The sequence below is a fragment of the Nocardia sp. NPDC058518 genome (assembly GCF_042719655.1).
Classification (GTDB): domain Bacteria; phylum Actinomycetota; class Actinomycetes; order Mycobacteriales; family Mycobacteriaceae; genus Nocardia.
On sequence record NZ_JBHXNJ010000011.1, the window covers coordinates 57,672 to 115,342 of the forward strand.

General features: G+C 68.4%; 43 protein-coding genes (2 of these 43 cut by a window edge). 6 read left to right on the forward strand and 37 right to left on the reverse strand.

Annotation, left to right across the window (positions count from 1 at the left end):
• The 12 genes from ACFWPX_RS20030 to infA form a co-directional block, all read right to left on the reverse strand.
• Positions 1 to 141: the 5' end (the start) of a nitrilase-related carbon-nitrogen hydrolase gene (locus ACFWPX_RS20030; RefSeq protein ID WP_378928667.1), read on the reverse strand. It extends 810 nt beyond the left edge of the window; the window shows 141 of its 951 coding nt (coding positions 1-141); it begins with the start codon at positions 139 to 141; its stop codon lies beyond the left edge, outside the window.
• A gap of 318 nt (positions 142 to 459) precedes the next feature.
• Complete coding sequence (locus ACFWPX_RS20035; protein WP_378928668.1) at positions 460 to 1,413, reverse strand: helix-turn-helix domain-containing protein; 954 nt, start codon at positions 1,411 to 1,413, stop codon at positions 460 to 462.
• A gap of 246 nt (positions 1,414 to 1,659) precedes the next feature.
• Positions 1,660 to 2,637, reverse strand: a complete 978-nt coding sequence (locus ACFWPX_RS20040; protein ID WP_378919044.1) for a helix-turn-helix domain-containing protein — start codon at positions 2,635 to 2,637, stop codon at positions 1,660 to 1,662.
• Positions 2,638 to 2,649: 12 nt separating this feature from the next.
• Positions 2,650 to 2,847, reverse strand: coding sequence for a hypothetical protein (locus ACFWPX_RS20045; RefSeq protein WP_378928669.1), 198 nt, complete (start codon positions 2,845 to 2,847; stop codon positions 2,650 to 2,652).
• A gap of 216 nt (positions 2,848 to 3,063) precedes the next feature.
• Entirely contained in the window at positions 3,064 to 3,876 is an 813-nt protein-coding gene (gene truA / locus ACFWPX_RS20050; protein WP_378928738.1) for a tRNA pseudouridine(38-40) synthase TruA, read from the reverse strand.
• A 102-nt stretch (positions 3,877 to 3,978) separates the two neighbouring features.
• Positions 3,979 to 4,494 (reverse strand): 50S ribosomal protein L17, encoded by a 516-nt coding sequence (gene rplQ, locus ACFWPX_RS20055; RefSeq protein WP_378919046.1) that lies wholly within the window; start codon positions 4,492 to 4,494, stop codon positions 3,979 to 3,981.
• 21 nt (positions 4,495 to 4,515) lie between these two features.
• Positions 4,516 to 5,574 (reverse strand): DNA-directed RNA polymerase subunit alpha, encoded by a 1,059-nt coding sequence (locus ACFWPX_RS20060; protein WP_056818293.1) that lies wholly within the window; start codon positions 5,572 to 5,574, stop codon positions 4,516 to 4,518.
• Positions 5,575 to 5,665: 91 nt separating this feature from the next.
• Positions 5,666 to 6,271: a 30S ribosomal protein S4 gene (gene rpsD, locus ACFWPX_RS20065; protein ID WP_067448178.1), complete on the reverse strand. Its 606-nt coding sequence runs from the start codon at positions 6,269 to 6,271 to the stop codon at positions 5,666 to 5,668.
• A 23-nt stretch (positions 6,272 to 6,294) separates the two neighbouring features.
• Positions 6,295 to 6,708: a 30S ribosomal protein S11 gene (gene rpsK / locus ACFWPX_RS20070; RefSeq protein WP_019045110.1), complete on the reverse strand. Its 414-nt coding sequence runs from the start codon at positions 6,706 to 6,708 to the stop codon at positions 6,295 to 6,297.
• Between the two features lie 9 nt (positions 6,709 to 6,717).
• Positions 6,718 to 7,089, reverse strand: coding sequence for a 30S ribosomal protein S13 (gene rpsM, locus ACFWPX_RS20075; protein ID WP_378598303.1), 372 nt, complete (start codon positions 7,087 to 7,089; stop codon positions 6,718 to 6,720).
• 210 nt (positions 7,090 to 7,299) lie between these two features.
• Complete coding sequence (gene rpmJ, locus ACFWPX_RS20080; protein ID WP_056818299.1) at positions 7,300 to 7,413, reverse strand: 50S ribosomal protein L36; 114 nt, start codon at positions 7,411 to 7,413, stop codon at positions 7,300 to 7,302.
• A 145-nt stretch (positions 7,414 to 7,558) separates the two neighbouring features.
• Positions 7,559 to 7,780, reverse strand: coding sequence for a translation initiation factor IF-1 (gene infA / locus ACFWPX_RS20085; RefSeq protein ID WP_003418601.1), 222 nt, complete (start codon positions 7,778 to 7,780; stop codon positions 7,559 to 7,561).
• Positions 7,781 to 8,121: 341 nt separating this feature from the next.
• Between infA and ACFWPX_RS20090 the strand changes: the two genes are divergently transcribed.
• Positions 8,122 to 11,310: an AAA family ATPase gene (locus tag ACFWPX_RS20090; RefSeq protein ID WP_378928670.1), complete on the forward strand. Its 3,189-nt coding sequence runs from the start codon at positions 8,122 to 8,124 to the stop codon at positions 11,308 to 11,310.
• A 22-nt stretch (positions 11,311 to 11,332) separates the two neighbouring features.
• On the opposite strand, the gene ACFWPX_RS20095 is transcribed toward ACFWPX_RS20090, so the two are convergent.
• Entirely contained in the window at positions 11,333 to 11,815 is a 483-nt protein-coding gene (locus tag ACFWPX_RS20095; protein ID WP_378919051.1) for a DUF4254 domain-containing protein, read from the reverse strand.
• A 191-nt stretch (positions 11,816 to 12,006) separates the two neighbouring features.
• On the opposite strand from ACFWPX_RS20095, the gene ACFWPX_RS20100 reads away from it, so the two are divergent.
• Both ACFWPX_RS20100 and ACFWPX_RS20105 read left to right on the forward strand, forming a co-directional pair.
• Positions 12,007 to 12,816, forward strand: a complete 810-nt coding sequence (locus tag ACFWPX_RS20100) for a GntR family transcriptional regulator (RefSeq protein WP_378928671.1) — start codon at positions 12,007 to 12,009, stop codon at positions 12,814 to 12,816.
• On the forward strand, positions 12,813 to 13,409 hold the full coding sequence (locus ACFWPX_RS20105) for a GNAT family N-acetyltransferase (RefSeq protein WP_378928672.1): 597 nt from the start codon (positions 12,813 to 12,815) through the stop codon (positions 13,407 to 13,409). Before ACFWPX_RS20100 ends, ACFWPX_RS20105 begins: the two co-directional genes overlap by 4 nt.
• 13 nt (positions 13,410 to 13,422) lie before the next feature.
• On the opposite strand, the gene eccCa is transcribed toward ACFWPX_RS20105, so the two are convergent.
• From eccCa to eccD, 3 genes are read right to left on the reverse strand one after another with little or no spacing between them, the layout of a single operon-like run.
• A complete protein-coding gene (eccCa, locus tag ACFWPX_RS20110) occupies positions 13,423 to 17,487 on the reverse strand; it encodes a type VII secretion protein EccCa (RefSeq protein ID WP_378928673.1) in 4,065 nt (1,354 codons plus the stop codon).
• Between the two features lie 8 nt (positions 17,488 to 17,495).
• Complete coding sequence (mycP, locus tag ACFWPX_RS20115; RefSeq protein WP_378919059.1) at positions 17,496 to 18,887, reverse strand: type VII secretion-associated serine protease mycosin; 1,392 nt, start codon at positions 18,885 to 18,887, stop codon at positions 17,496 to 17,498.
• A complete protein-coding gene (eccD, locus tag ACFWPX_RS20120; RefSeq protein ID WP_378928675.1) occupies positions 18,884 to 20,371 on the reverse strand; it encodes a type VII secretion integral membrane protein EccD in 1,488 nt (495 codons plus the stop codon). Before eccD ends, mycP begins: the two co-directional genes overlap by 4 nt.
• A gap of 232 nt (positions 20,372 to 20,603) precedes the next feature.
• Between eccD and eccA the strand changes: the two genes are divergently transcribed.
• Complete coding sequence (eccA, locus tag ACFWPX_RS20125) at positions 20,604 to 22,448, forward strand: type VII secretion AAA-ATPase EccA (RefSeq protein WP_378919062.1); 1,845 nt, start codon at positions 20,604 to 20,606, stop codon at positions 22,446 to 22,448.
• Here eccA and eccB read toward each other — a convergent pair whose 3' ends face one another.
• Positions 22,449 to 23,933, reverse strand: a complete 1,485-nt coding sequence (gene eccB, locus ACFWPX_RS20130; protein ID WP_378928676.1) for a type VII secretion protein EccB — start codon at positions 23,931 to 23,933, stop codon at positions 22,449 to 22,451.
• Positions 23,934 to 24,007: 74 nt separating this feature from the next.
• Here eccB and eccE point away from each other — a divergent pair, with 74 nt between their 5' ends.
• Entirely contained in the window at positions 24,008 to 25,759 is a 1,752-nt protein-coding gene (gene eccE / locus ACFWPX_RS20135) for a type VII secretion protein EccE (protein WP_378928677.1), read from the forward strand.
• A gap of 55 nt (positions 25,760 to 25,814) precedes the next feature.
• Here eccE and ACFWPX_RS20140 read toward each other — a convergent pair whose 3' ends face one another.
• The 20 genes from ACFWPX_RS20140 to ACFWPX_RS20235 all read right to left on the reverse strand — a co-directional run bounded on the left by ACFWPX_RS20140 (position 25,815) and on the right by ACFWPX_RS20235 (position 56,624).
• Positions 25,815 to 26,117, reverse strand: a complete 303-nt coding sequence (locus tag ACFWPX_RS20140; RefSeq protein ID WP_378919067.1) for a type VII secretion protein EsxR — start codon at positions 26,115 to 26,117, stop codon at positions 25,815 to 25,817.
• 31 nt (positions 26,118 to 26,148) lie between these two features.
• Positions 26,149 to 26,481: a WXG100 family type VII secretion target gene (locus tag ACFWPX_RS20145; protein ID WP_378919069.1), complete on the reverse strand. Its 333-nt coding sequence runs from the start codon at positions 26,479 to 26,481 to the stop codon at positions 26,149 to 26,151.
• A gap of 39 nt (positions 26,482 to 26,520) precedes the next feature.
• On the reverse strand, positions 26,521 to 27,312 hold the full coding sequence (locus tag ACFWPX_RS20150) for an ESX secretion-associated protein EspG (RefSeq protein WP_378919071.1): 792 nt from the start codon (positions 27,310 to 27,312) through the stop codon (positions 26,521 to 26,523).
• Positions 27,309 to 28,286 carry a PPE domain-containing protein gene (locus tag ACFWPX_RS20155; protein WP_378928678.1) on the reverse strand — a complete coding sequence of 326 codons (978 nt, stop codon included), beginning with the start codon at positions 28,284 to 28,286 and terminating at the stop codon, positions 27,309 to 27,311. Before ACFWPX_RS20155 ends, ACFWPX_RS20150 begins: the two co-directional genes overlap by 4 nt.
• Positions 28,283 to 28,588 carry a PE family protein gene (locus ACFWPX_RS20160; RefSeq protein WP_378919074.1) on the reverse strand — a complete coding sequence of 102 codons (306 nt, stop codon included), beginning with the start codon at positions 28,586 to 28,588 and terminating at the stop codon, positions 28,283 to 28,285. The genes ACFWPX_RS20155 and ACFWPX_RS20160 overlap by 4 nt, the downstream gene beginning before the upstream one ends.
• Before the next feature lie 30 nt (positions 28,589 to 28,618).
• Entirely contained in the window at positions 28,619 to 29,887 is a 1,269-nt protein-coding gene (locus tag ACFWPX_RS20165; RefSeq protein ID WP_378928679.1) for a hypothetical protein, read from the reverse strand.
• A 53-nt stretch (positions 29,888 to 29,940) separates the two neighbouring features.
• Positions 29,941 to 30,252: a type VII secretion target gene (locus tag ACFWPX_RS20170; RefSeq protein WP_378928680.1), complete on the reverse strand. Its 312-nt coding sequence runs from the start codon at positions 30,250 to 30,252 to the stop codon at positions 29,941 to 29,943.
• 101 nt (positions 30,253 to 30,353) lie between these two features.
• Positions 30,354 to 30,650: a YbaB/EbfC family nucleoid-associated protein gene (locus ACFWPX_RS20175; protein WP_378928681.1), complete on the reverse strand. Its 297-nt coding sequence runs from the start codon at positions 30,648 to 30,650 to the stop codon at positions 30,354 to 30,356.
• Positions 30,651 to 30,675: 25 nt separating this feature from the next.
• Positions 30,676 to 31,008: a hypothetical protein gene (locus ACFWPX_RS20180; protein ID WP_378928682.1), complete on the reverse strand. Its 333-nt coding sequence runs from the start codon at positions 31,006 to 31,008 to the stop codon at positions 30,676 to 30,678.
• A gap of 11 nt (positions 31,009 to 31,019) precedes the next feature.
• Positions 31,020 to 31,805: an ESX secretion-associated protein EspG gene (locus ACFWPX_RS20185; RefSeq protein WP_378919083.1), complete on the reverse strand. Its 786-nt coding sequence runs from the start codon at positions 31,803 to 31,805 to the stop codon at positions 31,020 to 31,022.
• The gene (locus ACFWPX_RS20190; RefSeq protein ID WP_378928684.1) at positions 31,802 to 33,697 is read right to left on the reverse strand and encodes a hypothetical protein; all 1,896 of its coding nucleotides are present in this window, start codon (positions 33,695 to 33,697) and stop codon (positions 31,802 to 31,804) included. The genes ACFWPX_RS20185 and ACFWPX_RS20190 overlap by 4 nt, the downstream gene beginning before the upstream one ends.
• 154 nt (positions 33,698 to 33,851) lie before the next feature.
• Positions 33,852 to 34,247: a hypothetical protein gene (locus tag ACFWPX_RS20195; protein ID WP_378919087.1), complete on the reverse strand. Its 396-nt coding sequence runs from the start codon at positions 34,245 to 34,247 to the stop codon at positions 33,852 to 33,854.
• Complete coding sequence (locus tag ACFWPX_RS20200) at positions 34,244 to 34,942, reverse strand: toxin-antitoxin system YwqK family antitoxin (RefSeq protein WP_378928685.1); 699 nt, start codon at positions 34,940 to 34,942, stop codon at positions 34,244 to 34,246. Before ACFWPX_RS20200 ends, ACFWPX_RS20195 begins: the two co-directional genes overlap by 4 nt.
• Positions 34,935 to 36,137, reverse strand: a complete 1,203-nt coding sequence (locus ACFWPX_RS20205) for a hypothetical protein (protein ID WP_378928687.1) — start codon at positions 36,135 to 36,137, stop codon at positions 34,935 to 34,937. The genes ACFWPX_RS20200 and ACFWPX_RS20205 overlap by 8 nt, the downstream gene beginning before the upstream one ends.
• A gap of 3 nt (positions 36,138 to 36,140) precedes the next feature.
• Positions 36,141 to 36,488, reverse strand: coding sequence for a toxin-antitoxin system YwqK family antitoxin (locus tag ACFWPX_RS20210; RefSeq protein WP_378919092.1), 348 nt, complete (start codon positions 36,486 to 36,488; stop codon positions 36,141 to 36,143).
• A 29-nt stretch (positions 36,489 to 36,517) separates the two neighbouring features.
• Positions 36,518 to 52,948: a hypothetical protein gene (locus ACFWPX_RS20215; protein WP_378928688.1), complete on the reverse strand. Its 16,431-nt coding sequence runs from the start codon at positions 52,946 to 52,948 to the stop codon at positions 36,518 to 36,520.
• A gap of 11 nt (positions 52,949 to 52,959) precedes the next feature.
• The gene (locus ACFWPX_RS20220; protein ID WP_378919096.1) at positions 52,960 to 53,424 is read right to left on the reverse strand and encodes a YbaB/EbfC family nucleoid-associated protein; all 465 of its coding nucleotides are present in this window, start codon (positions 53,422 to 53,424) and stop codon (positions 52,960 to 52,962) included.
• 16 nt (positions 53,425 to 53,440) lie between these two features.
• Positions 53,441 to 53,764 (reverse strand): hypothetical protein, encoded by a 324-nt coding sequence (locus ACFWPX_RS20225; RefSeq protein ID WP_378928689.1) that lies wholly within the window; start codon positions 53,762 to 53,764, stop codon positions 53,441 to 53,443.
• 113 nt (positions 53,765 to 53,877) lie between these two features.
• Positions 53,878 to 54,675 (reverse strand): ESX secretion-associated protein EspG, encoded by a 798-nt coding sequence (locus ACFWPX_RS20230; protein ID WP_378919100.1) that lies wholly within the window; start codon positions 54,673 to 54,675, stop codon positions 53,878 to 53,880.
• The gene (locus ACFWPX_RS20235; protein ID WP_378928690.1) at positions 54,672 to 56,624 is read right to left on the reverse strand and encodes a cell division protein ZapB; all 1,953 of its coding nucleotides are present in this window, start codon (positions 56,622 to 56,624) and stop codon (positions 54,672 to 54,674) included. The genes ACFWPX_RS20230 and ACFWPX_RS20235 overlap by 4 nt, the downstream gene beginning before the upstream one ends.
• A 384-nt stretch (positions 56,625 to 57,008) precedes the next feature.
• Here ACFWPX_RS20235 and ACFWPX_RS20240 point away from each other — a divergent pair, with 384 nt between their 5' ends.
• Positions 57,009 to 57,671 carry the start of a hypothetical protein gene (locus tag ACFWPX_RS20240; RefSeq protein ID WP_378928691.1) on the forward strand. The gene runs 837 nt beyond the window's last position, so the window shows 663 of its 1,500 coding nt (coding positions 1-663); its start codon is at positions 57,009 to 57,011; its stop codon lies beyond the right edge, outside the window.

Below are 57,671 nucleotides of genomic sequence, written 5' to 3' on the forward strand. Positions count from 1 at the left end.
CAGGAACGTCTCCGGAAAAGCGATCAGTTGCGCGCCGCCACGTTCAGCCGACTCGATATATTCGATTGTCTGTTCGACTCCGGCGGACAGATTCAACCATTTCGGCTCGGCCTGCACCGCTGCCACGCGTACCCGACTCATCGTGCCCCCTTGTCGCTCAACCAGTGAAGAGTGTTCAATTCACTCTCTCGCAGAATGGCGCGATACAAACTGTCATCCTGTGCCAGCCGACTGACGGTCTGTGCCAATCCGCCGTTTACGGTCGGAAATCCGTTTCAGCGCGCGCAATTCGGGTTCACTGCAACCTCAACATGAGTCTTGCTAAGAGTTTGGCGAAGCGGCGGCCATTCTTCAAGAGGGTGCCTGCATCGGGCAGTCCAATACAGCCACGCCACTCCGACGTCGAACCAGTCGGGAAAGGGGGCCTGACGATGGACAGTCTTGCGATGAAAGGTGGGATCAGATAGACAGCGCACTCGTCGCGATCATCCGGAATTCGCCGGGGGTCATCCCCGTCTCCATCCGGAAGGCACGGAAGAAATGGCGTTCGGAGGCGAAGCCTGACGCGAGCGCGACTGTCGCCGTCGCCCGGCCGGGATAGCGGGCCAGCAGCGTGCGCGCGCATTCCACCCGCATGCGCCGCAGCACGGCACTGAGCCCGTCCTCCACGTCACCGAACAGCCGGTACAGCGTTCGTCGCGACACCAGACAGGCTCGCGCGATGTCGTCGATCGTCAGGCTCGGGTCGGCGCATCTGGTCCGCATGAAAGCGAGCACCTGCTCGCGCGACAGCGCCTGCGCGGGCTCACCCGACGGGATGTCCCCCGAGGCCAGCCGGACCGCGGAGGCGAGCAGTTTGACACCGCTGTCGGCCAGCACGGTCGCGTGGCCAGGGGCGCTCTCCTGGATGCGGGCAAGATCGCGGAAGAATCCGGCGACCACACCGCCCGCGCTGTCGGCGGTGACCGTCACTGCGGTCGGCAACGGGGTATTACTACCGGAGCCGAGCTGTTGACGCAGAACCTCGAGTGGTGTCTGCACGACGACCTGCGCCCATGGAGCGCCCAGGTCCCAGTGATACGGGCGAGAGGTGTCGTAGAAGACCATGTCGCCGGGCCGCACCAACGCCACCCGACCGTCCTGGTGCAGCAATCCCGAACCCTCGGTGAGGATGGAGACCAGGAGGAATTCACCCTCGGTCTTCGCGATTCCGCGGGTGGTGCGGCGGATGCGCTGGGCGCCCGCGCTGATCGTCGACAGATCGAAGCCGGGCTGGCTGGTGCGTTCGATCCGGCCGTGGAAGGCACCGTCATCGCAGGGGTCGACCATCAGCGGGACATAGCTCTCCGAGAGCAGCGACTCCCATTCGGCAAAAGATTCGCTGCTTCCGGCACGGGTCTCCGCAACCTCCACGCCAACCACCTCGCTCCCTATCCGAACCGAACAGCAAACAGTTGGCGTCGCACAATCGGCGGGCTCGCCCTGCACCGAGCCTGCCAGATCGACCGACTCGTTTCCATCGAATGTTTCCGAACGGGATGGTTGACCGTCATCGGAACGGCATCTAGCACTGGCAATTGCAGCGGATATCCAGCCCGAGTATTTCAGGGTGAATACTCCATGTGAGGCATATCACTCCACGAGGTGGAGCGTCCGTCGTCAGCCGACGTGGGTGCCGGAACGAGCAACTACTCGGTACTCACCCGGTGTCATACCGGTCGCAGCCTGGAACGCACGATAGAACTGCCGCTCGGTGGCGAATCCCGACGCGGTCGCCACTGCCGCCACCGAGCGGAAATCGGCCGCCGCGAGCAACACCCTGGCCCGTTCCAGCCGCATTCCGCGCAAGACAGCGCCGAGTCCGCCCTCGAACTCCGCGACCACCCGATAGAGCGTGCGCCGCGACACGCCGCAGGCGTCCGCGATCCGGTCGATGGTCAACCCGGGGTCGGTGAAGTTGGCACGCAAATAGTCGAGCACCTGCTGGCCGTTCACCGCCGCGATCTGCGCCCGCCCGGGTCGCCCGCCCGACGCGATGGTGGCCGCCGCACCGAGTAGGTCGATTCCGCTGCCCGCGAGCACTGCCGCCGCCGCCGGATCTGTGCTGTGCAGCTGGGCGACCCGCTGGAAGAATCTGGCCAGCATGAGCCCGACGCCGCCCTCGCCGATAACCGTCCCGGCAGGCAGGAGGTCGTCACGAACCCCGAGATAGTCGACGACCTGCTGCCGGGGCACCCGGATGGTGAGATCCTCGATCATGCCGTCCGAGCGCCACAGGATCGGCTGCGAGGTGTCGTAGAAGATCATCGCGCCCTGCGTCAGCTCGACGCGGTTTCCCGCGTGCTCCACCTGAGCGCGCCCCGCCAGTACGACGCTACCGATGACATGCAAATCATCGGCCCTGGCGATGTGCCGTCGCGTCCGGCGCAATTCGTGCCCCTCGGCAACCACTGTGCCCACGGAGATATCGCCGAAGTCGGCCGACCTGATCCGCCCCTCGAACGCGCGCGGCACGGTCGGCGCGATCGACACCTCGGTAATCGCACCGGCGACCAGCTGCTCCCAGTACCCGAACGCGTCCGGCACCGCGATCCGATCGGTCGAGCAGATCTCGGGGAAACCCTCGAACGCCGTCATCGCCCGATCTCGCTATTCCACCGCGACAGGGCGCAGGCTCGCCCGCTCGTGCGGCCCGTCGGACTCCCACCGATTGAGGCGCCCGCTGTCGACGAATACCATTTCGTCCGGCCGCAATTCGGCCATTCGGCTGCCCTGCGTGAGCTGGCCTCGAAACGACAGCTCCGGACCGATCGGCTCAATTGTTACGGGCACGTAAGTGTTCGACATGACCGCTTCCCATCATCGATCGACGCGGCCGAGGAGGTATCCCACGAGAGAAATCTAGCATCGCTACGACTACCACACCGATATCGTGAGCGCCACCACCGAAAACCAGCACAGTTACAAAGAAGTCGCCTTCTTTCTATTGGCCGAAAACTGTCTCGAACAATATCGAATCGCCACTCGGCTTATGTGATGCCACAACGAGAACAGATATGGCAATCAATCGCCGCAGCAGCCGCCTTCGGGTGCGGGCACAGTTCTGGTTTCGCGAGTTTGAATGTTGCGGGCGGCGAGGTCGGCGTCGGCGGGGTAGTCGACGGCGATCAGGCTCAGCCCGTGAGCGGGGGCGACGGTAACCGAGCTGGAGCGTTCGGTTTCGGCGAGCAGGGTCGTGGTCCATTCGGGGGTGCGCCGGCCCTCACCGACCGCTAGAACGGCGCCGACAAGGCTGCGCACCATCGACCAGCAGAAGGCGTCGGCGCTGACGTAGGCGGTGAGCAGGTCGCCGTCGCGTTCCCAGTCGAAGCGCTGGAGTTCGCGGATGGTGGTGGCACCCTCGCGTCTGCGGCAGAAGGCGGCGAAATTGTGCAGGCCCAGCAGGTTTCGGGACGCGGCCCGCATAGCCTCGAGGTCGACGCCGGGCTTGCACGGCACCACACCGCGAGCCTGCAACGGCTGCGCGCCATAGGGGGCGGTGGTGAGCCGGTAGGCGTAGTGGCGGCGCATCGCGGAGAAGCGTGCGTCGAACTCGGGCGGTGCGGTGCGGATTTCGGTGATCCGCACGTCCTTGGGCAGGAACTTGGCCATGCGGTACATCAACTTGTCGGCGTCGAATTCGGCCACCGTGTCGAAGTGCGCGACCTGACCTTCGGCGTGCACGCCCGCGTCGGTACGCCCGGCGACCGTCAGCACGATCGGCTCACGCAACACCTTCGACAGCGACTCCTCGAGCACACCCTGCACAGTGCGTAACCCCGGCTGACGTGCCCAGCCGATGAAGTCGGTGCCGTCGTAACTGATCCCGAGCCGCACCCGAGTCGACGTCTCATCCATCGCAACCTCCCGAAATCACGCACAGAAAGAGCCGAGCCCGCCACCCACGAAGGGTGACGGGCTCGGCAGAACTCCTGAGAATCAGGCGTCCTTCTTGTCCTCGGTGGCCTCGTCGGCGGCCGGGGCGTCAGCCACGGTCTCGTCGGCGACGGTCTCCTCGACGACCTCAGCGGCCGGAGCCTCTTCGGTCTTCTGCGAAGCGGCGACACGACGGGCCCGATCGGCCTCGTTGGTCACGGTCTTCTCGCGAACGAGCTCGATGATGGCCATCGGCGCGTTGTCACCCTTGCGCGGCAGCGCCTTGGTGATACGCGTGTAGCCACCCTCGCGACCCTCGAACGAGGGGCCGATGTCGGCGAACAGGACGTGGACGACGTCCTTGTTGCGGATGTCCTTCATGACCTCACGACGGTCGGCAAGGCTGCCGGCCTTCGCCTTGGTGATGATCTTCTCGGCGTAGGGACGCACCGCCTTGGCCTTGGCCTCGGTGGTCGTGATCCGACCGTGCTCGAAAAGCGCCGTGGCCAGGTTGGCGAAGATCGCCTTCTGGTGCGACGCCGAGCCGCCGAACCGGCGGCCCTTCTTGGGCTTGGGCATTGTGGGTTTCTCCTGGGCGTATTAAAGCTGTTCGGTTTCGGCGTAGTCCTGCTCGCCGCCGTCGGTATCACTGAACGTGCCGCTGTCGCTCCACGTTCCGGTGCTCGCGTCGTAACCCACCACGGAGGACGGGTCGAACGACGCCGGGCTGTCCTTGAGCGAGAGGCCGAGCGTGTGCAGCTTGACCTTCACCTCGTCGATGGACTTCTGGCCGAAGTTGCGGATGTCGAGCAGGTCCGACTCGGTACGGGCGACAAGCTCGCCCACCGTGTGCACACCCTCGCGCTTGAGGCAGTTGTAGGACCGGACGGTGAGGTCCAGGTCCTCGATCGGCAGACCGAAGGAGGCGATGTGATCCGCCTCGGCCGGGCTGGGGCCGATCTCGATGCCCTCGGCTTCGACGTTGAGCTCACGGGCCAGGCCGAAGAGCTCGACCAGGGTCTTACCGGCCGAAGCCAGCGCGTCCCGGGCCGTGATGGAGTTCTTGGTCTCCACGTCGAGGATGAGACGGTCGAAGTCGGTGCGCTGCTCGACACGGGTGGCCTCGACCTTGTAGGTCACCTTGAGCACCGGGGAGTAGATCGAATCCACCGGGATCCGGCCGATTTCCGCGCCGGTCGCCTTGTTCTGCACGGCGGGCACGTAACCGCGACCCCGCTCGACGACGAGCTCGATCTCGAGCTTGCCCTTGTCGTTGAGGGTGGCGATGTGCATGTCCGGGTTGTGCACGATGACGCCGGCGGGCGGGACGATGTCACCGGCGGTGACGGTGCCCGGGCCCTGCTTACGCACGTACATGGTGACCGGCTCGTCCTCTTCCGAGGACACGACCAGACCCTTGAGGTTCAGGATGATGTCGGTGACATCTTCCTTCACGCCGGGAACGGTGGTGAACTCGTGCAGGACGCCGTCGATGCGGATGCTCGTGACCGCGGCCCCCGGGATGGAGGACAGCAGGGTACGACGCAGCGAGTTGCCGAGGGTGTAACCGAAGCCCGGCTCGAGGGGTTCGATGGTGAACTTCGAGCGGTTCTCCGCCACAACCTCTTCGGTCAGTGTCGGACGCTGGGAAATCAGCATGAGGATCTACTTCCTGTTCAGGGCATCCGCTATTTGATGCCTCGTCAGTGATTGCGGGGGCCGCCGCGTGGCGACCCCCACCGTTAAGCGATTACTTCGAGTAGTACTCGACGATGAGCTGTTCCTGCAGCGGCACATCGATCTGCGCGCGCTCGGGCAGCTGGTGCACCAGGATGCGCAGGCGGCCGGGGACGACCTGCAGCCAACCGGGGACCGGACGGTCGCCGACGGTCTCGCGAGCCACCTGGAACGGCAGCGTCGGGAGCGACTTCTCCTTGACATCGATGATGTCGTACTGGGAGACCTGGTAGCTGGGGACGTTCACCTTGACACCGTTGACGATGAAGTGACCGTGGCTGACCAGCTGACGGGCCTGACGACGGGTACGAGCCAGACCGGCGCGGTACACGACGTTGTCCAGACGAGCCTCGAGCAGACGGAGCAGGTTGTCGCCGGTCTTACCCTTGAGGCGGTTGGCCTCTTCGTAGTAACGACGGAACTGCTTCTCCATGACGCCGTACGAGAAGCGAGCCTTCTGCTTCTCCTGCAGCTGCATGAGGTACTCGGATTCCTTGATCCGCGCGCGGCCGTGCTGGCCGGGCGGGTAAGGACGACGCTCGAACGCCTGGTCGCCTCCGACGAGGTCGACGCGCAGACGACGCGACTTGCGGGTGATGGGGCCTGTATAACGTGCCATTTGTTATCTGTTCCTTTCCCGCTTTAGACGCGACGCCGCTTGGGCGGACGGCAGCCGTTGTGCGGCTGCGGAGTGACATCGGAGATCGAGCCCACTTCCAGGCCTGCGGCCTGCAGCGAACGGATCGCGGTCTCGCGGCCCGAACCCGGGCCCTTCACGAACACGTCGACCTTCTTGACGCCGTTCTCCTGCGCCTTGCGGGCAGCGTTCTCGGCAGCGAGCTGCGCGGCGAACGGGGTGCTCTTACGCGAACCCTTGAAACCGACGTGACCCGACGACGCCCACGAGATGACATTGCCCTCGGGGTCGGTGATCGAGACGATGGTGTTGTTGAACGTGCTCTTGATGTGCGCGTGGCCGTGCGGGATGTTCTTCTTATCCCGGCGACGCGACTTCTGAGTCTTCTTCGGGCCAGCGGCCCGGCTCTTCGGAGGCATACGCTATCCCTACTTCTTCTTGCCGGCGACGGTCTTCTTCGGACCCTTGCGCGTACGCGCGTTGGTCTTGGTGCGCTGACCACGAACGGGCAGGCCACGACGGTGGCGGATGCCCTGGTAGCAGCCGATCTCGATCTTGCGGCGAATATCGGCCTGAACCTCGCGGCGCAGGTCACCTTCGACCTTGTAGTCCGAGGCTTCGATGTAATCGCGAAGCTTCGACAGGTCGTCGTCGCTGAGATCCTTGGAGCGCAGGTCCGGGCTGACGCCCGTCTCGGCCAGGATCTGGGTGGCGCGGGTGCGCCCGATTCCGAAAATGTAGGTCAGCGCGATCTCCATGCGCTTTTCGCGCGGGAGATCAACGCCCATCAGACGTGCCATGTGGCAGGTTCCTTAATGGTTGCGGAGGTCTGCTCCCCGTCCGTCCCCCCGTGTAAGAAATGGGGGCACCGGCCTCCGTGCCGGTGGATGGCGCGCACACGTGCGTACGCGCTGGATCTGGGAGTTCTTCTTTCGGTCAGTCCGATCAGACGATCGGTGCCCGGTGGTGCTGCATAGAACGGCCCCTCGGCAAGCCTCGGGAACGCTGTCTCAGCCCTGACGCTGCTTGTGGCGCAGGTTGTCGCAGATCACCATGACCCGACCATGACGGCGGATCACCTTGCACTTCTCGCAGATCTTCTTGACGCTCGGATTAACCTTCACGTCAGTCCAATCTTGTATTGGTCCACACAGGTGGTGTGAACACAGTTTTTCCCCAGCCAGAGGACTGGGGAAGTCTGGTGTGCGCCCCGTTGCCGGGACACTGTGCGACGCCGCGCGCCGGTAGGGCTCGCGACGCCGTCAGGCATCACTTGTAGCGGTAGACAATCCGGCCGCGTGAGAGGTCGTACGGCGACAGCTCGACGACCACGCGGTCTTCCGGAAGGATACGAATGTAGTGCTGCCGCATCTTTCCGCTGATGTGCGCGAGAACCTTGTGACCGTTCTCGAGCTCGATCCGGAACATCGCATTGGGCAGCGGCTCGACAACTCGACCCTCGACCTCGATGGCCCCGTCTTTCTTCGCCATATCCTCCGCGATCCCGGTTACGCTCAACCTGAGTTTGGATTACTCGTGCTGCTCACTCGCAACGGTCGACGACGATCGGTCGACATGCATGCGAACAGTCGGCGCATAGGTGCACCGCCGCTCAAGCTTACCGGGCCGGGCGGCCAGAGGCAAAAGTGCCCCGAACCGTACACCTCGATCGGGCCCGCCGCTGCGCTATCCACACTGCCGCTGCGCTCTATCCGTAGCCCGATCCGGAGCCATGAGGCGCCCACCACGGCGATGGGGTTGTCGCGTAAACTCACCGGCGTCGGAGAAGTGGGTCGATCAGATCGGGGGACCCTGGTGAGCGAGGCGTGCCGGTGAGCCGCAACAACGACAGCCTCCCCATGCTGCCGCCGTGGCTGTCGGAGAGCGACGTCACACAGGTCGGTTACGAGGCTCCGGTCGAGAACCTGCCGCAGGACGACGAGATCGATGAGGCACCCAAACGCCGCCGCTTCATGGGCCGTGGTGACGATGCCGCGCGCAAGGACAAGGGCAGGCGCCGCCGCAAGGACCGTGAGTCCGAGGAAGAGGCCGCCCAGCAGCAGCCCGCACGGCCTGCCGAACCCGTCGACCAGCGCCGCCATGCCGAGCCGAACCAGTCCGGTTCCGGCTGGGCCACCCCGCAGCAGCCCGCGAACCCGCTGATTCCCGGCCCCTCCCACCAGCAGCCGCGCGGCGAAGAACAGCCACGTCAGCAGCCCACCTACGACCAGCCGCCCCATCAGTCCGGCCGCGAGCAGCAGCCGACCCAGGGACAGGGCTCGTACCAGCAGCCGACCCAGGGACAGGGCTCGTACCAGCAGCCGACCCGCGAGCAGTCCCCACAGCAGCAGGCAGGCCGCGAGCCGCAGGCGGGCCAGTATCAGCAGCCGCACCAGCAGGCTGCCCAGAACCCCCTGGCGCCGCCGACCAGCGCGCCGCCGTCATCGACGGATCCGGCGCCGCGGCCGGACACCCACGGCCAGATCCCCGGGCCTTCGGCTGCGGATCCGGCGCCGTGGGCAGGCGGCCAGGCGTCCTCGACCAGTTCGGCCCCTTGGTCGACGGGTCAGCCACCGGCGAATCCCGCGCTGCCTTCGGCCGGCGCGCCGCTTCCGCCTTCGCCCACCAGCGGGCATCCGCACGCAGGTCCGGCCACACCCGCGCCGAGCACCGAGGCGGCGGATCACGCCGCGAACGCACTCCCGACGCGTACACCGGCACCGCCGTCGAACGGCTTCACCCCGCTCGGCCCGAACCAGCAGCGCCCCGACCTTCCCCCGCCCCCTCCCCTGCCGGACCCGCCCGCGCGGCCGACCCAGGCCCCACCACGCCTGACCGTCCCGCCGCAGCCGACCGCCGCCGAGCCGCGGCCGGTCACCGCGGACCGGGAAGTCGAGCAGGCAGGCCACACGGCACCCCAACCGGTGCCGCCTCGCGACGAAGTCGGACAACCCACCACCGACACGCCGTCGACCTCCGCGCACCGTGCGGCCGAGTTGGAATCGCCGCCGGCGCCGTCGTTCCAGGAGGCCGAGCAGGCCACGCCGTCTCGCGAGGCCGCCAACGACGTGCCCGAATCGGCCACGGCGACAACACCAGCACCCGCCGCGGAGCCCCCCGCAGCGCAGACGACCGGTGCGCGTCATTCGGCTGCCGGATCGATGCCCGACGAGGACGCCCCCGCGAACACCGCAGTCGATTCGCAGCTGGGACCCGCGCAGGCAGGCCCCCTGGCCCCGCAGGCCACCAGCGAGTCGGCACCGCAGCGCCACGCAGCGCAGACGCCGCCGAATTACTCGACTCCCGAAGCATCCCCGGAGGCGGGACGTTCGGATGCCCGATCCCCGCATGCCGCAGGCGAATCCGCGCCACCGCACGGGTCGCCTTACAGCTCCGGCGAGGCCGGTGTTCCGCAGCGGGCGCCGGGTACCGAGCAGCGGTCGCCGTACGCGTCCGGCGAGAACGTGCCGCCGCAGGCTTATCCTGCGACGCAATACAACTCGGTTCCCGGCGATCCCACGCCGGTCGCGCCGATGCACGCGCCGGATGGGCGGACCGAGGTCTACCGGTCCGATGATCCTCGACTGCAAAGCGGTGAGGCGAGCGGGCAGGGTGGCGCGCAAACCGGTTACCGCTCGGGTGAATTCGTGCAGGCGGCCGACGCCGCGTCGCCGTATCCCCGCCCGGACGGCACCCCCGCCCAGCACCAGCAGCCCGACGGTCTGCCCACATACGGACCCGATGGCGTCGCCCCTCGACCCGAGGGTGCGGCACCGCAGTATCGGCCCGACGCCGCTCCCGCGCAGCACCCCGACGGCGCACCCGCGCAGCAGCAGTATCGGCCCGACGGCTCCCCTGCTCCGCAGTACCAGCAGCCGAATCAGGGGATGCCGCAACAGTTCCCCCCGAACGGTCCGGCCCAGCAGTACCAGCACCCCAACGGCCCCGGCCAGCAGTTCCAGCCCGACGGCACCCCCGCGCAGCAGTACCAGCAGCCCAACGCGGCCCCGCAGCAGTACCAGCAGCCGGGCAACTACCAGCAGGGCCAGCAGCAGCCATACGGCCAACCCGGTTGGGGCGCACAGCCACAGGGCTACCAGCCCTCGCTCGACGATGTCCCGGTCAAGCGGGCCAAGAAGGCTCCGGGCAGCGGTTGGCGCAAGGCCGTGCACCACGCGTCCGGCGGTGCGATCAACCCGGGCATGTCCGCGGAGGAACTGCGCCTGCAGGAACTCGTGGCCCGTATCCGCCAACCCGTGCGCGGCGACTACCGGATCGCGGTCCTCTCGCTGAAGGGTGGCGTCGGCAAGACGACCACAACGACCGGCATCGGCTCGATCTTCGCCTCGATCCGCGGCGACCGAGTCATCGCCGTCGACGCCAATCCCGACTTCGGCACCCTGTCGCAGCGAGTAGCCATCCAAACCCGCTCGACAGTGCGCGACCTGCTGCTCGACCCCTCGATCCAGCGCTACTCCGACGTCCGCAGGCACACCTCCCAGGGCTCTAGCCGCCTGGAAGTCCTTGCCAGCGAACGTGATCCGGCCGCGTCCGAAGCGTTCAACGACGAGGAATACCGGGCCGTAGCCCGCATCCTGCAGCGCTTCTACAACATCATCCTCACCGATTGCGGCACCGGACTGATGCACTCGGCGATGGGCGGGGTCCTCGACCTCGCCCACTCCCTGGTGCTGATCTCGTCGGCCGCCATCGACGGTGCTCGCAGCGCCGCCGCGACCCTGGATTGGCTGTCGCTGCACGGCCACGACCACCTGGTCCGCAACGCGGTGGTCGTCATCAACCTCCCCCGCGAGGGCTCACCCAATGTCGGCATCCAGCAGCTGCGCGAGTACTTCCTGTCCCGCTGCCGTGCCGTCCACATCATCCCCTTCGACGAGCACCTCTCCGAGGGCGCCGAAATCGACCTGCACCGCCTGCACAAGACCACCAAGCGCGCCTATGTGGAACTGGCGGCGACGGTGGCCGACGAGTTCGGCGTACACCACCACCGCCTCGGCTGACACACACGACCGCGGCGCTGGTTCACCACTCCGGCAACCGCCTGCGCCCGGCCAGAATGTCACGCACCAGGTCGTCGTAGGCGTCGGCCAGTTCGGCCAGGTGGTGCCACGCACAGTGCAGCATCTCGTCGTTGGCGGCCAACGTCATCAGGGCATGGTGCGCTCGCACCGAAGCCTCGGCCATGCGGTCGATGACCGAGCCGACGGTCTCGGTGTGCAGCGTCGCGCCGAGCCGGTGCTGCGGCACTGTCCGTAGCACCCAGTCGTCGATCGCCAGCACCAGTTCACTACGTCGACAGTCGATTTCGCGCAGGACCACCGGATCGGTGTCGACCCGTCCCCCGCGCCCGACAATGCGTTTCTCGTGCAGCACGGCCAGATCGCGTGCGAACCAGAGCAGCGGCCCACCGATCACCCGATGTCCGCGACACGCCCGGACGAGAATGTCGGAGAGGGGTAACGGACCGGTAGCAGCCGGGTGCCCGGCGGTATCGACACTCCGCACTGTGTCAGGGAAAGCCATTACAACTGTTGAACTCTCCGAACCAGCCACGTTGCCTCGCCGTCATCGCCGCAGAGCACCGGATCAGGACGTTCATTACAATAAACCTCGCAAGCTTTCTGTCAAGCATTACTCGGCCGTAGGTAACCGATACGAGTACACTTCGTTACCTGCACGACCTACCGAGGAGCATGATGGCGGACGGTCCGACCTATCTCCGGATCGCGAACCTTCTCCGTGAGGAGATCCGTGCGGGCACATGGAAACCGGGCGATCGCCTGCCGAGTCACTCCGAGCTCGCCGCCCAGATGCAGGTCTCGATCACCACTTCGCGCAACGCGATTCAGGTGCTGGTCGCTGAAAATCTTGTCTACACAGCGACTTCCCGCGGCACCATCGTGCGAAACCAGGAAGTGCTGGAATCGGTGGTCACCGACCACATCCGTCGCGATCGGCCCAAGTCGGCGCACGACATCTTCTCCGAGATCGCGCGCGCGGCCAACCGCGAACCGTCCAAGCAATTCAGCACCAGGATGGAACCCGCGAACACCGAAGTCGCACGCTGGCTCGGCGTCGCCGCCGACTCGTGGGTGCTCGCGCGGACGGTCGTGCAGTACCTCGACCACGAACCGTGGTCGTGGGAGGTGAGCTTCTACCCCCGCGACCTCGCCGAAGCAGCCGGCATCGACTCCCCCCATGACATCCCCGAGGGCACCACCCGCCGCCTGGCCGACCGCGGCTACGGCGAGACCGCCCACCGCGATACCGTGCTTGCCCGCGCCGCCACCGCCGAAGAAGCGGCGGTACTCGGCGTCGCCACCGGCACCGTCCTGCTCGACCACCTGCGCATCGGCGCCAACCACGAACGCGTCACCCGCGCCACCCGCCACCGTTCCCTGGCAGGCCGCAATCAGCTGGCCTACCAGCTCGGCGACACCACCGGCACCGACGTCATCGCCCGCACCCTCGGCATCGCACCCGGGTTGGCCGTCGCGCTGCCATGACGGTGCGCCTGCGCCCGGCCACCCTGGGCGACCTGCCGCTGATCTGCCGCCTGCGCGTCCAGCGCACGTCGTGGCTGACGGCGCGCGGGTCGGATCAGTGGACGGTGGCGGGCCGCGGGCGGCCGATCGAGATCTTCGCGGGCGCGGTCGGGCGGGCACTGGATCGCGGTGAGACGTGGATCGCGGAGGTCGACGGTGAGCCCGCGGGGACGATCACGGTCAACCATCGGGCCGATCACGGGCTGTGGTCGGCCTGGGAGCTGGCCGAGTCGGTGATCGTGCATTTCATGATCGTCGACCTGCGGTTCGCGGGTCGACGGGTCGGTGATCACCTGCTGGCGCACGCTGCCGCACTGGCCGATGACGAGCACCGCCTGTGGGTCCGCCTCGACGCCTGGACCACCAACACCGAGCTCCACGACTACTACCGCCGTGCGGGCTTCGCGCTGGCGCGGGTCGCGGGGCCGGTCGCCACCGGACCGTCGAAAGCCCTGTTCGAACGGCAGACGAGGACGTGGCCGCCCCGGTTGCCGCCGACATTCACCACCGCGGGCGCGCAGTGCAGGCTCTCGGCGGCCTCCCTCCGGGACTGAACGGCGGTCCCGGCTACAGCGGCGCCAGGTCGGCGACATGGATCATCTCGACGCCCCGGCTGCGGGAGACCAGCGTGCCGCGACCGGGTGGCATCTTGCTCGGCCGCACTTCGCCGATGATCTTTCCCTCGTCGCGCGAACCGCTCATGACCAGTGCCTGTACCGACAGGTTCTTCATGGCACCGAGGACCGGGTCGTAGAGGGCCCGTGACACACCACCGATGCGGCGGGTGACCACCAGGTGCAGGCCGATGTCGCGGGCCTGCGGCAGATATTCCAGCAGTGGGGCGAACGGGTTGCCCGAACCGGTGACAACCATGTCGTAATCGTCGACGACGACATAGATCTCGGGCCCGCTCCACCAGCTGCGTTCCCGCAACTGCGCGGGGGTGATGTCCGCGCCGGGAATCCGCTTCGCCAGATACCCGGCGACTTCGGCGATCATCGGTCCACAGGTCTGCGACGACGTGGAGTACCCCGCCAGCTGATCGCCCTCGAGCGCGCCGAGCATGGTGCGGCGGTAGTCGATGAGGATCACCCGCGCTTCCTGCGCGGTGGACTGTTCGGCGATGCCCATCACGATATTGCGCAGCAACGTGGTCTTGCCGCATTCCACATCGGCGAAGGCCATGAAGTGTGGTTCGGTGCCGAAATCGAGGACCAGCGGCTGCAATTCGGCTTCGTCGAGGCCGATGACCAGCCGTAGGCCGTTGAGCTCGAGGCCCTGCTCCCTGGCTTGGTCCATCACCTGTTCGCGCGGGAAGCTCAACGGCAGCATGCGCACCTCGGGTGCGCGGCGATCGGGGTAGAGGGCGGTCAACCCGTCGCGAGCCTGTGCCACACCGTCGGCGATGGTGCCCGGATCGGAGTCGGAGTCCAAGCGCGGCAACGCGATCAGCATGTGCAGTTGCTGCGGGGTCATACCGCGACCAGGCCGCCCGACCGGCACCTGATGCGCGGTGCGCCTGCCCATCTCGGAATCGCCGGGGTCGCCGAGGCGCAGTTCGAGGCGGGTGCCGATCTGGTCCTTGACCACCGGACGGATCTCGGCCCAGCGGGAGGCCGCCAGGATCAGATGGATGCCGTAGGACAAGCCCTGCCCCGCGATGGCATTGATAGCGGGCTCGAGAACATCGAATTCCTCGCGGATGGCGGCCCAGCCGTCGATCACCAGGAACACATCACCGAACAGGTCGGCGGCGAGCAGGTCGCCAGGGGCGGCGGTAGTGCCGTTGACCCGCCTCGCCTCCTGCGCGGAGAACTTGCGGCGCCGGAACTCGACCATCGATTCGATGCCGAGTTCGGCGAAACGTTCCTCGCGCTGGCGCATGAGGCTGGTCAGTTCGGCGATGGTGCGGCGCACCCGGTCACCGTCGAGTCGGCCTGCGACCGATCCGACGTGCGGAATCCCGACCAGGCCCGCCATGGAACCACCACCGAAGTCGAGGCAGTAGAACTGCGCCTGTTCGGGGCTGTGGGTCGCGGCGGCGGCCATGATGATGGTGCGCAACGTCGTGGACTTGCCCGACTGCGGACCACCGACGACCGCGACATTGCCCTGTGCGCCCGCGAGATTGATGGTCAGCACATCGCGGCGCTGCTCGTAGGGCTTGTCGATGACGCCGATCGGCATCCACAACTGCCCGTGCCGGTTGACCGGCGAGCGCCAGTCCGGGTCCGGCAACAGCATGTCGGTGGTCGGTGACTCCTCGAGCGGCGGCAGCCACACCTCGTGGGCGGGGCGGCCGTGGCCGGTGAGCCGTTTGACGACCACATCGAGCAGCGAGTCCGGGATACCTTCTTCGGCGATCGGCCCCGACGGCGGCGGTGGCGGCAGCTCCGGCAGCCCGCGCAGGGGCGAATCCTCTTCCTGTTCAACCGGTTCCGGTTCGACGATCTCGACCGCCGACGCGGTGAACACGACGGGCCGCTGCCCGGCGACCGGTGACCCGTCGTCACCGGTGACGGTGCCCGCGGGCGCCACATACGGTCCGGACACATAGCTCGCGTTGAACCGCAAGGGTTCGGACGCATCGCTCTTGAGATAGCCCGCACCCGGCACGCTCGGCAGGTGATAGGCGTCGGTGATACCGAGGACGGCACGGGATTCGTTGGCGGAGAACGTACGCAGACCGATCCGGTAGGACAGATGCGATTCCAGCCCACGCAGCTTGTTCTCCTCCAGTCGCTGCGAGGCGAGCAGCAGGTGCACGTGCAGCGAGCGGCCGAGTCGGCCGATCATCACGAACAGTTCCGCGAAATCCGGTTTCTGCGAGAGCAGTTCGGAGAACTCGTCGACCACGACGAAGAGCGCGGGTAGCGGATCCAGCGGAACGCCTGCCGCGCGCGCCTTTTCGTAGTCGGTGACATTGGCATAGTTGCCCGACGACCGAAGCAGCTCCTGGCGGCGGTTCATCTCACCGGCGAGCGCGTCCTTCATACGGTCGACGAGCGAGAGCTCTTCTTCGAGGTTGGTGATGACGGCGGCGACATGCGGCAGCGAATCGAGGCCGAGGAAGGTCGCGCCGCCCTTGAAGTCGACCAGAACCAGGTTCAGCGCGTCGGGCGAGTGCGTGGTCACCATCGAAAGCACCAGCGTGCGAAGGAATTCCGACTTTCCGGAACCGGTCGCACCGATGCAGAGTCCGTGCGGGCCCATGCCGTTCTCGGCGGACTCCTTGATATCGATCTCGACCGGGGTGCCGTCCGGGGTGACGCCGATCGGCACCCGCAGCCGCTCGCGCGCCGTGCGCGGGCGCCACACCCTGGCCGGATCGATCTGGGCGGCGTCGGGGATGCGCAGCAGTGCCATCAGGCCGGGGTCGGAGGCGGTGCCCTCCCCCAGGCTCACGATCTGCGCGGCCGTCGCCAGCCGGTAGCGAGACAGTGCGCGGGAAAAGGATTCGGCCTCGGCCACGCTGACGGTGTCGACGGTGGCGAACCGCTCGACGCCCGCAGCCGAGCGCGCCGACACCGCACCGTCCTCGACGACCAGTTGCAGCCCACGCCGCGCGGCCAGTCCGTGCTCGGGCGCGGTGAGGTCGAGCACGGTGACCGAGTCGAGGCCGGACTCGCTGATCAGGCGCTCGTTGCCGCTGATGTACCCGTCGTCGATGACGACGACCAGGTGCACACGCCCCTGCGTCGGCTGCGGGTTACGCATGAAGCGGCCACGTTCGAGCAGTTCCGACGACAGCGCCGACTCGAACTCACCGAGCGAGGTGTAGAGCATGCGGGCCGAGCCGAGCCCGTCGCGCTGATTCGGATGCTGCACGTGCGGAAGCCATTTCGCCCAGCCCCAGTGCAGATCGGGGTCGGCGCAGACGATGGCGACGGCGAGGTGGTCGGGACCGTGGAAGGTGGTCAGTTCCATCAGCATCGCGCGCACGAGTTCGCGGGCGTCATCGTCGGGTCCGTCGATATTGATCGCGGGGAACGCGCGCAACGACACCGCGGTCGGCAGTTGATGCACCACCGAGTGGGTGCGCACGAAGCGGCGCAGGGCGACCGTCGACACCGGCTCCAGGTCTTCGAGCGGGCCGGTCTCGGGGCGGGCCAGTTTGGTGGCGAGGCGGTGGCTGCCGACACCGACGCGGATGTGTCCGAAGTCGGGATCGTTGGGGCGGCGCTCCCACATCCGGCGGCTGCCGATGAGCGAGGGCAGGTCGGCGGGTTCGGGGTGGCTCCAGATGAGGGTGTCGAGCTGTTTGGTTCCGGTGCCGCGCACGTCCTTGCGGACCTGGTCGAGGTAGCGGAAGTAGTCCTTGCGTTCCTCGTTGAGTTCCACCGCGCGCTTGGGGCCGCCGCCGCGCATGCCCGCCATCATGCCGACCATCGACATGAGCATCATCATCGGGAACATCATCGACATCGGGTTGGAGAGCAGATTGCGGCCCATGGTGGCCATCATCGCGATCATGCCGACCACCGCGACGACCATGATGACCGGCATCAGCTTCATCATCAGCGGCGCCGGAATCGCTCGATCGATCTCCGGTGGTGGGGTCAGCGCGACCTCGCCACCGGGTGCGCGCGGCGGCGCGATCCGGGGTTTACGGACGAAACCTTCGGTTGCCATCGTTGCCTCTAGTCGAATTCCGGATTCAGGTCCGGCCGCCGGGATCGGAACGGGAAGCCGAGCGCGGCGCCGATGCCGAGCGCGGCCAGCAGAGTGAGCGAGCCGATCACCGCCACCTGGCGCGGACGCGGGTCGGTCGGTGTGGGCGATACCGGGGCGGCGATCGTGTGCGGGCCGTCGGCGTTCACGCCGATCGCGGCGGCGGGCAGCGTGTCGGTGAGCGCGGCGAGCGGGTCGATCAGACCGGCGCCGATCGCGTCGTCGCGGCCGCGGCCAGGGGCGTGCGCGGTACGGGTGATCCGGTCGATGACCTGCGCCGCGTTGAGTTCGGGATAGCGTGAGCGGATCAGGGCGGCCAGGCCGGCGACGTAGGGCGCGGCGAAACTGGTGCCGTCGACGGGCTGGGTGCCCTCGCTGGTCTGCACGCCGTCGACGAGGCCGGTGCCACCTGGCTTGCTGTCCAGCGACACGATGTTGCGCCCGATCGCCGCCGCGCCGATCCACGGACCGTGCAGTGACAGCGCCGACGGGGTGCCGTCCGCGTCGACCGACCCCACCGAGAGCACGTACGGGGTGAACCAGGCCGGGGTGGGCACGGTGTTCACCGCGCTCCAGCCGTTGCCCTCGTTCTGGGTCTGGCAGCTGCCGCTGGTCTCCACATTCCCCGCCGCGGCGACCACGACGACATTGCGTTCGTAGGCGTAGGCGACGGCGGCACCGAGGGTGGCGTCGGCGGTATCGGAACCCGCTGGGGTGCAAGCGACTTCGGAGATGTTGATGACCGTCGCACCCATATCGACCGCGCGGACGACGGCGGCGGCCAGGGTCAGCACGCTGCCGTACCCGTCGCTGCGCAGTTCACCGGGCGGCTTCTCGCCCTTCCGGTCCTTGGGTTCGTAGGCGAGGCTGAGCTGGCGGATCGACAGGATCTCCGCGTCCGGCGCCACCCCGACGAAGGCGTCGTCGGGCGAGGGCCGAGCGGCGATGATGCCGGCGACCAGGGTGCCGTGCCCGTCGCAGTCGACGGTGCCGTCGGTGTCGCTGACGTAGTCGCCGCCCGGTTGCAGCGCGGGCAGGCGTGGATGCCGGTTCACCCCGGTATCGATCACCGCGACCTTCTGGCCCGCGCCCCGGCTGAACTGCCAGGCGGCGGGCAGATCGAGCACCCGCTGCGAGATCGGTGGCTCCGACGGCGGGCTGCCACGCAACACCGGTTCCGCGCACAGCTCCCGCTGTTCGGTCGGTTCCAGTGGCGCGGGCCGCCCGCTCAGCGCCTGTGCCGCGCCGAGCGCGCCCGGGTCGATCTTGGGTGGCGCGATCGCACCGGCGGGCGCGACCGAGGCGAACACGGTCAGCGCGAACGCCGCGGTGATCCGGACTGTGCGGCGACCGCGGCTCATAGGTTCCGAGCGGTCGAGTACACGTCCATCACCCACAGTGCCAGCGGGATCAGCGCGATGATCAGCAGGTACTCGAAGATCTCGATCATCCGCCGGGTCACCGGCGTCACCTCGACGTGCGGGCCGATCACCCCGAACACGACCACCGCGACCGCCGCACCGACAAGCAGTGCGGCAGCGGTGAATTCGAAGGAGCTGTGGCCGATGCCGAGTCCGAACACCACGCTCAACCCGATCAGCGCACCGGCCGCGATCAGGATCGCCGCCTGCACCAGGTCCGCGAAGGACCGGCCGCGCAGGCACAGCACGATCGCTGTCACCACGGCCAGCGCGACGCCACCGGAATGCAGCGTCCCGAACGGGTCGGCGGCGCCGAACGCGCCGATGGCCGCGGCGACCGCGTAGGCCGCGATCAGCCCGGTCTGCACCTGATTGGCGATGCGGGCTCGTTCACCGAGGCCTGCCGCCGACGGCAGCGCCACCGCGCCGATCGCGCCGATGCCCTCGATGGTCGGGCGCTGCTCGTGGTCGGCCGGGTCGATCGCGCCACCGGCGGTCGGGACCGGCGGAATCGGCAATCGCGCGGCGACGGCGGCCAGCCTGGCCACCGACGACAACAACACCAGCGCGCCGATCAGCACTCCGGCGAACAGTTTCGGCAGCCCGGGATGCCAGCCGAGGTAGACCGAGGCCGCGACGGCGGCGATCACACTCATCGCGATCGCACTCGCGAACAAGCTCGCACCGACCCCGGTGAGCCGGTATCCGAGCACCGCGGCGACGAGCACCACGACCGAGCCGAGCAGCAGGTGCGCCGCACCGAGTTCGCCGGGCACGGCCAGTGCCCCGCCACCGAACAGCAGCAACAACCCGTCCAGCGCCAGCCAGACCCCGGTCATCCGATCGGCGTACTTGCGCGCGGCGATCCCCGCGGCGGCCATCGCGCCGAGCCCGGTCCCCAGCAGCGCGAACGCGGGGATGAGCGGGTCACCGTGGCTGCGCGAGACGGCGAGCAACACCAGCGCGGCCACCACCGCGACGGTGGCCAGCATCAACCCGGTGCGGCGCGCGGCCGCTCCCGACCAGCTGCGGAATTCGGCTGCGGTGAGCCGGGATACGGCGTCGATCACGTCGTCGAAGAGTGCGGGTGACTCCTTGGGTGAGACCGGGCTCAGCACCAGCAGTTCACCGTCGTAGACCTCGGCCTCGGTGAGCGTGCGGCTGGGCGCGAGCGGGTCACGGCCGAGGCGGGCCAGGGTCCAGTGCTGGGCCTGCACGGGCGCCGAGTCCTCGTCGGCGTCGCCGTGGCGAGGGTCACGGGAGCGGATCAGGGTCACCAGGTCGCCGATGAAGGCCGCGATCGGCACGGTGGCGGGCAGACCGATATCGAGTTGGGTGTCGCCCCCGATCACCGAGACCCGGCACAGTTCCGGTTCGGACGCCCTTGTGCCGCCAGGATGGGTTACGACATGCGCTTCGGTCACCGTATCGACGTCTCCACCTGGACTGCCTCCATGACCGCGAGCTTTCTCCGCATGCACCACCAGTACCAACACACAGGTACGGTCGAACACACCGAGGGCGAACAACTTCCACACCGGGGATGAACAACGGCCTGCGTCGGACTCATCCGTTGCACCCGTCCACTGACATTACATAATCTGGCCGTAATCGCCAGATATCCACCAGAGAAACGATTCCGGGGTCCGACACCATATGCCAGATATTCGCCAGGCCCAGCGTGCTTTCGACGCAGGCGTTCTCTCGTTCGGATTGACGATCGAAGGCCAGGAATCGGCACGCGATCTCGAGTACGCCCAGTTGGCGTTCCAGCGCGCGACCGAATGGGATTCGTCGATGTGCGACGCATGGCTCGGCCGTGCCGCCGCGGGCGAGCTCACCAGGGAAGTGCTCTCGAACCTGTTCCGCACCAGCACCGATTCACTCGGCCGCGAGCAGCGCCGCCTCGGCCTCACGCCACGCGCGCTCAGCGGCAAGTTCGAGCCGGGTCTCTACATCAGTTACCCGTTGTCGAGCCTGACCGAGATCTGGCTGGCCTGGATCGCCCAGCTCATCACCGACAAGGAGTACGCGCAGGCCGAGCAGTTGCTCGACGAGCTCGACCGAATCCGCAAGGCCCGCACCGACGATCCCGATCGCGCCCACGACGACCTCATCTGCCTCTACGTGCGCGGCATCCTGCACTACAACACCCAGCGCTGGTCGGACGTGATGACCGTGCTGTCGGGCTCGGCACAGTGGACCGACCCGTACCTCGGCACCGGCGCGCACGTGATGGTCGGCACCGCCTGCGCCCAGCTCGGTCTCTTCGGTGAGGCGGTGCGCCGCATGGAGCAGGCTGAGGCAGGCCCGATTCCGCTCGCCAGAGCACACGCCATGCACAGCCGCGGCCTCTGCCTGCGCGAGATGGGCAACGACGGCGAAGCCCAGGCGCTGTTCGAGCAGGTCTACTCGCAGGCGCCCGATTTCGTCGCCAACACCACCGCGATGCGCGACCGCACCTTCCGGATCACGGTGACCAGCCGCGAATCCATCGACGCGCGCACCGACAAGTGGGACCCCGCCTCGGCGCCGACCATGGCCCAGATGAACGAGGCCGAGGCCGAGAACCGCGCCAAGACCGTGCTCGCGCAGGCGCGGGCCGAGCTCGACCGGCAGGTCGGCCTCGCCTCGGTGAAGACGCAGGTCGCGAAGTTGCAGTCCTCGGCACAGCTGGCGAAAATCCGTGCCGAGAAGGGCCTTTCGAGTCAGTCGCGCGGCCAGCACCTGGCCTTCACCGGGCCGCCAGGAACGGGTAAGACCACCATCGCCCGGGTGGTCGCCAAGATCTACTGCGGTGTCGGTCTGCTCAAGACCGACAAGGTGGTCGAGGCCAAACGTGTCGACTTCGTGAGCCAGAACCTCGGTGGCACCGCGATCAAGTCCGAGAAACTGATCGACTCCGCGATGGACGGCGTGCTGTTCATCGACGAGGCCTACACCCTGATCCAGACGGGCCTGTCCGGCGGCGACGCCTTCGGCCGTGAAGCCGTCGACACCCTGCTGGCCCGCATGGAGAACGACCGCGACCGGCTCGTGGTCATCATCGCAGGCTACGACGGCGAGATCGACCGACTGCTGGCCGCCAACGACGGTCTGGCGTCGCGCTTCGCCAAGCGCCTGCAGTTCCCGTCCTACACGCCGGACGAGCTGGGCCAGATCGGCGAGATCATCGCGGGCAGTAGGGATTCGCAGCTGTCGGACGCGGCGGGCGTCGCGCTCATCGATGCCTGCTCGTTCCTGTACGGGGTCGAGAGCACCGATCAGAGCGGACAGCCGCGTCGCGGCGTCGACCTGGCAGGCAACGGTCGCTTCATCCGCAATGTCATCGAGGCGGCCGAGGAGGAGCGCGAGTTCCGCCTGGCCAACGACGTCGACGTCGACCTGGCCGAGATCGATGACGACGTCCTGATGCGCATCGAGGAACCCGATATGCAGATCGCGCTCAAGGGCATCCTGGCCACCCTCAACGTCGGCGAGCTGCCCGAGTCGCTGCGCTGATCAGCGCCCGCTCGGCAGCGAATCATAGCTGGTAAGAGCGTCTTTCACGGACAGTGTCGGGCCGGGAACCAGCTGCCCGACGATCGCCCACGGCGCCAGCCGCGGCTTGTCGCCGAGACCGAGCACGGCGGCGACCGCGGCGTCGGGGATGCCGTAGCGGATGCCGCTGTCGGCCACATAGAACAGCGATTCGCGGCGCGGGCTACCCGGGTCGGAACCGGTGACCTGGACGAATTCGCCCGAGGTCGGCGGCAGGTACACGGTGTCGACGCGGTCGCCGGTGCCGTCGGCGGTGGCGAGGGAGACCGGTTTGGCCGAGTCGGGCAGCGGGAGCCGTTGCCCGGCGAGCAGGGTGAGCTTCGAACGCTCGTCCGGCCCGTCCGGCGACTTGCCTTGCGATGCCGCGGTTCCCGGCGCCTTGGACCAGCCGACACAGGCCACCGGGGCGTCTTCGGGGGCGAGGATCCGCGGCGCCATGACCGGGAAATCGTCGATGGGCAGGGTGGTCAGCACCGGAATACGATCGAGGAAGTCCGGCGGGACGATAGCGATCTCGCGCATCCCCTGTGAATCCGCGTTGCGCAGCAACTGGGTGGTGAACGGGGTGATCTTCTGCACACCGTCAGCCAGCACGATGTAATTGTCGGCGCCCACCGAGATCACACCGCCCACCGGCACATTCGCCAGCTTTCCCGGGCCTGGCGTGCCCGCGTTCGCGATCGTCGGCACCGCGAGCGGCGGTACCTGGGTGGTCGCGCCGAGGAAGCCGGTGCCCATCGGGCGTGGTCGCTGCCCGGACAGGTTCAGGGTGCGGGCGATGACCGAGTTGGCGGTGTCGACCTCGGTGCGAAGGCCGTTGTAGACCAGGAAGGTCTTGTCGCCGCGGCGGACCAGGAGCGCGTCGTCGCGGCCGGTCGCGGCGATCCGGTCACCGAGGGCCGGTCGGCCTGCGATCACGGTGGTGGTGCCGCCGGAGGCGCCCGCCGCGCTACCGGTGATGGACAGCTGGGTGGTCTCGCAGAGCGTCCAGTCCGATCGCGCGCCCTGCACCGAGCCCGGCATCGCGGCGGGTGCGCCGGGGATCCCGAGCAGGGGCCCGCGCGGCATCGAACCGAGCTTGGCGTCCTTGACCGAGTTCGGTTCCGCCGGCGAGCCCGCGATCAACCGGGCGGAGGCGAGATTGAGTACCGGATGCAGGGCCTTGCCGCCGTCCGCGGAAGCCACGACCACATACATCGCGCCGCTCTGCTTCCCGGTGACGATGAGTGAATCGCCGATCGCACCCTGCGGGCGCAGGAAACTCATGATGGCGGCACCGGCGACGATGATCAGACCGAGCACCGCGCCGACCATCAGTGACCGGCTCTGCGAACGCATCGGATCGTGCAACATGCGCACATCGCGACGGACGAGCGCATGATCGAGCCGTCGCAGGAGAAACCGGTAACCGTTGACCTGGGCCTTGGTCGTCAACTGTGCGGGCACAGCCGACACGGTACCGTAAACGCCGGTGCGGGCTTCGCCGATGAAACGACGTACACCGAACAGGGACAAGCGGTTTGAACAATCAAGTGAACGCCGAGCAAACCAGCGGGGGCGGCGACGTCTACGACACCCTACGTGATCCGGAATTCTGGTTGTTCCGTGTATTGCCACTGCGGGCCCTCGTGCCCGTCGCGGTCCTGGCCGCCACGATCGCGTGGGTGGTCATCGCGCTGTGGCAATCGATCCCGGGCGCGATCGGTGGGGCCGTGGCCGTCCTGCTCATCGGGCTGACCCCGATCCGCGGGCGTGGCATCGCGATCCGCTTCGGTGGCTGGATCGCGCGCCGCGTCGGTGCCCGCTCCGAAACCCTCGACCGCGCCCCCGCTTTCGACGTGCCGCTGGCCGAAGGCGGTGGCTGTGGAGTGCGCTGGGACGGCGACCTGCTGCTCACCATGCTGCGGATCGACCCGCCGCCGGACACCCTGACACTGCTGCGCGGCGGTGCGCTCAGCGCCGATCAACTGCTGCCGCTCACCGAAATCGCCCAGTGCCTGGAGCAATTCGATATCCAGCTGGTGAGCATCGATGTGATCGCCACCGGCGCGAGGACCGCGGGCACCGGCGCAGCGGCTCAGCTGTATGACCGGATCCTCGGCCCGCTGCCCGCCGTCGCGCATCGCACCTGCTGGCTGGTGCTTCGACTCGACCCGCTCGGCAACACCGCGGCCGTCGACAAGCGCGGCGGTGGCGCGGAAGGCGCGCTGCGCACCGTGATCATCGCGACCCGCCGCGTCGCCAACCGCCTGGCCGCCCGCGACGTCCAGGCCTCGGTGCTCACGGCCACCGAGATGAACGCGGCCCTGCGTCAGCTCACCCACGGCTTCGAACCCGCCGAGGTGGCCGAGACGGCGATCGGCCTGTCCGGTCTCGGCAGGCACCTCACCCATTACCAGCTGACCGCCCCGATGATCAGCAGCGGCGGGCTGGCCGCGATCTGGGCGACGCCCTCGCTGTCGACCACTGTCACGCTGCGGCTGCATCCCGGCGGGCGGGCGGGCAGTTCCCGCGACGATCTGGCGGGCACGGTGGTGCTCAACGCCGTCGTCCGGTTCGACACCAGGGAGGAACTCGCCGAGCCACCGCTACCGGGGCTGCGTGAACTGCCCGGCAGGCAGCGCCGGATTCTGCTCGACACCCTGCCCCTCGGCGCCGCCGACGACCTCGCCGGCCGCGACGGTTACCGGGGCACCCTCGCCGCGCTCACCGATATCGCGGTGCCGACCACCGGTTGCGGTCAGCTCATCGGCGCCGACGAACGCGGCCAGGGCATCGCGGTCCCGCTGATCGGCGCGGGCACCCGCCACGTCGACGTGATCGGCAATCTCGACCTCGCCCAGCAGGTCGTCCTGCGGGCCACCGCGCTCGGCGCGCATGCCGTGGTCCACACCACCCGCCCCAATGCCTGGCAGTCGATGGTCGCCAATCTCGCGACCCCCCAACTGCTCTCGATCGCCCCGCACGCGGCCGGCGCCACCCCGCCACCCCAGCTCGGACCCCCGCCGACACCGGAGGCGCCGTTCCCGACCACGACCGTGCTCGTCTACGACGGCATCGCGCCGACCACCCATCTCGGCGGCGCCACCATCGTCGAAGTCCGCACCACCGAACGCGAACCCGACGCCGTCGATCCCGACGTCACTCTCATCCAGGACCCGCGCTCGCCCAACCGGATCACCGTGCGCACCAGCACCGGCAGCGCCACCGTCACGATGGTCACCACGCCGGACGAGATGCACTACATCGGCGAGTCGCTGGCGGCTCGCTGATTCCAATGCCGAACGGCCCGTGCGGAATTCCACACGGGCCGTTCTTCGATGCTGCTTAAAAGTCAGCGAAGCCGTCGCCGACCTTGCCGTCGGCCTCGAGCGCGCGGTTGAGCGCGGACTCGACCTGAGCGGCGAGCGCATCAAGACGCTGGAGGGTGTCTTCGAGACCACCGTCCTTGATCAGCAGGGTGTCGTACTTGTCCTGGAAGCCGGCCTGAGCCTTCTCACCCTGGAGGTTGGCCTTGTAGTCATTCGCGGCACCTTCCAGAGCGGCGATCTCGCCCTTCATCTTGCCGCCGTAGGTCTGCAGATCGTTGAACAGTTCGTTCATCGCCGCGGGATCGTAAAGAATGGTCATGCGTCGAATCCTTTCGGTATGAGTCGGTGTACTAGAGCGAGGTGAGCGGAGCGGAGGAGGAAGCGGCGCCACCGCCACCGGTGAGACCTTCCCCGTCCATGCTCACGAGGGTGTTCTTACCCGCGCCGACCGCCTGCTCGAACAGGTCGAACCGCTTGTTGAGGTCCTCGGATTCGTCGTGCCAGGCTTTGGCCACCTTGACGAATTCGTCGGAGGCCGAGCCCTTCCAACCGCGCAGCACTGCCTGGGCGGCGCTGTCGATCTCGTTGACGGAGCTACGCAGGTTGCTGATCGTTTCCTGGAGATTGGAGACGACCTTGTCGATACCACCGGCTTCTACGCCTACTGGTCCCTGAGGGGGCATTGTCGAACCTTTCCTTCTTGATGGGTGGAGCGGAGTTGGCTAATCGGGCTGCCACCTCCCACCGGGTAGCCCCTCGAGGAGCGCACCGATGGCCTGGGTGAGGCGATGATCGGTGCCCGGCGTGATGGTGGACCACAGGCGCCCGTCAGGGGCCGTCATCGGAGCGACGACGATCCGGCCGCGCGCGGTGTCGTACACCGCGACCGCGCCTGGGGCCTGAGTGGTCAGTCCGTCGTGGTGGACGGCGGCGACGATCTCGGTGTAGCCGTGGCAGGAGCCGAAGGCCGCGCCGAGAACTGTCGCGTCGTGCGCGTCGATGCCGAGCGCGTACATCGCGTCCACGTAGTCGGAGGTGGTGTTCGCCGCGTCGAGGCGGCGGGCCAGATCGTCGGCGGGCACGCTGGTTCCAGCGACCTCGGCGGGCGCGCAGTCGGGCAGCGCGGCCAGCAGCGAGCGGGCCAGTTCGGCGGCCGAGCCGTCGATGCCGCTGGTCGCGATCTCGAACTCCGGGCCGGTGCGGACCACGCTCGCGTGCCGATTCCCCCGGCGCGCCAAGCAGATCCGGCGGGTCTCGGTCGCGTGGAAGGACCGGCCGGAGAGCTCGGCATCGGGCTGGGTGAGGATGTGCAGCGCGTCGGCCAGACCCGGCTCGACGTCACCGTATTCGTCGAAGATGCCGCGGTCGCCGAGCTCGGCGACCGCGCTGTCACGTGCGGCCTGCCAGGCTTCCATGGTGTCCTGCTGCGGCCGCACAGCCAGCACCAGCGGCAGTGTCTGCACACCGAGGCGGTCTGCGACGGCGAGCAGGGAGTCGTTGGTCAGCGTGGTCACGAGTGCCCGCCCGTCTGCGCGGTTCCGGTCTGCGGGCCCGAGCGTTCGACGGCACCGAGCACCGCGGGCGCGGCCTGGATCTCGCCCTCGGTCACGAGCTGATCGGATTCCTCGTAGGCCAGTCCGGCGCGCGGGAACCGGGGCGCTTCCTGGGCACCGCCGCCCTGCGCCATCGCGCCCGGCACCATCGGCGCCGCCTGCGCGCCCGGCGCGGCCACCGGAGTGCCCGTCGTCGCGGTCACCACCGGAGCGCTGGTCTGCGCGTAAATCGGTGCGCGATAAGCGGTTTGGACCGGTGCGGGCAACGGCGGCAGCACGATGGCACCGATCGCGCCGAGACGTCCGGCGGTCGCCGCCGCGGCGCCCGCCGTCTCGCCCGCGCTGCCGGAACGTTCGGCGATCAGGGCCGCCTCCGGCACGATCGGCGGTGCCGACACATGCAGCCACGGAGTGGCCAGCGGTTCGGTGGCGGCCTCGTAGCTGCGCATCACCCGTGAGGCGACAGCTGTCGCCGCGTCGGCGTCGGCGTCGGTCTGAGCCGCGATCGCCTTGACCGGCGCGCCGAGAACCGCGCCGATCTGCTCGATCGCCTTCTGCATCTCGCTGATCGCCGCCAGTTCGGTGGCACCCGGCATGGCCCGCTTCGCGAGCTCGTATGCCAGGACCTGGGCGTGCATGCGGGCGGCGTTGGCGGTGGCCGCCGCGGCAGTCTCGATCAGCCACTCACGCAGCGTCGAGATCCGTTCCCACACTTCGTCACTGCGACCGGACTGCCAGGACCCACGCAGGGTCCGCAGCACCTGCTCGTAGTCGAGCACGGCCGCACCGAGGGCCGCGGCCAGCCGCGTCCAGGCGGCGGCCGAGTCGGCCATCGGGATGGGGCCCGGACCGGTGGTGAGGTCGACGGCCAGCCGCTCTGGCTCACGCGCCTCCCACACCACACCGGTGAAACCGGGCTGCGGAGGTTCGATCATCGGCTACCGAAGCCACCCGTGTTGTCGGATTCCATCTGGTCGAACTCGGCGACCTGCGCGCGCAGACCGGCGGCCAGCTTGCGCATCTCGTGCACACCGCTGTCGGTCTTGCCGACGAAGTCGTCGGCGACACCGTTGGCGGTGAGCGCCGCGCGGCCCGACACCTCGTCGGTGCCCGCGGGCGGGACCTGGAGTACGGGTGCGACGGCGGTCAGCTCGGTACCGAGCCGGTCTACCAGCGCGTCGAGGGCGTTCGCTGCCTTAGCGGCGGCGGTGGCGTCGAATTCGAAAGTGTTGCTCATGACTACTCCTGGTGGTTCGCGATACCTGGGTCAGAGACTGAGTTCTTTGTCCGGCGGCACATCGGCGCTCGCCGCCGCCTGCTGCGAGGTCGCGCCGACCACCGGTGCCGAGACACCGTCGATCTCACCGACGACCTCGTCGCCGTGATGCCCGGTGACGAGCTGGCTGTGCACCGCCTCGCTCGCGCCGTCGCTGCCCCTGGCCAAGCCGGCGCCCGCACCCATCGGCATGTAGCCGGGCGCGGAACCTGTTGTGCCACCGGTCGTGGTGGCACCGGAAGTGGTCGCGCCCGAGGCGGGCGCGGCACCCGCGCCCGCGCTGGTGAGCGCGCCGCGACCCTGCCACTGGCTCAGCGGTGTCGTGGTACTCGCCGCGCCGCCGCCGAAACCACCGACTCCGCCGCCGCCACCACCGAACCCGGCACCCGCGGTCTTCGCGGCGTCCTCGGTATCGGAGATCGGGGCGCCGGTCGTGGTCTTCGCATCGGAGGAGGACAGCGAACTGGTCTGTGCCGCCAGCGAAGTCAGCTTCTCGGTGACCGTGGTCGCGGTGCTGACCAGCGGCGAGATCAAACTCATCAGCTGCGAGATCGAGTCCGACCCCGACGAGCTGACCCCGGACGGCGCGTTGGTGACGTCCACCTTCTGCCCGGCCTGGGTCATCTCACCGCTGTGCCCGATGAGTTCGACCTTGGTCTCGGCCGTGATAGCCAGCCCCTCGGTGATCGCCTCGACCGTCGCCGCGACCAACGCGGCCTGCCCGACCGGGGTCGCCGCGTAGAGCGGTGCGAGTGCCAGTGTCGCCGAGTACCGCGCGATCACCGCGGCCAACTTCGCCGACCCGACCGCGACAGTGCCCGCCGCATTGCCGAGCACCGCCTTCTCCTGCGCGCTCTGCTTCGCGAGCTCGGCGCCGTCGGACTGGGCCGCGGTCGCCTTCTCGGTGGCCTGGCTCGCCGCCGCGCTCTGCCACAGCTGCATCACCGTGGTCAGCGCGGTCGAGCCGAGCGACATCATCTCCTGCAGTACCGTGCCGACATTCGACAACATGTCGGCCGGGTTGACGCTCGAGCCGTCGGAACTGGTCGCACCGAGCTGGCCGGTGCCGAACGCCGAAGCCAGCTGCGTGAGCGGCTGCATCAGCGCGGTCAGATCGATGACCGGCAGCGGCGGCAGCTCCGGCAGCGCGATGAACTCTGGCAGCTGCGGCAATTGCGGCAGCCCCATCGAACCGAGCACCGCGCCGACCGGCTGGTCGAGCATCGGCGCCAACGAACTGCCGCGCAACAGTTCCAGCACGGACGGATCTGGAACCGCCCCCGTCGTAGAAAACACCCCCGGATTACTCATGGCTAGCGGATGACCGTCCCGATACCTAGTCCGGAGGCCGCGTCGGCGCCCTCATAGGTAGCGGCGGCTTGCGCCGAGGTGAGCGCCGTACCGGCGTGCACCGCGGCGAGCTCGGTGACCGAAGTGAGGTGGTTGGTCTGCGCGTACGCGAACGACATCAGGAATTCCTGGCCGATCAGCCCGAACACCGGAACGACCGCGGCGACGGTGGCGGCCTGGTCGACCGCACCCGCCTGTGCGACACCGGCGGCCATCGTGGCCGACGCCCCGGCGTAGGCACGAACTGCATCGGGAACTACCGCAACATGATTCATGGCCTCGAGTCCAATCTTGAAACAGCTCTAGATGTTTCGTTACTTTATCTACCCGATAACGACCGGCGCTACATGTCCCGCCGGTGAAATAAAGTAAAAACTCACGTGCCGGAGCCGTTGAACGAGGTCACCAACGCACCCCGCTCGGCATAGGCGCGGTACAGCGCGGCATGCGCCGTCTGCACCAGGACCTGCTCGAATTCCGCAGGACTCAACCCGCGTATCGCCCCCGAGAAGTCGAGGCCGACAAGCGCGCCCGCGCCGTCGACCACCACCGTCACCGCGCCGTCCGGCGAGGTCTCCTCGACGCGGATTCCGGTGGTGGCTTCCTGCAGGTCCTGCAGTCGATACAGCTGACCCTGTACCTGGGCGATGAGCTCATCCATCGACTCGACCATGGGTCTCCCCTTCCCGTGTTCCGTCTCAGACCGAGCGTAGCCAACTCTGCGGCTCGGTGTCGTATTCCTGCTCTTCGACGATTTCCGCCGCGGCGACCTCGGCCTCGGTGGGTAAGCCGGTCGCGGCCAGCAACTTCGGATCGAAGCCGACCGCGGCCAGCTGTTCGCGCCGCGCCAGCCCGGCACGCTTCGCCGACTTCTGACACAGCCGCAACACCTCGGCCGCCAACGCAGTCGGATCCTGTTGCAGCTCGTCGGCATCCACGATGATGCCGACCGGTAGACCCTGTTCCGTGGTTCGCACCACGATGGCACCGGTCAGCGAGGACGCGGTGAACTCGGTCGGAAACTCTTCCATCTTTTCCCCTCCTACGACCGATCATCCCTGATGGCTCTGACAACTTCGGCGATCTGCGCGTTGATCAGCCCGACGACCCGGCGTTTGTCCGCGCCGACGGCCACGGTGGGCGCCCCCGGCACGATGAAATAGCGACCGTCGTCGACCAGATCCCGCCAGCCCATCGACATCCGCACCACCCCGCGCGGGCCGAACCGCGACCAACCCTGTTCGATGACAACAGTTCCCGACCGACGGTCGGGCGCCTCGCGAAAGGCCGTCGCTTTGTCCGAGACCTCGTCGTCGTAGTGCTGCACGAGCGAGCGGCCGTAACCGTAGTCGAACTCGGCGGCACTGGGCTCGGCCAGTTCGATCTCGCGTTCGCGGCCGCCTCCGACGGTGGGCATCAGGTCGGCGAGTACCTCACCGAGGCTGAGCGCGTCGTGCTGGGCGACCGTGAATCCGGTGGCGTCGTAGATGGTTTCACCCGGCGTCTGCCGCACCACGTATCCGGTATCACCTCGACGTACCGCCAGCAGCCGCACCGCGAGCGCGGGATCGGTGTCGGTGTCACCGCCACCGTACCCACGCACGACCACCCGGATATCGGGGCGCACCAACACCTCGATCATGTCGTCGAGGTCGCGTCCCCACCGCTGCCTGAGCTCGGCCCACAGCTGCTTGCGCTGATACTCGCCTTCCTCGAATGTCCTCGGCGGACACCGATACACGAACGGCGCGGGCATGGTTCCCTCGTCGACCGCTTCCCAGATCGCGTCGAACTCGTGCCCCGTGAACTCCCAGGTAGGTGCCGTCACTGCTCGACGACCGGCCGTGCCACGATCGGCGCGGCACCGATCGCCTCCTCCAGGTGTTCGGTCGAGTCGAGGTAGTCGGCGCGCTTGTGTTCCTTCTGCTGGCCACCGCCCGCGCCGGCGCCGCCGCCACCCATCGGCATGCCACCCATCGGCATACCCGGGGAGGACGCGCCCGCGGCCATCCCGGCACGTGCGCCCGCGTCGGCCACGGGGATCGCGGCGCTGGCTCGGGGGAACAGCTTGGAGGCGTTGAGGTTCTGGCCCGCCGCCTTCGCGGCGCCACCACCGCCCGCGCCCGAACCGCCACCGCCGCCTTTGCTCGCCGCACCGGTCTTCTTGGCTGCCGCGGCCGCCAGTTCCGCCGGTGACAGGCCGGACAGCCCGGCCAGGCTCGATGCCGGACCGGCGGAGCTGTTCGAGCCGAGACCCGATTGCAGCGCCTGCTGCGCCGCGGCCAGGCCGGACTGCAAACCCGAAAGGCCGCTCCCGGATCCGCCGGACCCCTGGCCGCCTCCCTGATTGCCGCCGCCCTGGTTGCCGCCGCCCTTGTCGCCGCCGCCCTTGTCGCCCGGCTGCTGATCCTTCTTGTCCGGTGAGTTCTTGTCGCCCTGACCCGGCGGCTGCTTCTTGCCCGGGTCGTTGCCCTTCCGGCCTCCGCCTTGGGTCGCCCCGCCGAGGCCGTTCGTCGTCCCGCCGCCGTTGTTGTTGTTGGAACCGGGGCCGGTAGGGCCACCGCCGGTGGTCGGCGGGGTGGCATCGGGGAGCTGGGCGATCACGCCCGACGTGGCGTTGACACCGGGGACGTAGACCATCCGCAGCACACCGATCGCCGCCTGGCGCTTGATCTCTTTCTGTTCCTGCTCGGGCTCCGTCACATAGAGCGACGTGGGCGCGGACCCGGTCTGCGCCATCGCCTGCGTCATGTCGAACCCCGTCGAATACAGCCATTCGGACGCGTATTCCAGCGCGACGCCGATCAGGGCGACCCGGGTGACCAGCGTGTCGTTCGCATCGGCGTAGGCCGCCATCGCGCCCTGCGCGCGGTCGGCGCCGTTCGAACCGTTCGGGCTGGTCCAATGCTCCTTGCTGGCTTCGACCTTCTTGCGCAGACCATCGAAGCCCAGGTGCAGATCGCGGGCGAGTTTGCTCCAGTCCGCGGAGGCCTGGGCAACCGCGCGGGGGGTGTTGCCCTGCAGAATCGAGTTGGCGATCGTCACGCACTGGTCGTAGGTGTAATGGCCGGGATCTTCGCCCTTCACCTTGCCCTTGTCGAACGCCTGGTTCTGCAGCAGCGCCGCGGGCAGGCCCCACTTGTTGCCCTCCCGGCCCTTGTTCCGGCCCAGGGTGTCGATGGGCAGGACGAAGTAGCTACCGCCGTCGGGCGTCTGGCCCGTGGGCGCGAGCAGACCGGGAATGATGGCATCCGGGTGCTGGGCCGTAGTCGACCCGCCACCGCCCGTCTTCAGGTCCGTCGGCGCGTCACGCGGACCGAGGCTGTGGGTCTTGGTCTTACTGTCCGCACGCTCCTTGCGCAGCTGTGCCATGTCGACGCCGGAGCCGGAGTCCTCACCCTTGTAATGCTCGGCGGACTTCATGAATGTGTCGCCGATATCGTCGAGGATGCCCTCGTGGTCCTTCAGAATCCCCCGCAGTTCGGCACCCTTGGCGGAGAACTGGTCGGCCAGATCCTTCGCCGAAGGCAAGATGGCGGCGAACGCCGCCAGCTTGTCGATCAGGTGCAACTCCTTCGTGACGGAATTGACCTGGATCCGAGCGTCATTGGAGGCATGGACCAGATTCGTCAGCGCGCTCGGAGCGAGAAAGAGCTGGCCACCCGACGCGGCCGACTTGAGTCCCGACCACTGCTGCGCAGCTGATGGTGTCGGTGCCATGTAGGCGCCCTCCCTCTGTCGTCCAGATCACCGACGAACCAGGCGCGGCGAACCCCACCGAATCGTTCGGTTCGCACACGATTCTACTGGCGTGTCAGCGAATTCCATATGTACACAAACAAACTCGTTCGTTTACCGTTGGTCAACCCATGGCTCACCACCAAGCACGAACCGCCGCGCTCAGTTCCGGACTGCGCTCGATCGGCGTCGGCTCGTAGCCGGCCGCCCGCACGAATTCGACGAACTCGACCGGCAGCGCCAACGGTTCGCGGATCAGGTAGCGCAGCGAATCGGTGCGCCAGATCCAGGTGCCGTCGGTGTGCAGCGACGGGGCGCCCTCGATGTAGGCGCCCGGTTCGAACAGGTCGGGCAGCGATTCCATCACGTCCAGACCGCGCGCGGATTTGCGCATGTAGTCGAGGATTTCGGGGCGATCGGGTTCCAGGGCGCTGGTCAGGGCGTCGTAGATCGATGGCAGTTCGTCCCGCTCGCCCGCGTAGAGCTCCCGGAACATCGCGACCGGCGCGAGTTGCACGTCATTGCCTTTCATCGGATGAGTTTGCCCGCGTCGGAATACTCCAGCGGCTCGCTCGGGGTGCCGTCGGGGAGCCAGTTCTGCCAGGTGCCGACCGGATGTCCAGCACTGAACATGCCCGCGCTCTTGGGGGTGCCGTCGGTGTACCAAGTACGGCCGTGGCCCTCGGGACGACCGTCGAGGTAGGTGTTCACGCGCACGATCGGGGCCTCGTCATCGTCCGGGACGGATCGGGTGATCGCCTGACCTGAGTACGGAACACCCTCCACGACAACTGCATTCGTGAACTGATCGACCTCCACATCGGGCCCGTTGAGGTCGATGGCATCCGGGTCGATGCCCTTGGCCGTGCGGTCGTTGACGTGTTCGACCAGCATGCCCGTCTCGTCCCAGCGCTTGTGTGAACGCTGCTCACCGGCGAAGGTGTAGTCGTCTTCGACCGCGGGGCTGCCGTCGGGGAACCACTCCCGCCACGTTCCGATGTGGCGATTGCGGAAGTAGGCACCGCTATAGCGCTCGCCTCCACCGGGATACCAGCCTTGCCAGGTGCCCGAGCGGTCACCGTCCTTGTAGGAGTGCATCGCCGAGATGTCGCCGTCGGCGGCTCGCTCCACGACGATGCCGCTCAGTGGAAGGCCCTGGTAGGTCGCCCGGCCGGTCTGCGGGTCGATGACCAACTGTGGATCGTCGCTGGGAACGCGCTCAAGCATCGGCCGCCACCTCGGCTCGGCGCTCGGTGGTCAGTCCGGCCACGGTGAGTTGGAACCAGGCACCGTCGACATCGAAACCGGTGCCGGGGAACACCGCCGACAACAGTTCGTGGGTCATCGACGACTGCTCGGCGGCCCGGACCAGCGCCGGGATCGCGGCGAGCTGGGCGGCCGAGGCGGCGTCGCCGAGGCGGCTCGCGATGACGTCGACGACGGTCTGAGCGGACCACACGCCGGGCACGGCACCAGCGAGGTCGTCGGCGCGCGGTGAGTCACCGCGATGCCAGTGGCCGCCCTCCCACCAGTAGCAGAAGGTGAGCAGGCCGTTGGCGGCGCGGCGGTTCAGCACCACATCGGCGACCCAGCTCGGGGCACCGCGGTACAGCTGCGGGAAGGTGCCGACCCCGTTGTAGGCGGCGTCGAGTTCCGGTGCGTCCCAGACGCCGCCGGAGAGCACAGCACGGTCACCGGGCAGCTTGCACAGTGTCGCGCCGCCGCGGCTCGTGCCCTCGAATACCAGGAACGCCGGGGCGGCGCGCGGGCCCAAGTCCGACTCGACGGCCACGAACGCGGCGGCGATCAGCGCCCACCGGCTCGTCATCTCCGGCAACGCGGGGAATTCCACATCGGGCGCCGACCTCGTCGCTACCGTGCCTGCCGCCGCGTCCGCACGGGCCTGCTCCGCCGCGAGCCGCGGGGTTCGCACCTGTCTGTCGCCATGGTTCAGGTAGGCCGCCAGCCACACCGGAAGGCGCTCACGCGGGTAGATCTCCATGTCGGTGCGGTAGACCGTCGGAGGGAAGAGCTGGTCGTCCGGGAACGGCTCGTCGCCGTAGTCGTAGTCGACGTCCATCCGGCCCTCGCTGGTCATCGAGAGCAGATATCGCCACCACGGTCCGTCACCGAAAGAGGCTGACAGATGGCGATGTTCGCGCAACATCGCCAGGATCTCGTCGGTCGGGAACACCCGCGCGATCCGATCCTCGCCGTCACCGAACACGACGAGCGTGATCTCGGCGGCCGCCGTCATCGCGAACGACGCCTCGACCTCGACCCACCCGGGCGGCCCGAGCCGCGCCACCTCCCGCGCGATCCGATGACTCAACGCCGTCGTCCGCTCGGCCGTATCGCCCTGCGGCGCCGCCGCGGTCGACATCGTCGCCGCCAGCGTGAAACTCACATCAGGATCGGTCACGGATCACCCTCCCTCGATCTCGTTGCCGTCTTCGTCCCAGCTGCGCACGTCGTCCAGATCGCCGGTGCTGTCGAACTGCTTCTCGACGGCCAGCTGACCATTGTGATGCCAGCGGCGCCAGGTGCCGACCGGGCGACCGTGCTCGGTCCGGCCCTCCGCCATCGGTACGCCGTCGGCCCACCATTCCCGGTCCTGGCCGTGCGGGATGCCGTCGACGTAGAACGTCTGTGAGAGCAACTGCTCGCCGACCGTCGTGACCACCTCACCGGTGAACGGCTCGCCGCGGTACTCGAGCCGCAGGTCGGCACCGGTGCTGATCTCGGCCTGATCGATGTCGCTGTCGATTCTCAACGTCTGTTCGTTCCCATCCATTCGCCGCGTCACCGGAAGATCGTCGCCCTTCGGTTCGGATCGGCCGCCACGTCACGGACCAGCAGTCCCAGGTCCAGCTCCTGGGGAAGCGAGCGGTAGACCAGTTCGCACTGGATCTGCCCGGCCATGGTGACCGCGAATCGGGTGAGTCGCTGGGCTGAGCGTTCCCAGACGATGTCGACCGGGCCGTCCAGGTGGAACGACTGCAGACCGGCTCGCAGCACCAATCCGTCCCTGCCACGGTAGAACACGACGGGCGTTTCCCCGAGGTCGGCGTAGACGCCCGCCGCGGAGGTGGCGTCCGGTGGTGCGGGGTGCAGTCCGCCGGAATGTGGGTCGAACTGGGCAGGGACGCCGTACCCGGCGAACGGGCGGACGATGACGGCATCGGTGGGTTCGGAGTTGCCCTGGTCCGGGCGATAGCGGTTCGCATTGCCCGAACGTCCGCCGCCGTTTCCGCCGGGGGCGCCACCCATCGGCCCGCCCATCGGTCCCATCGGGGCGCCGGGCGGGTACATGCCGGCGTTGGGATCGGTCGGGGTCGGGGTCGGCCATGGGCCGTTCGCACCGGGGTACGGGTGGGTGCCTGGCTGGTAGGCACCGTTCGGGAAGCCGGGAGCGGAGTTCGCGCCGGGACCGTGCGTGCCGCTCGGTGGCAGCGAGCCCGGCGTGCCCGATCCTGGGCCCCCTGGACCGGAGGGGTTCGGGTACGACGGGCTTGCCGACGGGTCGGCGGGGTTCGGGTACGTCGGTGTCCCCGGCGGGTACGACGGGTTCGGGTACGACGGTGCGGACGGGGTCGGTGTCGGGTAGGTCGGCACCGACGGGGTGGGGTAGGTCGGCGTCGGATACGTCGGTGCCGGTGGGTACGACGGCATGGGTGGGTATGTCGGCTGCGGTGGGTACGACGGCATCGGCGGATGACTCGGCTGTGGCGGATGACTCGGCATCGGCGGATGCGTCGGCTGTGGCGGATGCGTCGGCATCGGCGGATGACTCGGCTGTCCCGGATGTCCTGGCTGCGGCGGATGACTCGGCTGACCCGGCTGCTGGGGATGCGTCGGCTGCGGAGGACGGTGCGGATCCGCGGGCTCGGAACCGTCCACATTCATCGTCGGCCATTTGATCGGATCGAACAGCGGCACCACGAGGTCGACTTCGTACTCGTGGGGCGGGTGTGGAATATGCGACCGCATCCGGTGCCCCGGCAACTGTGGATAGCGCGGCTCGTCCGGAATCACCCTCGCCCGATCGGGATCGTCACCGTCACGGTCACGATCGCCGTTCTCGTCGCCACCCGAACCGTCACCGGGATCATCGCCGCCCCGGTCATCGCCACCGCGATCATCGGTGGTGGAGCCGTTTGCGTCGTCGGTCCGGTGAGTCCGCTCACCCGCGTCGGGACGCCCATCACGGTCGTCGCCCGAATCCAGCGAGAACGCGACGTCGACGGAGGGCGCGTCGGGATCGGCCGTCGTCTCGCCACTGTCCCCGACCTCGGGGGGCGGGACCTGCTCCGGAACCGACTCGGCCGTCGAGCTGTTCACCGGGTCGGAGGACTCGGAGTCCTGTTCCTGTCGAACAGGATCGGACGAGGTCACGGGGACCGGGACCGATTCGCTGCGCGCGACCGGCGGTGGCGTCTCCGCTGTGTTCACCGGCCGTTCGGCGGGGTGATCGTTCTCGGAGGGCGTTCGGTCGGCGGGCTGATCGGTATCCGGCTGGTAGACGTCGACCAGGTTCTCCGGCGTCTGTGGGTAACCGCTGTAGCGGCCGCTGTGGCAGCCGACATCGCCCATCGTGTGGTGGCAGTTGGCGCAGAACGGTGTCGGGACCGGGTCCTTGCCATCGAACGGCTTGTAGGTCTGGGCGTACATCTCGCGCAACGCGTCGGCGCCTGCGGGCAGCAGCGGTTCGCCGTTCGCCTGACGGCGCTCGTTCTCCCGGTCGCGGGCATGCAACGCCTCGTTGAGCGCCTTCACTTCCGCGTGGCCCCATGGGTTGTCGAAATGCGGGTGTGGTCGGGTGCCTGCCGGGGAGCCCTCGGGCGATGCCTCCGGTCGACCGTTGCGGTCCAGCGCGGGATAGCCACCGTCGGCGAGTGCGCGGCCTTCGGCTTCCATCGCCTCGACGCGTTCGCGCAGGGCGGGATGGCGGCGGCTCTTCGGCACGACATCGTCGCGGCGACCGTTCGTCCCCTCGTACACCGTTCCGGTCCGGCGGTCCACCACCGCTGCCGTCACCTTGCCGTGCGACTTGTCGGAGACGTGTGTGCCGTTCTTCTGCGCCGCGAGTACCCGTTTGGTGGCCTGCTTCTGGGACTCGCCTTCCCGCGGCGCGAACGACTTGGCCGCGTCACGGAATCGGCCCGCTCGGTCCCGCGCGACGGCGTCGGTGTGTTCCTGGACGGGCTTGCCGTCGACCTCGGTGATCAGCCCGTCGGCGTCCCGGACGACACCGCCGGGGTGCTCGGTCAGGTCGGCGATCGTCTTGGTTGCGCTGGTCGTCGGCGCGGTCTTGTGGTCATGCGACGGACGACGCGGTTCCTCGGGCTCCGGCGTGAGCGCGGTCGTCGGGTCCGCGGGCGGGTTCGACGGCGGCCCGGCCGGAGCCGGCCGCTGACCCTGCTCGTCGTCCGGTCGCGAGTTCTTCTCCGCCACCGCGCTTTCCGTGCGGGGTTGTGCGACCGCCGGGCTGTCGGGCCTGACGGTCTCGGCCGGGTGGGCAGCCGCCGGGCGAGTCGGGGTCGCCGCAGCGCGTTCGGCGTGGTCCACGCGAGCCGACGTGTCGCCGCGCGGTTCGGCGCCGGGACTTTCCTCGGCACCGTCGATCCGAGTCGAGTCGACATCGCCGACCGCGAGCGGGTCGACCGGTGTCGGATCGGGCGTCTCGGTATGGACGTTGTCCGGGTCGGCGGGCGCGACCAGGTCATCGAGGCTCGCCAACGGCCGGTCGAGTTGGGTGGCGATCTCGTCCAGCGTGCGCAGGGTCGGGTCCGGGTTGTCGACCGGGGGCCACACCTGCCGATCGACCGGTTCGGTCGACCGCGACGGGGTGTGGTCGTTGTCCCGCGACTCGGGGTCCGGCTCAGGAGTGAGCGCGGTCGGCGGCGAGGAGGGCGGCTTCGACGGCGGCCCCGCGGGGGCGAGCTGCTGGCCGTCCGCGTCCGGATCATCAGGATCGGCATCGGGTTGTGTCGGGTCAGGCATCGGCAGACCATCAGGCCGCGTCGCATCCGGCGACGGACCACCATCGGGGGCGTTCGGGCCAGGAAGTGGAAGTCCTTCCGGCCGCGTCGGATTCGAGGGTGACGGGAGGCCGGGAGCGGACGGCGCCGACATTTCCGGGGTCGGCGCGTGTGGTTCGTCGAGCAGGGCGCGCAGGGCCGCGATGTCGGCCGCGCGGGCGCGGATCTCATCGCGGATCTGGGCGTGGGTCTCGGCGAGCTGGTCGGTGGTGAGGCGTTCGTGCTTGTCGATGCGGCCGTCGCGGAAGGATTCGTAGGCCTTGGCGAACTGGGCCGGGTCGGCGTCGGTCAGGTCCAGGCCGAGCAGGCGGGCGTAGTCGCGGCTGGGGCCGGGGAGCGCGTCCGGGTCGGTGGGCAGCGGGCGGGTGTCGGACAGGTCGGTTGCCCCGACTTCGCGCAGGAAGTCGAGGGCGTCGCGCTGGTGGACGGGTGGATCGTCGCTGACGGCGCGCGGGTCGGTCGCCGGGTCGTAGATCAGGCCGTCGGTATAGGGGTCGATGGCGCCGAGCGCACGGACGAAATCGGTGAGCGGGGTGGTCAGGTCGGTGCGGGTGACCCGGTTCATCCGGTTGACGATCGCGTCGTGCAGCGCGTCGGCGTTGGTAGGCAGCGCGCCACGCGGCAGGCCGAGGTGCGGTGCGAGCGCGTCCCTGGCGGCGGTCACCGCGTCCGCGTCGATTCCGCTCAGCAGCTTCACGTACGCGAGCAGGTCCTTGACCTGCTGACGACGCAGCGCCGTACCGGTGCCGGGATCGCCGATGGTGTCGGCGACGACCTCCGGGGTGAGCGCGCCCGCCTCGACCAGTGCGCGCAACGCCAGCGCGTTGCGTGCGGTGTGCAGATCGTTGAAGGTGTCGATGGTGTCGGTCGACAGCGCGAAGTCGAGCAGCCCTTCGACCTGGCGAGCCCGCACGTGGTTGGCGCGTTCGAGGTCGCTGATCAGCGTGCGGAGGTCGTCGGCGGGCATTCCGACCGGATTGTCGATGCCCAGCCGCTGCGCCACCGCGTCGATATCGGCGAGGATCTCCACCGCTGAACGCGGATCTCCCACAGGGGTGTTCGGCTGTTCGGCGACCGCGAGGCCGGTGGCCGGTTCCGGGGTGGTCGGCGGCAGCTCGACCAGCTGCCACGGTTCGATCCCGCGACGCAGCAGGGTGGCGTCGACGGTCCGGCCGTCGACCTCGGTCCTGACATGCCGCACGTCGGGTGCGTCGAGTTCGACGATCTGCACCCGACCCGCCGGATCGACGCTGACGGCCCTGATGTCGATCTCGACCTCGCCCCGGTTCACCCGGTCGATGAAATCGGCGTCGGCGTCGGCCAGCGCTCGGGCCAGTGCCTGCTCGGGCCCCATACCGGTGTCGATGATCGCGATCCGGCCGTTCTCGGTGTCCACGATCACCCGGTCGCCGAAATCGGAATCGGTGAACTCTGCTGCGCGCCGGGTGAATTCGTCGAGAACGCCACCATTGCGTGTCAATTGCTCACGCATCGAGTTCAAGACGGCGTCGACATCGGCGACCAGCGCGTCGAGGTCGGCCCCGGACAGGTGCGCCCAGGTCGACCGCTCATCGCGCAAACCCGAACGGCGTACAGCGTTTTCGAGGTACTTGCGCAGGCCCTGGTCGCGGCCCGGCTGTTCCTCGGCTTCCAGCGAATCCCAGGCGCTGACCCATTCACCGCCGTTGTTCACGCCGCGCCAGTTCAGGATGCTGGTGTCACCGCCGTTGGCGTCGACCACTTCCTTGAGGAACGAACCGAGCGGGTCCTGTCCGGAATAGCTGCTCGGCAGGAACGGGATTCGCGCGTGCTCCTCGTTGAAGCCGCGCGCGGAGACGTCCAGCCCGCGGATCACACCGTCGCGCCGCAGCAGCCGGTACTCGCCTTCGGCGACGGCATCGCGCAGCCCCGCGTCGGTGAAATCGGTGAGCCGGATGCCGAGTTCGCCTGCCAGCGCCTCCAGCGCCGCGGCGTCGATGAGCCGCTGCCGGACCGCGTCGACAACCTCTTGCGCCCACGGCGGCAACTGCTCGGCGGGCTCGACCGAGGTCTCGTCGGCGGCCGGAAGTTGTTCGCGCTGTGTCGTTTCCGACCCATCGGTGAGCTCGGGCGTGTCGCTGTCGATGAGGTGGTCGAGCCCGGCCGCCCGCAGTTCCTGTTCGATCTGACGACGCAGCTCGGGGTCGGCGTCGGTGATCCACGGCCGGTACTCGGTGCCGTCGAGATTGCGCACCGGCAGGAATTCGCCCGCCTGGTCGGCGATGCGCGAGGACAGGTGCCGCAGGATCGGCACCAGTTCCCGGTTCTTCCAGAACTTGTCGCCCTCGATGATCCAGCGCGCCGGATTGAACTTGACGCCGAGCAGCTCGTATTCGTCGCCGATCGGACCGCCCGGGGTGGGGTCCTTCGTCGTGGTCAGCGGGAGCCCTGCCTGGTTACCCAGCAGCGAGAGGCCCGCGCTGTCCACACTGGATCCCGACGGGTACTTCGGGTTCAGCCCCTGGTACCCGACGTTGATCTTGTCCCACAGGCGCCGCAGCCAGGACTTGGGCTTCTCGGGCGCCTTCACCACCGTCGGTGCCGGTGTCGGTTCGGGCGCGGGCCGTTCGACCAGCTCGACATGCCAGGAATCGGGGCCGTCGTCGACCAGCCGGACCAGGATCCGCTCGCCGTCGACCTCGATCGAGAGGTGCCGCTCGTCGAGTTCGACGGCGTTGAGGTGGGTGAGATGCGCGAGGTCGGCGGCGTCGCGAGCGACACCGGCGCGCAATCGCGTCACGTCGTCGGCGGCCCTGGTCAGGCCCGGATCGGGAGCGAGTCCGAGCCTGGCCGCCCAGCGACGAGCACTCGCCTCCAGCTGCGCGCGCTCACGCGGGTCGGTGGCTTCGTGGAAGCGCCGCGCCGTCTCGGCGAAGGCCTCGATCGTGCCCGCGCGCAGGATATTGCGGTAGCGGTTGGCGTCGACCGCGGCCGTGTCGGCCGGGTCGATGCCGAAGCGGGCGGCGAGGCGTTCGGCGGCCTGCTGGGCGGGTTCGACGCGCGGTGTCGACGGGTGCTGGCCGGGTCCGTCGGTGGGCGGCAGCACACCGGCCGGACGCATCGGGCGTTCGGCGGGGTCGGGCTCGGATTCGGGGGTGAGCTCGTTGCGGGTGCCGTCGTCCAGGCCCGCGTCGCGCAGTTCTTCGGCGATCCGGGCGCGCACCTCGGGGTCGCCCTCGAACTGCCACTGGTCGCGGCCGTCCTGTAGTTCGTCGAGGTCGAGCGCGTCGTAGTCGTCGGGGTAGCGCATCGGCTGCCCGAGTTCGGCGTCGGGATCGAGGGCACTGTCGAGGAACCCGCGCGCTCGCGCCAGATCGGCCAGCTCGGCCAAGGCACCGAGCGGATCGGCGAGCCCGGTGAGCAGGTCACCCAGCCCGAGGGCCTCGGCGAGCCTGCGTACATGCTCGCGTGCGACATCGTTGAGTGGTGTGACATCGGTGGTCGCCGAGGGCGGCAGATCACCGAGCTCACGCAGGAATTTCGCCACGTCATCGAGCGCCGGGGTACCGACCTCACGAGGATCGGCGGTGTCGTCGGGAGTGGGTGGCACGTCGGTCTCGGGGGTCTCCCGCACTGCCAGCTCCGCCGGTTCGGGCGGGAGCGGGAACAGGTCGGCCGCGGTCCGGCGGGACGGTTGCTCGGCTTCGGGCGTGAGCGTGAGTATTTCGCCCGCGGGCGGCTTTCCGGGTGGCCCACTGGGTCGAGCCGGTTGCGGACCCTGTTCTTCCGGGCCGTCGTCATCGCGGTTGCCGTCGTCGGATCGCGACGCTTCCGCCTTCGCCGAGTCGAGCAGCGCCTGCGCGCGCTCGATAGCCGCCGCGTCGGGATCGTCGCCGTTCTGCGGACTTTCCTCGATCGCGGAAACCGGTTCGCCCTCGGGTCGACCGTTCGGTTCCTCGGGGTCGGGCATCGGCGCGGCAGGGTGGTCAGCCGGTGGCTTCTGCGGCGGGCCACCAGGATTCGCGGGCTGCGGGCCTGGTTCTTCCGGGCCGTCGTCGTCGCGAGTGCTGTCGTTGCCGCTGTCATCCCCGTCATCGGATCGCGACGAATCCTGCGGAACTCCAGCATGTTCCGATGCACGCTGCATCAATTCCGAGAAACGATCGGCGATTTCGGAGTACGCGGCATCGAACTCCCGCTGCGCACGCAGGTAGGTCTCCTGTGCGGCGAGGTCTTCGCCGCGCGCCGTCAGATGGTCGATCAGCTCAGCGTTCGCGGCATCGGCCTCGGCCTTACGCCGGGCGAAAGACTCCTCGGAGAGGGCATCCTGACGCCGAAACGCCTCGTCGATCGCGGACAACGGGTCGACCGGATCGGCGGGACCGACGAGCTCATCGAGCGTGGCCATCGGCCGGTCGAGGTCGGCGGCGGTCTCGTCGAGGGCACGCATGGTCTCGTCCAGGCGCGCGTCGGCCCTGGCGTCCAGTTCGCTGCCACGCTCGGTGATGTCGGGCCTGGTGTCGTCCGCCCCTTGCGGCAGCGGGTCACGTACCGTCGCTTGCCCGTTGCTCGGGAGATCGGTTCGTGTCTCGGCCGCACCCGGTAGCGGATTGTCCTCGCGGGTCGCCGCACCCGGTAGCGGAATATCCTCGCGGGTCGCTGCGGCCGGCAGCGGAATATCCTCGCGGGTCGCGCCGGCCGGCAGCGGAATATCCTCGCGCGTCGCTGCGGCCGGGTCGGGTTCCGGGGTGGAGCGGTCGTAGGCGTCGGCCAGTGCGCGCAGTTCGGTGATCTGTTGGGCGCGGGTGCGGACCTCGTCGCGCAGGCGATCGAGCTCGGCCGCGAAATCCTCCGGATTCGGGCCCTCGTGCTTTTCGATCTTGCCGTCGCGGTATGCCTCGTAGACGTCGTTGAACCGCGTGGCCTTGGCCTGCAGGTCCGCGCGCAGGCGATCGACCTCGGCGGCCAACTCCTCCGGCGACAGACCCGCGTACCTACCGGCGTCACCGCCGAGGGAGGCCTCGTAGGCGTCGAGGTAGTCCTGGAGTACCTGCGCGACCTGCTGCGAGCCCGCCTCGGAGACGTCGACCCCGATCAGGCGGGCCCAATCCTGATTCGGTTGCGGGCGCGGGCTGTTCGGGTCGACGGGCTGGTCGGCGTCGGACGCGCGGGACGCGTGCTCGGCGACCAGGCGCCCGAAGTCGAGCACATCGCCGCCGGGCAATGCGGCCCGCACCGCGGCGCGCATGGTGTCCATGCCGTCGATGTCATAGACATCCGGTTCGCCGGTGGTCCGTGGATCGTTCCGGTGATCACCCTTCGGCACGTCGGAGTAGCGGTCGATGGCCAGCAGCGCCTCGACGTAGTCGGCGAGGGCCTGGCGCACCTGGTCGCCCTGCCCCTGGCGCTGCATCCGCATGATCCGCTTGCGCAGCTTGTGCGGGTCGATGCCGGTCTCGGCCGGACCGTAGCCGACGAGCTTCTTCGTCGCGGGATCCGTCTTGTACTCCCGCGGCCGCATCGATTCCGTGTCACGGACACCGAGCGCCTCGAGCAGCCGGTTCTGCGCGGCATGCACCGCGTCGGCGTCGATCTCGCGCAACTGCCGCGAGTACCCCTGGTTGTCGGCGGGCTCGTGGCGCGGACCGTCGAGCAGATCCTCGAACTGCTGGTCGCGCGTCGGGTTCCGAACCCACCGCTTGACGAGTGCCTCGGCGACGCGTCGCGGGGTGAAGTCGGCCTCGGACAGCCGGAGTCGCGCCGCGAGCTGGCCGCGCGCGTCGCTGACCGCGTTGAACGTCTCGATCTCGCGCATCTGGCGGGTGTAGTCGGCCAGCGCTTCGATCTGTCCAGCCCGCACCGCGTTGTCGATGGCGAGGCTGTCGAGGGCGGGGCCGAGCGCGGCCGGGTGCATCTGGGCGGGCCGAAGGTCGAGTTCGCCTGCCAGCCTGTCGATCTCGGCGCGCATCTCCTGGCGGGTCAGCGGCGGCGGTGCGGGATCGGCCTGGACCGGATGCCACTGCCCGTCCCCGTCGCGAACCATGGTCACCTTGACCTCGGCGCCCGCGATCGTGCTGTCGATGTGATGGACCTGCGGCGTCGGCACCGGATCCAGGTGCACATTGCCGTCGGCGTCGCTGCGGGTCTCCCGGAAGTCGAGGGTCAGCTCACCGTCCCGAAGTCGCTGCGCCACATCGGGATTGGCATCGAGAACGCGAGCCAGCGCCTGTGCCCGGTCGAGCGGGCCGTCGGTGACCACCAGCCGGTCCGGTTGACCATCTGGCCCCGGCAAGCGGGCGACCTGATCGTTGTAGGCGTGACTGATGGGTTCGTCGGTGTCGGCGCGCAGCACCGGCTCGGCGGCGGCGATGAAAGCCGCCAGATCCTGGGCTCGCTGCTGCGCCGCCGCACGCAGGTCTCCGATGGTGCGGTCGAGGTCGGCGCCGCCGAGCTGGGTGAGATCAGCACCGAGCATCGTTGCCCAACTGGACAATTCGTCGCGCAGCTGGTCGCGCCGCAAAGCGTTCTCGAAGTAGGCCGGGGTGCCCTGGTCGCGTCCGAGCTCGATGGCGTCGGCGATGTTGCCCCATTCGGGCAGTTGGTCGGCGCCGTTGGCGATCCCGTCGTAGTCGCGCAGGACCGTGCGGCCCTCGAACGCGACGACCAGGTCGCGCAGGAACCGGCCCATCGGGTTCTTGTCGTCGAAGGACACCTCGTCGGCGAACGGGACAGCGCGCGGCGAGGAGGTATCACCGAACAGCGTCGGCCGTGGTTCGTCGGGGCCGAACAGGCCGTCGTACTCGTCGAGTTCGGTGCTGCGCGGGTCGATTCCGTCGGGCACGGTGTCGAGCGCGTTGGTGCCCGGCTCGTCGAGGCTCTGGTCCGGCCGCAGGTAGGGCCTGCTCTGCTCCTCGTCGGCACGCGCGGCGGCAGCGGCGAGCCCCGCGATCTCGGACACCTCGCGCAGCACCCGATGGGTCTGCTCGGTGATCGCGCGCCGCAGCGCCTCCGGGCTCTCGTCGTCGAGCCGGAAGCCGAGCCGATCGGCCATGTCGGTCAGGCTCTCGCCCTCCGGCGGCGGACCGTCGAGTTCGGGCCGTGCCGGGTCGTACGGTGGTGCTTCCTCGAGCGCGCGGGCCTCGTCGAAGTCGACGAGATTGTTGAACTCGAGACTGTCGATGAGCTCCTGACGCAGCTCCGCGTCGGCGACGCCGAACAGCTCTTCCAGAATCGCGCGTGCCTCGTCACGGTCGAGACGTTGCGCCCGCATGTCGCTGATCACCTGATCGCGCACCGCGAGCGGGTCCGCCTCGGTGATCCACGGCCGATACTCGGAACCGTCCGGATTCATGACCGGGTGGTACTCACCCGCCACGTCCTGCATGCGACCCATGAACCGGCCGACCAGTGGCAGATCCTCCCGGTTCTGCCAAACCGTCGCGCCTTCCTTACCGATGCGCGCGACATTCAGCGCCGGATCACCCGCGCCCTCCGGCGGCGGCCGCAACTCCGGGCCGTCCGGCGGCGGACTGACCGGCTGCGGCTGCTGCTGCGGCGGATCGAACAGCACCGGTGCGTCCGTGACGCCGTCGCGCAGCGCGGTCTGCCCGAGGCCATCGATCCCCGACCCCGACGGATACTTCAGGTTCAGCCCTTGGTAGCCGTCGTTGAGCATGTCGACCAACTGCCGCAATCGGCCCCGCTTCGGGGCCTGCTCATCCGAGTCCGCCGGTGTCTGTGGCAGATCCGCGGCCTCGGCGACCACCCAGCGACCGTCCTCGAGCCGCACATGCAGCGAGACGATCTCCCCGTCGTCACCGACCCGGACCCGAACCTCGCGCTGCTCACCCCCGTGGCTGGGCTGATCCGGCTCGTCCTCGCCCATCCACTGGGGCGAATCGTCTAGGCCTGATGATTGCCGGCTTTGATCCAGGTCCCGTCCTTGCGGTGCTGGGTTATCGCTTTCCCCGCGACCTTGATCGCCATCCGGTCCATCCGCTCGTCCGCCACTTTCACGTGGTAGTCCGGCAGCTGAATTGTCAGGGAGCGGTCCAGGTTCTCCGCTCCCCCGAACTGGTAGGTCGCCTCCGTCGGGGTCTCCGACGCTAGTCGGAACCTCAGGAACATCGCCAAATTCCGACCTCCAATTGTTCAGGTTCTCGCCGGATCGCGGCACCGGGTGCAGCGACTCCCAGTTGAAGCTCTCGTTGGCGAACTCGTGAGCCTGCCGATAGGAGGCTCCGGGGTTGTCGCGATAGTAGTTGGACTCGGCCACCTCGTGCTCGAGCAGAACGATGTCGTCGGGCCGCGCGGTGCCGAGCGCCATCCGCATCCATGCCTCGGCGATATCGGCATCGGCGTCGTAGCGCCGGTTCACCAAACCGATCGCATTGCCGTCATCGTCGTACGCGGTGAGCGGGTGCTCCTCGATGAACAGATGCCGCTTGACCTGCTCGATCTCGGCCCGCGTGAAACCTGTTGACCCATCGCCCCGCTCGACGTCGGCCAGTGCCCGCACCATGGCGTCGATATCGCCGTCGGTGGCCCGGAAGAGGTCGTAGGCTTCGGCGGCCCACGCGCTCTGTAGATCGTCGTCGAACATCTGTGCCGGTCGACGCGCTCCGCCCGATTCATGGAACGGTCCCGCCTCGGAATCGTGCGTCGCCGAATGCAACGCGTCGCCGTCCGGGTCGAGCCGAGACTGTTCCGGTGTCCGTTCCGAGAGTGCGAGTTCACGCAGCTGCGCGGTCACCTGCTCGGGGGTGCGGTCGCCGACGGCGGCTTCGTACACCCGACCGGAGACCGGGTCGACGACGATGGCGATGTGTGAACCATTCCGGCCGAAGGTGGCGTTCACCGCGTCCAGAGCCGCTTGCGCCGCGTCGACTTCCCGTTGCGCGTTGTCGAGCTTGTTCTGGTGCCCGTCGCGGCTGGATTCGGTGCCCTTGGTCGGCTTGGCCCGATGAGCCTCGTCCGCGTCGTCGAACTTCCGCTGTGCCGCTTCCAGCGCAGGCAGCTTCTTCGCGAGGTTGTCGGTGGCGGCCTTGACCAGGTCGCGCTTGACCTCCTCGTGCTCGGCCGCACGGTTCCTGGCGAGGTCGCGGGTGAAGTCGTCGGGCGAGCGGCCGTTGATCTCGGTGATCACGCCGTCGGTGACGCGTGTGGCCGCCGGTGTCAGCTGACCGATCCGGTGCGGGTCCTGGCTCGGGGTCGCGGCGCTGCCGTTGGTGTCGGGCACCACGTGCGCCATATTCGAGTCCGGCGGGAACGGCGAGACCACATGGCGCCGGGTATCACCATCGGCGACGGCGCCCGTCGGGTGGGCACCATCATGTCCGCGCAGATGGCCCGCGGTACTTTCGGTGCCCGCGACCGTGCGGCTGCAGTTCGCGCAACACGGTGACGGTGTCGGACCGGTGGACTCTCTGTTGCCCGGGGTGCCCTCCGGGTAGTACGGGGTGTTGAGGATCGAGTCCAAGCCATCACGACCGGTCGGATACAGCTCGCGACCGGCGCGCTCGTTGTCGGCGGCCCGATCCTGCAGCGCCATGTTCGTCCCACGGACCTCGGCGTGTTCGATCGGGCTGCCGTAGTGCGGGTAGGCGAGCCGATCGTGATCGCCCTGCGGTGCCGCGAACAGCTCGTCCGGATCGGCACCGGTCCGGCGAATGTTGTCGACGATCGCCGGCTGCAGGTCGGACACCGGGATTCGATTCTCGAATCCGTTGGCTCCTTCGTAGACCCGGCCGGTCAAGCGGTCGATGGTGATCGAGGTGACGGTGCCTCTGGTCTTCGGGTTGTGCGCGGTGCCGTCCGCCAGCGCCGCGGCGAGCAGATCACGCCGCGCCGCCTCGGCATTCGCGGCGTCATGGAACCGGTCGAAAGCAGCCTCCTGCGCCCGGTTCGCGGCATCGCTGCGTGTGACAGCTCGCTCGTGTGCCTCGGTAGCCGTGTCGATCCGCGATTGGTCGCCGCCGGCCAGCGCCTCATCGAGGTTGCTCGCCGCCTTCCGCAGTGTGCCGTCCGCGTTGCTCACCGCCTTGTCGGCGCTCTTCAACGCCTTCTCGGCCGTCTCCCTGACCTTCGCCGCGGCGGCGACCTCTTTGCTGAGCTCGGTGTAGCGAGCGCCCTGCTCGGCGAACTGCAACGCGCGCTCGTTCGTGAGCCGATCGCTGTACTCGTCGATGGGGATACCGTCGACAGACGTGATCGCGGGTGGATCACCCTCGACCTGCACACGCGGATCGTCCAACGACAGCTCACCGAGCCGCTGGACCATGTCGCCGTCACCGTTCAGCTGGGGCGGCACCCCATCGGTCCCCGGGCTCGGCTGCAAGTAACTACTGGGCGGCGGGCCGTCGTCGCCCATCCACATCGAGTTCGGATCGGATCGATCACCTGCCGAGACCAGGTCCCCTAGTCCGTGCCGCCACTCGGTGTCCGGCGAGAAGTCGTTGTCCGGGCGCAGGGCCGGGATGGCGTCGCGGCTGTCGCCGGGGTTGACGCGCATGTCCGCGGCGGGCTCGAAGGTCTGCCACTTCGTTGTCGGGTTCTTGAAGATGGCAGGTGAGCCGGGGACGGGTTCGGTGCCGACCACGCCGTCGGGGGCGCGAACGGTGACGCCGAGGCGGTCGGAGACGTACTGGGCCCAGCCCGCGGAATTGCCGCTGTGGCAGGACATCAGGCGGATCGGCGTGCCGGGCTGGTAGTCCGGGTTGTTGAGGATCGCCTGGACGATCTGCTCGGGGTGGGTCGGGATTCGGTTGCCCGGTATCGGGCTGCCGTCCGCGCTGCCGTGCAGGATCACATCGTGTTCGCCCTCGTTGAGGAGGTTCTCGCGCACGTTGTGGGTGGCCGGGTCGTCACCGATCGAGGTGCTGTGCGGACGATGGACCACGCCTTCGCCGTTGGGCAGGAAGTCGTCGTAGACCGGGAGGTTGCCCTCGCTGTCGCGCCACTGATCGCGGGTGTCCTCGGGGCGATCGCGTTTACCGAGGTCGTCGGACTGGTCACGCTGGTCGTCGGACCCGCGGTCGTCGCCGGTATCGCGGTTGCGGTTCTGGCCCGCGGGCTCGGCGCGACGACCCGACGGGGCATCGGGGGTCGCGATGGGGACGACGGGCGGCACGGCCTCGGCGTCGACGTCGGCGCGGTTCCGATCCGAAACCGGCTCGGCCGCTTCGGATCTCACATCCTGCGTCGCGGTGGTGTCGGTCGTCACGGCCCTCGGCGCCTCGGTCGCGGCGTGCTCGGCGCGGACGCCGCTGTGTTCGTTCGACCTGGTGGTGTCGGCGATACCGGCTACCTCGGCGCGCGAGGCGACCGACGGACGGGCCGTCGAGCCGTCGCCCGCGACGGTCGTGCGCGCGTCGGGGGCACCGGCGCGCGGCTGGGCGGCGTCGACCCCGGCGCGGATCTCGGGTCCGGCGGCGCGCGCGGGTGCGGCGTTGGGCTGACGCGTGTCGCTGGGCGAGTTGGTCGGCTGCGACCGGTCGGCCGGTGAATTCGACTGTTGCGGGGTGGTATTGGCCTGCTGACCGGTCGCCGGGGACTGCCCCTGCTGACCGGGCGTATTGGTCTGCTGCGCCGGCGACTGGCCCGGCGCGTTCGTATTCTGCGGCGCGTTCGTGGTCTGCGGCGCACCCTGCTGGGCCGCGACCGGCGCCACATTGGTATCGCGAGTCGACGTCGAATCCGACGACGTGGTGTCCATCCTGCTGCCGTGCTCGCCCGACGTGGCCGCGCTGCTCGCTCCCTCGGACACTTCCGCCCGGCTCTGCGGTGCCGAATCCGACTGCGACGCACCAGTATCGGTCGACCGGTCGGCCTGCCCCCCACCGTCGGCCCGAGCGCCACCCTCCGAGCGGCCACCGGCGTCGGTCTGCCCTTCGGCCCGACCCTCCTGACGGGTACCGCCGCCACCGCCCTGACCGGTGTTGTCCTCGGATTGCTGTGCGCGCCCGTCGTTTTCGCCTCGGGCGGGCGTGTTGTCACCCTCGGCTTCGCCGGTGTTGTCGGTGGACCCGGCGGGACGCATCGACTGATCGCCGGTGCCACCCTCACCGGTGTTGAGCGTGCCGTCGTCGGACCGGTTGTCACCGCGGTTCTGCGCGCCCGACCCGTCGTCGGGCCGGTTGGCGCTGCCGTCACCCTCGCCGTCACCGTCGCCGGTGCCGCCGTCACGCCCGAAACCACCGAGATTCGCGTCCGGACCGAACAATCCGGCCAGACGCGGCTCGAAGGCGGGCCGGTTGAACAGCCCCGGATTCATCTTGTTCCAGGCCGCGTTCGCCGCGGCGCTGTTGGCGCCCGACATCGCACCGTTGGTCACACCGGCCGACCACTGCAGCGGGTCGGTCAACGCGTTGCCGAGATTGTTGAGCGCCTGATCGAGGCCGCCGTCGGCCACATCCCACGCGAACTGGCCGCCCATGCCGCCGATCGTGCCCATGATGCCCGCGCCGACGCCGGTGATGGCGCCCTTGAGCATCGGCTTCATCTCCGCGCCGAGCCGGTTACCCAGCCAACCGCCGAACGGTCCGGCCGCGGCGCCACCGGCCGCCGAGCTGACCATCGTGGAACCGACCTGCTTCCAGTCGATCTCCTTACGGTGCCCCTTGTCGACCTGGTACTGCTGGATCATCAGTTCCTGCATGGTGCCGAGCACCGTGTCGATCAGGACGTGCCTGGCCATGAAGGAGACGATCTTTGTCGCGGCGAACCGCGCGACATTGCGAATGATCCAGGCGGCGGCCCGTTCGCCGATCAGCCGCACCACCACGCGGGTGATGCTGATGGCCAGAGCCTCGATGGCGGGCGCGGTCGGCGGAAAAATCCACGCCGCGATGATTTCCGCCGCCAGCAGCGCCAGCGACGAGTAGAACATCAGCTTCGTGTACTCGATCTCGGTACCGGTCGAGTTCACGGTCTCGCCGACCTGATCGAAGAATTCGGCCAGCTTCTCCAGCGATTGATCACCGGTCCGCATGCTGTCGAAGGCGGTGATCATGTCGTCGACGCCGTCGCCGACCGGATATGCCTTCAGCGCAGCGGCTTTGGCCGCGTCGATATCGTCGAGGATCTCGCGCAGGCCGTCGGCGGCGGTGGCCCAGTCACCGGCCATGGCCCACATGTCGTCTTCATTGCCGTGGGGCCATTCCATGCCGACGATGTATTTGAGCCATTCCAGCCCAGACGGAAGCTCGAGCGCCATGCGAAGTTACGTCACCAGCTCGAATCCGTCGCAGCACTGCCACGTTCACGCCGCGTCGGATCTTCTCGGTTGTCCCGGCGCTGCTCGGGCGGTGCCATCGACGCCTCGACGGTGCCCGGAATCCGGAAGTCCGGCATCCCTTCGACGAGGTCGGAGATCTTCGGCATACGGGCGCGCTGCTCCTGGAACGGTGTCATCAGCTCGGCCACCTTGCGCGCGACCTCGCCGCTGGCCTGCTGGGCCGCCTCGGTGACCGCCTTCGCGATCTCGGCGTACCCGAGGTCTTCGATATCGGCGCCGAACTTCGTCTCGATGATCTTGTTGTCGGCATTCACGGTGACCGTGACGCGCCGACGAACCGTTGCGCTGGCGGTGATTTCGGCGCGCGCCTGCTGAATGCGCGCCACCGCGCGCATCTGCTCTTGCACACCGTCGATGATGTCGGCGAGATCGGCCTTGGCCTGTTCATTGCTCATGACTACGCCCGCCCGCTCAGCTGAAACCGTCGCGGTTGCCGTGCTCCATCTTGTCGATCTTCTCCGCGGCGTCGGTCTGGCCCTCGGAGAACTTGCCCATCCCGTCGGCCATCGCCTTCGCGTTGATCGTGGTGCTGGACTTCATCTTCAGGTAACCGTCGTCGCCACCGGGCCCGTTGGCGAAGTTGGAGCCGAGGGTGTCGTCACCCCAGCAGCCGTCGCGGCCGTCGATCGCGGACTTCAGTGTCGACAACACCGCTTCGATCTTGTCGTGCACCGCATCCGACTTCTGCGCGGCAGCACGGAAGAGGTCGGCATCGAACTCGAGTTTCGGGGCCATCGCGTCCTCATCCTTCCAACCCGGGTGCGCCGAGCACACCACATCTCGTTCGCCTACGCAACAGACTGCCTGCCGCAAGCGAATCCTTCGTTACAGCAACATGAATCGTGTGTTCACGCGCTGGCTTCCCAGTGCGCCTCGACCCGTTCCATCATCCTGGTGACGGACCGATCGATCTTGTCGGCCAACAGTCGCCGGGTCGCCGGTTCGGCCTCCGGTTCATCGGACGGAAGTTCGATCGCGTACCGTCCGTCACCCGGTAGGTCGCGCCAGAGGATGATGTCACGCTCCATGCCGCGGGAACCGAACATGGACTGGTTCTGCAGGACCTCGATGACCCCGGTCCGTTCGGCCTCGATCTCGAAGAAAGCCGCACTGCGAGTGGCGATCCCGGTGTCGGCCTCCTCGAAGATCATCGAGGGTCGCGCCTCCAGATGATCGTTGCCGGTCGATTGTCCGCCGACGAGCGGGATGATCCCCGACTTGCCCGCCGCCAGGTCCGGTATGCGCGCGGCGATCGCCTCGGCCAATCCGTGCGGACCGCATTCGGCCACGATGTACCCGGAGCTGTGCCAGGAGGTGATACCCGGCTTCTGGTACACCAGGTAGCCGTGCGCGCCCGATCGGGCGGCCCGCGCCTTGATCATGTAGTTCGGGTCTTCCGACGCGCGGTCGTGCCACCCGCGCAATCGCACATAGACCTGGGGCTTGGCCAGCACATCGATGGCGGTTTGCAATTCGCCGTCGATCATCTCGCTCACCCGCAGCCACGCATCGTGCTTCATGTGCTCGAATACGTTCGAGTCCTGGACCTCGGTCACGAAGGTGAGCGGGCGCGGCATACTCGCACGGACCAGGCGCTGCCACAGCACGTGGAATTCGACGTCGGTGAATTCCCACCGTCCGGTCATGAGCGGCTCTCCACACCGACGCCCTTGACATCACCGGAAGCCTCGGCGAATTCCGGGATCTCGGGTGCGACGACCTCCGCGCCGGCGGCCACGATCGGCGCGACGATGTCGCCGAGTGACCCCAGATTGCTGAAGTCCGGCAGCGCGGCGCGGGGGAAGGCCGCCGCGCCGACCGACGCCGTCGCGGGCTCGCCCGTTGCCAACCCGGCGGCGGGGGCCGCGATCGGCGTCACGTCGTCCACCGTCAGCCCGACCGAGCGCGCGGCCGTCACCAGTTCGGGGTGCTCGGCCATCAGCGTGGCGAATTCGGGTGAGTCCGAGATCGCCGCCCGCAGGTCGGGGAACTGGCCGAGCGCCTGCGTCAATTGACTCAGATCCGGGGTGGCGCCGCTCAGGTCGATGCTGGACAGCGCCTCGATGACGCTCGGCAGTGCCTGGGTGACCGAGGAGACGATGCCGGTGATCGCGGAGATCATCGACGACATATCCGGGCTGCCACCGGAACCGCTCGTAGAACCGGAGCTACCGGAACCGGTGCCCCCGGAACCAGCGCCGCCGGAACCCTTGCTGCCGGAACCGCCGGAGCCCGAACTACCGGCGCCGCCCGCACCGGTACTGCCGCCGCCACCCGTCTGACCGGCACCGCCTTGACCAGCACCGGACTTGTTCTGATTGATCTGTTCCTGGAACTGCCGCTGCTGTTCGGTGAGCTGCTCGCGCTGCTTCTGCAGCTCCGACTTCTGGTTGGCCAGCTCCTCACGCTGGGCCTTCAGGGCATCGTCGTTGCCGCCGCCCTGATTGCCGCCACCCTGACTACCACCGCCCTTGCTGCCGCCACCCTGATTGCCGCCACCCTGGTTACCGCCGCCGTTGCCCGTACCGTCGTCGCGCTTGCGCGGGTCTTCCTCTTCCTTCTTCTTCTCCGGCGGCGGCGGGCCGAGCGCGCCCTTTGGCACCGTCGGCTCAGCGGCCACCGGGTACATCTTCTGCACTTCGTCGAAGCCGTCGTAATAGTGCTTCTTGTACAGATCCTGCACTTCGCCGACGTCGTCACAGGTTTCGCCGTCCGCGGGCACCGGCATGGACGCGGCGGTCGCGTGCAGGAAGTCGACGGTGTACTGCAGCGCCCCGTGCATCATCAGGAAGCCCTGTCGCAGCGAACCGAGCGATGCGACGAACCCTTGCACCGCGGTGAAGGCGGCGTCACCGCCCTTGCTTTCCCAATTCGACGTGGTGATTGCGCGAATGGCTGTCTGGAACTTCGTGCCCACCGCTTCTACCTGGTCGGCCAGCACTTTCCAGGTCGGCACCTCGGCCGATACCTGTCCCCATTGAATTCGCCTGCCGAGGTTCTGTAGGTCTTTCCAGCTCATGCTCGACGGTTCGCGGGCGTGAGCTTTGAAGACGTCCTCGGGCTCCGCCTTGGCGGGCAGCGTCGGCTTCTTGGCGACGTCGATATCGTCGTCGTGCACCGTGTAGTTGCCGCCGGGGGTCTGATAATGCGGCGGCAGATACGCGGGCGCCTTACCGATGACGTCTTTCAGGTTCGCCGCGCCCGGCGAGGTCGATACGCCGCTGAGCTCGTTCTTCTTGTTCTTCAGCGCCTCGAGGTCGCCGGCCGACAGTTTGTCGTTGCCGGTGTACACCGCGCCTGCGGCCTTGAACATGTCGCCCATGTCGTGCAGCGCGTCGATGAACCGGCCGACCGAGTCCGACGCCTGCCGGGTCTCCTCGATGAACCTGTCCTTCAACGGTTTCGCGTGGACGTCGTCGCCACCGATCGCGTCGACGGAATAGTTGTTGAGCGCGCCGGGCGCGAGCAGGGCCTGGCACCCCTTCAGTACGGCGATGACATCGCGGCAGGCGTTGGCTGCTTGGAGCGCGGCGCCGGTCTCGATTCTGATGCTCGCCTTACCCGCCGCCCCATCAAACGGAGTCTTCTCACCCACGCCTAGCTCCTCGGTGCACGCCAACGCCAACGCGGCCCATCTCGCTCGGACCGGAACCTTCGAAGCTTAGCCACCGCAATGGAATATGCCCAGCCCCAACCTTTTCCGGCCACCACGAATTTTCACATCTGTCATCTTCGGCCACAGCTGTTCGACGGCACCGCGCACCGACTCCGGCGCCCGGTCGAACCAGCCACACGACGCCGCCCGCGTCGGAACGTGGCAACGCCCCCGTTCGCCGGACGAGCGGAGCATCGGCAATCTGACCACGATCCGACGGCCGACACCGATTTGTGACAGACTCGATCGAAGCGCTGGCGGCCGTCCGACGGCCATGAATGAACGAACGATGGGGATCGGGTTGACGTCGCGATGGAACTGCTCATGACCGACCTGAGCGGCCTCGAACGGCGCGTGGCAGCCAATCGCGCCAACACCCGCAGCCAGCACGCCGACGATTTCCTGCGCTTGGCCGGGTCGTTGACCGAGCTGGCGCAGGGCTTGCTGACGACGAGGGATGATCCGTCGGGGCGCGATCGCACGGCGGAGGCGCTGGAGCCCGCGCAGGAAGCGGTGGCGATCCGGCTGCACTGGCTGGTCGGCGGGTACGTCTCCTACGAATACGCGGGTGCGTTGCAGGACGCGTTGCGGTTGTTCGAGCAGGCGACCCGGTTGGTCGGGCATCGCCAGCTCGCGACCAACACCATTCGCAGTGCCTGTTCGGCGTATCGGCAGGTGGCGCAGGACTACCCGGATGTCTCGGCCATGTGCGCCGACGGGTTGTCCAAGTGCGGCGTGTGGTTGATGCGGCTCGATCATGACGCGGCGGTGGCGGCGGGCGAGTCGGCGGTGCGGATTCGGGCGGCGATGTACGCGCGCGCTTCCGAACAGCCGGGCAAGTACCTGGCGAGCCTGAGCACGTTGCTGCGCACCCTGATGGTGGGGCGCTCGCGCAAGCAGGCCATCGCGAGCTATCGCACGTTGTATTCCGAGGTGACCACCACCGCGAGTACGGCGAAACTGCGCGAAACCCGGGTCGAGGAACTG

Bases quoted from the DNA above. Each gene is read 5' to 3' on its own strand.
- ACFWPX_RS20040 (WP_378919044.1), bottom strand. From the start codon at position 2,637: ATGACGGCGTTCGAGGGTTTCCCCGAGATCTGCTCGACCGATCGGATC.
- ACFWPX_RS20045 (WP_378928669.1), bottom strand. From the start codon at position 2,847: ATGTCGAACACTTACGTGCCCGTAACAATTGAGCCGATCGGTCCGGAG.
- rplQ (WP_378919046.1), bottom strand. From the start codon at position 4,494: ATGCCCAAGCCCAAGAAGGGCCGCCGGTTCGGCGGCTCGGCGTCGCAC.
- ACFWPX_RS20060 (WP_056818293.1), bottom strand. From the start codon at position 5,574: ATGCTGATTTCCCAGCGTCCGACACTGACCGAAGAGGTTGTGGCGGAG.
- rpsD (WP_067448178.1), bottom strand. From the start codon at position 6,271: ATGGCACGTTATACAGGCCCCATCACCCGCAAGTCGCGTCGTCTGCGC.
- rpsK (WP_019045110.1), bottom strand. From the start codon at position 6,708: ATGCCTCCGAAGAGCCGGGCCGCTGGCCCGAAGAAGACTCAGAAGTCG.
- rpsM (WP_378598303.1), bottom strand. From the start codon at position 7,089: ATGGCACGTCTGATGGGCGTTGATCTCCCGCGCGAAAAGCGCATGGAG.
- infA (WP_003418601.1), bottom strand. From the start codon at position 7,780: ATGGCGAAGAAAGACGGGGCCATCGAGGTCGAGGGTCGAGTTGTCGAG.
- ACFWPX_RS20100 (WP_378928671.1), top strand. From the start codon at position 12,007: ATGGCGGACGGTCCGACCTATCTCCGGATCGCGAACCTTCTCCGTGAG.
- ACFWPX_RS20105 (WP_378928672.1), top strand. From the start codon at position 12,813: ATGACGGTGCGCCTGCGCCCGGCCACCCTGGGCGACCTGCCGCTGATC.
- eccCa (WP_378928673.1), bottom strand. From the start codon at position 17,487: ATGGCAACCGAAGGTTTCGTCCGTAAACCCCGGATCGCGCCGCCGCGC.
- mycP (WP_378919059.1), bottom strand. From the start codon at position 18,887: ATGAGCCGCGGTCGCCGCACAGTCCGGATCACCGCGGCGTTCGCGCTG.
- eccA (WP_378919062.1), top strand. From the start codon at position 20,604: ATGCCAGATATTCGCCAGGCCCAGCGTGCTTTCGACGCAGGCGTTCTC.
- ACFWPX_RS20140 (WP_378919067.1), bottom strand. From the start codon at position 26,117: ATGACCATTCTTTACGATCCCGCGGCGATGAACGAACTGTTCAACGAT.
- ACFWPX_RS20145 (WP_378919069.1), bottom strand. From the start codon at position 26,481: ATGCCCCCTCAGGGACCAGTAGGCGTAGAAGCCGGTGGTATCGACAAG.
- ACFWPX_RS20155 (WP_378928678.1), bottom strand. From the start codon at position 28,286: ATGATCGAACCTCCGCAGCCCGGTTTCACCGGTGTGGTGTGGGAGGCG.
- ACFWPX_RS20160 (WP_378919074.1), bottom strand. From the start codon at position 28,588: ATGAGCAACACTTTCGAATTCGACGCCACCGCCGCCGCTAAGGCAGCG.
- ACFWPX_RS20170 (WP_378928680.1), bottom strand. From the start codon at position 30,252: ATGAATCATGTTGCGGTAGTTCCCGATGCAGTTCGTGCCTACGCCGGG.
- ACFWPX_RS20175 (WP_378928681.1), bottom strand. From the start codon at position 30,650: ATGGTCGAGTCGATGGATGAGCTCATCGCCCAGGTACAGGGTCAGCTG.
- ACFWPX_RS20180 (WP_378928682.1), bottom strand. From the start codon at position 31,008: ATGGAAGAGTTTCCGACCGAGTTCACCGCGTCCTCGCTGACCGGTGCC.
- ACFWPX_RS20190 (WP_378928684.1), bottom strand. From the start codon at position 33,697: ATGGCACCGACACCATCAGCTGCGCAGCAGTGGTCGGGACTCAAGTCG.
- ACFWPX_RS20195 (WP_378919087.1), bottom strand. From the start codon at position 34,247: ATGAAAGGCAATGACGTGCAACTCGCGCCGGTCGCGATGTTCCGGGAG.
- ACFWPX_RS20200 (WP_378928685.1), bottom strand. From the start codon at position 34,942: ATGCTTGAGCGCGTTCCCAGCGACGATCCACAGTTGGTCATCGACCCG.
- ACFWPX_RS20215 (WP_378928688.1), bottom strand. From the start codon at position 52,948: ATGGCGCTCGAGCTTCCGTCTGGGCTGGAATGGCTCAAATACATCGTC.
- ACFWPX_RS20220 (WP_378919096.1), bottom strand. From the start codon at position 53,424: ATGAGCAATGAACAGGCCAAGGCCGATCTCGCCGACATCATCGACGGT.
- ACFWPX_RS20225 (WP_378928689.1), bottom strand. From the start codon at position 53,764: ATGGCCCCGAAACTCGAGTTCGATGCCGACCTCTTCCGTGCTGCCGCG.
- ACFWPX_RS20230 (WP_378919100.1), bottom strand. From the start codon at position 54,675: ATGACCGGACGGTGGGAATTCACCGACGTCGAATTCCACGTGCTGTGG.